A 57,671-nucleotide genomic window follows, 5' to 3' on the forward strand; every position below is an offset into this window, starting at 1 on the left:
AGGTAATCAATAGATTTCTCAAGGATAGAACGTTAAGGAGCATTTTTGGCCAATTATATTTTTTCTTCGGGTCTTCATTAAAGAAAACATCTTTTCTGAACTTTTGTAACATTTTTTTTGATTATCTTTGCAAAGGTTCATATTTGATTGAGGGCGGATCTAATAAACTTGTAGATGAATTAGTAGCAGTTATCAGGAAGAATGGCGGCAGGCTAGTATTGGATTCTGAAGTCACAAAAATAATCATTGGAAAAAATAATGTAAGCGGGGTTGTTACTAAGGATGGAAAAGAATATCTTTGTAAAGATGTTATTTCCGATATTTCTCCGGATATTGTATTCCGGAAACTTATTGACAGGCGCCATTTGGGCGATGGTCTAGATGCGCTTGATTCTTTAGAGCCTTCGATTTCGGCTTTTGCTGTTTTTGTCGGGACAAAATGTGATTATAAAAGTTTGTTGCCTTTTGAATTCTTGATGTTTTTAAATACAGGTTCTAGCCTGGATAGGCAATTCCAGGCGGCGTTAAAGTGTGACTTTAAAAATACAACCCTAGCCGTAACTTTATTTTCAAATATTGATTCAAGTTATGCCCCTTTAGGTAAATCGAGCCTCTCTATTATCAGCCTTTCCGGATACAATTTCTGGAAAGGGCTTAAAAACGATGAATATCTCTCAGTTAAAGAAAAGTGTGCGGATATACTGGTAAATAGAGCTAATGATATCCTGCCTGGGTTAACAGATTCCATTGAAATAAGGAATATCGCTACGCCATTAACCATGGAAAGATACACAGGTAATTACCGTGGTGCTATATACGGAGCTGCGCGCCATACCCGAAGATTAAACATAGCAAGCCTGTTGCGTGAATCAAAAATTAATAATCTCTACTTTGCCGGGGCCTGGTCTTCGCGCGGTGGAGGATATCTTGGCTCATTGCAATCAGGAGTTATCGCTGCGGAGTCAGCCTTAGATAGAGGTATGCAATAATGAAGGTAATAATTTCTTATCCGCCCTTACAAGGGAAAGGTTTCCCCATGCTTCGCCAGGCACGTCAGTTTCAATGGGTCTCTATCCCGTCGCATATTTATCCTATTATATCTGCGTCTGCATTGACGCTTCTTAAAAAAGATGGTTTTGATGCTGTTTTTAATGATTGCCTTTTAGAGAAATGGCCTGAGCAGAAGTTTTTCGATTTTATCGATCTCCAACAACCCGATGTGATTGCCTTTGAAACTAAAACCCCGGTAATAAAATCTCACTGGAGGATAATAGACAGGATAAAAGAACGCAATCAGAAAGTTAAGGCCGTGCTTATGGGGGATCATGTGAGTGTTTTTCCCGAGGAATCGCTTAATAATTGCAAGGTTGATTATGTGATTACGGGAGGAGATTACGACCTTGGCCTTTTGGGCCTGGCTAAGCACTTAAGAGAAGGGTCTCCTTTTCCTAAGGGGATATGGTGCAGGCAGGAGGCAGGGCTGTTTAACAGCGGCTCAGCTGAAACGAACGCAGACCTGAACAAACTGCCTTTTATTAATAGAGAGCTGACTCCGTGGAAGCTTTACGGCGAGAAATGGAAGAGGCGTTACCCGTTTGCCTATACTATGGCAGGCAGGGATTGTCCTTATGGCAGATGCAGTTTTTGTTCCTGGGCCAATATCTATCCGAATTTCAGGGTAAGAGAACCGGATAATTTTTTAGAGGAGATCGATATCCTTGTGAATAAATATGGCGCCAGGGAGATATTTGATGACACAGGGACTTTTCCTCAAGGTGCCTGGCTTGAAAAGTTTTGTAATGGTATGGTCAAAAAAAAGTTTAATAAAAAAATTATTTTTTCTTGCAACAGCCGGTTTGATTATTTGACAGAAGATAATGCCAGGCTGATGAAAATGGCTGGTTTCAGGAAATTGAAACTTGGCCTTGAGTCAGCCAGCCAAGAGACTTTAGACAGGATAAACAAAGGGATAACTATTGAACAGGTAAAAAATGGCTGCAGACTCGCTGCCAAAGTTGGATTAAATGTGCATCTTACGGTTATGTTTGGTTATCCTTGGGAAAAGAAAAGCGATGTGCTTAGGACGATAAATTTCGTAAGAGGCCTGCTGAATAAAGGCCATATAGAGATGCTGCAATCTACGCTCCTTGTGCCATATCCGGGGACTGCTTTATTCAATGACGGCTTAGCTAATGGCTGGTTTAGATTTGACCATAGAGAATACGAAAGATACGGTATGCAGGAGGCGGTCTTTAAAACTATGGATATCTCGAGCGAAGAATTGAAGGTTTTATGCAGGAAAACATATGGCTTATTTTTTTCACCGCCGTACATTCTTAAGAAAATCATTAATAAGGATTTTATTGGCAACTTGAATTATTTCATTAAGGGTGCAGTGGCTATGGCTGGCCACTCTATTGATTTTTCCGGTGGTAGAGGCAAAAACATATGAAAAGAATATTACAATTTGCTGCTTTATCAGTAGTATATTTAATAAGTTTCATTATCTACTATTCCGGATTGTTTAAAGTCATAGTTTTTGTCAGAAAAAAAATACTTAAGAAAACAAGGGTTATCGTCCTTGCTTATCATAGTATTGCCGATTATTCGCCCGTCTACGCAAACAAGAAAGAGTTTATTACGCCTATAAGGCAATTCAGAAGGCAGGTATCATACTTGAAAAATAATTTTCATATTGTGCCGTTTGAAGAATTTAAAAGCATTTTACAGAATGGCCGGGTAAATGAAGATATAGCTGTATTAACATTTGATGATGGGCACCGGGATGTTTTTTCTAACGCACTAAGCATAATATCGGAATTTAAGCTACCGGCAGTTTTTTTCTTAACTACCGGATTTATCGGCAGAGAAAACTATCTTACCTGGGAGCAGGTCAATATGATGAGAGCAAGAGGGTTTGAATTCGGCTGTCATACTGTTACTCACCCTCATTTGGATAGAATAAGCAGTGATATGGTAAAAAGAGAAGTTATGGAATCAAAACTGGAGTTAGAGAAGAGAATCGGCAAAGAGATAAACTATTTTTCTTACCCCTACGGTGATTATAATGAAAGTGTTGTCAGCATTATTAAAGAATGCGGGTTCAGCGCTGCTGTAACGACCGAAGACTCAAATTGTGATCTATCCAGTACCGACCTTTTCAGGATAAACAGGAAAACAGTATTAAACAGGCCATTTTGTTTTTTTGTCCTTAAAATTGAAGGTTTATTTGAGGGCGGTTTTTGGGAATATATAAGGAAAAAGATATTTTACTAGCTATGGCAGAGGCGATTGACTTTTTTGGAGTTAAAGTTTCTAAGTTCACCAAGCGCACCGCAGCCGATGAGATTGTTAATCTTGGGGTAAGCGGCAAAAGCAAATTCATTACTTATCTTAATGCCCATTGTTTTAATTTATTCTGTTCCAATGAGGAGTATAGAAAATATATTTTATCAGCTGATTGTATTTATGCAGACGGTCAATCCATAGTATGGGCCTCTAAACTATCGGGAGGACGTTTGCCAGAAAGAATCAATGCCTCAGATTTAATCGAAGATATCTGCTTAAAAGCCAGAGCCGGTAACATGAAATTATTTATTTTATGCCATAGCAAAGAGACGTGCGAAAAAACAATAAGTAATTTAACCAGGGAATTTCCCGGTTTAAAAATCTCAGGTTGCTACGTCTCCGGAGACTCCGGTAGCGAAAATGACTTAGTAAATATAATTAATCAATATAAGCCGGATATATTGATGGTCGGCTTGGGGCCCCCCTACCAGGAAGGTTTTATTTACAGAAACAGAAATAGTCTCAATGTTAATTTATGTTGGGCAGTAGGTGGTTTGTTCGATTTATTATCGGGAAAATTTAAGAGGGCCCCTTTATGGATCAGAAAGTACGGGCTTGAATGGCTATTCAGGCTGTCCCAAGAACCCAAGAGGCTTTGGCGTAGGTATCTATTAGGCAATTTTATCTTTATTTTCAATATCATTAAATCCAGTGTTAGAATAAAAGCTTCTTGAATGCCTTATTTTTAGCTGCATAATATTAAACATATATGTCATTAAACAACAGCATAAAATTCAGATATATTGTTTTTGCGGTGATTGTATTGTATTTCTTGCCTCTATTTATCCAGATTACAACGCAGCCAAAGCCGTTTTTAAGATTTTCTTTGCCGTATATTTTCACCCAGTTTGTTGATGAACATCAATATTTTATAATGTTAAACAGCATTTTAAAAGACGGAGACCTGGATTTAAAGAATAATTACCAGAATATAGCGTTCAACGGTTCTTCAGACGGCGGCATGCTTACCAGGGGCAGAATTGTTGAGAGGAATACATTTGTAGTCAATAAGCAGGGAATACGTGTTGCAGACGGCAATGACCCGTCTTATTACAGGGATGCTTTTATTAGCGGAGAGCTTAAAGCAGGGAACAACAGCTATGAGCTTAGCCAGTTAAAGGAATACTCTCTTAGCTCTCCCGGATTGCCGATTTTGCTATCTTTTCTGCTTTTTCCGTTTAAATCGCTACCCGGCCTGGAGCCGGCAACAATATTCATCAGTACACTGGTTTCTTTGCTGGGGCTTTTTTTTCTGTTCAGATTATTAAGTTGCTTCACTGAAAACAAAAACGCAGCACTATTCATTACCTTGTGTTTTGGGTTAGCTACGCCGGTATGGTATTATGCCGGGGTATTTGGGAAAGAGAGTTTTGTATTCTTTTTGTTAAGCCTGGCTTTATATTTATTATTTTGCAGGAAGCGCTATTTATTGGTCGGTTTGGTGATTGCCCTGGCAGCATATATAAGAAACCCTTTGTTTTTATCATCTTTTTTATTCTTTGTTTATGAATTAAAGCCCGCAAAGGTCAAGGAAAGGTTGCCGCTGATTATCCCCAGTATCTTGATGCTGCCTGTCGTCATCTTTACCCACAGGTACTATTGGTATAATTGTTTTATGGAATTAATAATTTATTTATCAGGCAGCGGGCATTATCTAAAATTATTATTTCCTTTTTTAGCAGTTTCTTTTTTGATATCCATGGCGGTATTGTCGGGTTATAGCCCGGTAAGTAAAAGATTGAAAATCTGGTTATACGCGGTATCTTTACCGGCATTCACATCTCTATTGTATATAGCTTTAAAGAACGCAGGAGTTTTGTTTGGTTTTATGTTTTCTTTGGAATACGGATTGCTTACCTTTACCCCGTTCATCATTTATTCTTTTTTTGGGCTGGCGCTTATCTTTAAGAAAGACAAAAGATTATTTAGCTTTATACTGGTCAATACACTGCTGTTATTTCTGTATTACGCAAATTTCTGGGACCGTAGGGAACCCAATCCTTTTGGTTGGGCTAACAGGTATTTGATCGCATCTTTTCCATTCCTGGCTATAGCTCTTCTAGAGTGGTATAAAGTTAATAGGAGCAGGTTAGCCAAAGCTTTATTCCTGTTTCTTTTAAGCGCAGCTTTTCTAATAAATGCAGAAGGAGTTTTTGCCAACCACCTGGTTAGAAAATTCAATATACTGGAAATGTGGTCTAAAACCGCTGTTGTGGCAGAAAGGTTTCTTGCCCGATAATTACGGATATGCCGATAAGATATAAGGTTGCAATTATAAGCAACAATGATTTCTCAGCACTTGATCTTCCTTTAAATTTAGCCAAGATTTTAAGCCTGAATGATTTTACGGTAGATATTATTGCTCCGTCAGATTCCAAAGTTATTGTCGATAGCCTAAGCCCCGGCATAAGGTTTATAAAACTGGCAATGTTAATAAAAAACTCGCATAGATTCAGAAGCTTGGAGTTTTGGGTAAGAGTGTTGCTATCTGCTGGTTCGGGTTACGATGCCGTAATCGGGGTTGATAATGTCGGTTTTGTTGCTGCACATATCTTTAAAAAAATAAAAAGGGCTAAAACACTGGTTTATTATGCCCTGGAATTGTCATTACCTAGCGAGCATTGGTGGGTATTTGCAAATCATTATTTGAAATTTTTCTGTAAGCATAGTGATATAGTAATATCGACAGGCATCGAAAGGGCCAGCATAATGCAGAAAGAATTCGGGCTTAAAACCCCCCCAACAATAATACATAATTGTCCCATGCGGCACGAAATTAAAAAAAACGGTCAGCTTGAAAGAACCTTGAGGGTAAAATTGGGAGTAGATTTTAAGTTTATTGTCATCTATCATGGAGGGCTAAATCATGACCGGGCAGTAATTAATTTGATAAATTCAGCAGAAAAATTAGAGGAGGAAATAGTTTTAGCAATAATGGGTTTTGGCGACCCGGGATATATTGAGAAGCTCAGGCGCCTGATAAAGTCTAAGCGCCTGGAGAAAAAAATATTATTATTAGGCTGGCTTGACTTATCAAAAACGGAGCTTTTGGATTTTATTTCAGGTGCTGATATAGGCATAGCCCTGCATTTTTATAAAAAGGATAATAGCCCCGGGGCTGTTTATTGGACCCCGAATAAAATTTTTGAATACATGGCTTGCGGGCTGCCCATGGTTACTTCTGATAACCCCTCATTAAATTTCATAACTGACCTTGGGGTAGGTAGTTGCGTCAATCCGGATGACCCCGGAGAGATAGCCGAAGCAGTCAATAATATTTATAATAATAAGGATATGTGTGATAAAATGAAACATAATTGCAGGAGGTTATTTGATTCAGAGTTCAATTATGAAAAGCAGTCTCGAAACCTGGTTTCTCTTATCAGGGAAAAGTGCCGGAGTAATTGATTTATGTGCGGTATAGCCGGAATCTTTAATTTTGAGCCTTTTAGCAGAGTAGGCGATAACTTTATTAACCGTTTCAGCAGCTCTTTACACAATAGGGGGCCTGATGATAACGGTTTTTTTATAGACCATAACAAAGGGATTTGTTTTGTGCATACCCGTTTATCGGTAATAGACTTAAGCAGCGCCGGGCACCAGCCAATGTCCAGCCGTGACGGAAAAGTAAAAATAGTTTATAACGGAGAGATATATAATTATCCTGAACTTCGCCGTCAATTACAATCTTTAGGCAGGGATTTCTTATCTAATTCTGATACGGAAGTTATAATACAGGGCTACCAGGAATGGGGAATAGAAAAGCTGCTGCATAGCCTTAGGGGCATGTTTGCTCTGGCGATATTTGATAGCAGCTCCGGCAGGGATAAGCTGATCCTTGCGCGTGACAGGTTTGGGATTAAGCCGCTTTATTATTATTTAAATAATAACTTGATTCTTTTTTCTTCTACGGTTGATTCTATTAAGAATAACGGATTAGTTGAGCTTGAGCATGAGCGCGCATCAAGAAGCACACTTTTGATTTTCGGCCATATTCCGGAACCCTACACTATCCTTAAGGATGTCTTAGCTTTAGAAGCCGGAAGCTATTTAACTATCAGTAAAGAAGGTCCGAGACTGACCAAATATTACGACCTCGGTAAGGCAGTATCAGAATCGGAGCGATTGAGGGATGCGGCGATGGTCAAAAAAAGCCTGCAAAAGGCGTTAGAAGAGGCTGCTAATATCCATCTCTTAAGCGATGTTCCTTTAGGGATATTCTTAAGCGGGGGGATTGATTCATCCGCATTAGTGGCTTTCTCTAGCTTGAATAGAAGAGGCGCTATTTCTACCGTATCGCTAGTTTTTGACGAGAAAGAATATTCAGAGGGCTACTATCAAAAATTAGTCGCAGATAAATTCAATACTATTCATAATGAATATAAGATAACTGAAAATGGCTTCTATGATGAAATGGATAATATTTTTAAGGCGATGGATCAGCCATCTATCGATGGAATTAATACCTTTTTTGTCTCTCTTGCCGCTAAAAACTCTGGTTTAAAAGTAGTTTTGTCTGGCGCAGGCGCAGATGAAGTTTTTTGCGGTTATGATTATTTCGGGAAGGTAGATACTCTTAAGTTTTTAAGCCGGTTATCAGAAGTTTGGCATAAGCCGTTTTCTCTATTTGAGGGTTTAGAAAATAAATTTAGAAAGTTGTCTTATCTTGGAGAACGGTCCGGGCTAAGCAGCTATTTGTCTTTAAGGGCTATTTTAAACTTTAAAGAGATAATTGATATACTGGGGGTTTCCAGAGAAAGCCTGCGTAACATTATTGGCAGATATTCTCAAGATCTGCCCTTTGGAATGTCCCCAAACATCAATTGGCTTTCTTCTATGGAGATAAATATGTATCTAAAGAATCAATTATTAAAAGATATGGATGTAATGAGCATGTACCATTCCATAGAAACCAGAGTGCCTTATTTAGACCATAAGCTGATTGAGTTTGTTATGTCCGTGGACCCCGGATTAAAAGTAGATAAGCTTTTACCCAAGCCCCTATTGGCAAATTTAGTTAAAGGCCTGCTTCCGCAAGAGCTTATTTCCAGGAAAAAGCAAGGTTTTGTTTTCCCGATGAATGAATGGTTAAAAAGCCAGAAGGGTAGAGATTTATTTTTTGATTCAGCCAGGGCCGTGGGTATCAAGAATGCCTTTTCCTTAAGGCTTTGGAATAGGTTCCGCAAAAATAATCAGCTATGGGCAGCAATCTGGGCTATTATTGTCATACATAGAAAGGCAGCGTAATGAAAATACTGTTATTAATCCCCGATTTAACTTCAGGGAGAGGAGGGATACAGGCTTACTGCAATAGTTTCATAAAAGCACTTTTATCTTTAAAACATGAAATAGCTGTGATTTCATTAAACGATAATACGGATACCCGTCATAATAAGAGCGAGTATCCGTTTTTTTATTCATCAAGATGCAGATTTTTTAGAAAGCCGAGTTTTATTCTGAGAAGTATTATCGAGGCGCTAAGATTCAGGCCGTCTCTAATAATATGCGGGCACCTAAATTTGGCTCCGTTAGCTTTATTAATAAAAAAGCTATTTGGCATAAGGTACTTTACGATAATTTATGGTATTGAAGTAAAAAGAATCGATAAGCTGAAACTAAGAGGGCTTGCCGGTTCTGAAAACATAATTTCTTTGAGTAATTTCACAAAAAAGATGCTCATGGATAACTCAAAGTTTCTTGCAGAAAGCCGGGTTCATATTGTTGAACCTACTTTTGATGAGCATATATTTAAACCCGGGCCAAAACCAGCATATTTAATGGATAAGCATAATATCCGCGATACAGATATAGTGCTATTGACTATAGCCAGACTATCCGCTAAAGAGAAATATAAAGGTTATGATGAGGTTATCAAGGCTTTAGGTTTACTACGCAAAGATTATCCCGGGATGAAATATATTATTGCCGGCTCAGGAGATGATTCAGGCAGGATAGCCTCTTTGATCGAAGAAGAAGGGCTTAAAGACGCAGTGATATTGGCAGGATATATTTCAAGCGAAAAACAAGCTTTAGATTATTATAGATTAAGTGATATTTTTGTTATGCCTAGCAAAGCTGAAGGGTTTGGAATAGTCTTTTTAGAGGCCCTTGCTTGCGGCAAGCCGGTGATTGCGGGTAATGCCGATGGCTCAGTAGAAGCTTTAATGCGCGGAGCTTTAGGCCAGCTCGTCAACCCTTATGATCATATTGAGATTTCAAAAGCAATAAGCAGGGTTGTTAGGCAAGAGATAGCACCTAACCTCCTCAGCCCTAATTACTTAAATAAAGAAGTAAAAAACGAATTCGGCTATAATGTTTTTACCGGAAGAATAGGCAGGATTATAGAAAATTTATATAGTAAACATACAGTTGGCAAGCTATAATAATACAAAATCAGTCCCTTTTAATTAATTTACGATTATAAGAACGCAAATAAATAATGATTAATTTATCAGCAATAAAAAGGCTTATAAAAAATAACGCAAGATTAAGAAGGTTCCTTAAAACCGTTAATATAAGCCTTGTGGATTTCTCTTATCCTGCCGTCCTTTCTTTGCTGGCGTCATTTTTTGAAGGGATTAGCGTCGTTTTACTTATGCCTTTTGTAAAAGGCATAGTAAAGATGGATTTCAGTTTCGCTAAAGAAATATGGTTTTTTAAAATCATAGGCAGGTACCTTCCCAAGACAGTTGTTTTGACCAACTCGCATATTTTCATCATATTGCTTGCAGTGATTTTTTCCACATCAGTTATAAAGAACATATTGCAATATTTTGCTTATATCTCTACATCTTTCCAAGTGAGGAAGTTCTCAAACAACCTTAGAAAATATATTTTCAGCAGATACATGAGTTTTGGTAATCTGTTTTTTGACAAAAATAACGTCGGACATTTAAACAGCGTTCTTATGACTTTTACAAATATTGTTGCCCTGCAATTAAGCGAGTTCCAGCAGTTTTTTGGTTTTTTCTTTATCCTTATTGTTTATCTTGGAGTCATGTTCTATACTTCCTGGAAAATCACTTTACTGATTATAATAATTTTTCCTGTCCTTAACTATTTTCTGAAAAATATAATTAAAAAGATAAGGCATACTTCTGAGCGCTATGCATATTCGCAGGCCGAGGCTTCAAAAAGGATCTATAACATTCTTTCCTGCATCCCGCTGGTTAAGGCCTACACAAAAGAAAATGCTGAAAAAAAGGATTTTGACAGAATCAGCAATGAAATCGCAAGGCTTGAATATAGCATTGATAAAAAATACAGCCTTATACCGCCGATACAGGAAATTATTCTCTTGGTGGCTATGCTGTTATTGGTTTCCGTTATAGCCTTTATGGTGGTAAAGCAGAAGAGCGCAGAGATATCCATGTTCCTTGTTTATTTATATTTGTTAAAGCGTTCGGCGCACATGTTTGGTTCTTTAAACAGCCTTTTGGCTACGTTGGCGAAAGTGGAAGGTCCGATAAAAGAGATATTGAAGATGTTTAATGATGAAGAGAAACATTTTGTGCGCGATGGCAAGGTTGATTTCCCCGGTTTAATTGATAAAATTGAGTTCAAGGATTTGAGATTTTCATATGGAAGAGAGTCAGAAGTCTTAAAAGGCATTTCTATTTCTCTGGAAAAAGGCAGAAGTACTGCCATAGTAGGCCCGAGTGGCGCAGGCAAGACGACAATGGTCAATCTTATTTTAAGATTTTATGATTGCCCGGATAATACAATATTCATTAACGGAATGGATATAAAAGAGTTTAAGCTGAGTTCTTTAAGGAAGCATATCGCGTTCGTGAGTCAAATCACCCTCCTTTTTAATGATACTATAAGAAATAATATACTTTATGGTTTGGATAGGCACGTGCCTGAAAGCGAGTTGGCCGATGTTGTAAGAAAAGCCAGACTTTATGATTTTATTTTAAGTTTACCGGCAGGATTTGAGACCAATATAGGTGATAGGGGTATCAAGCTTTCCGGAGGAGAGAGGCAGAGGATAGCCATAGCCAGGGCTTTGCTCAAGAAATCAGAAATACTGATTCTTGATGAAGCCACAAGCTCTTTGGATACAAATAACGAAAAGCTAATCCAGGAGGCTATAAACGAAGCAGTTAAGGACAGGACATCGATAATTATCGCTCACCGCCTTTCAACAATAAAGAACGTAGATAAGATTATTGTCCTTGAAAATGGCATTGTTGCCGAACAGGGGAGTTTAAATGAGCTCCTTGAAAAGAAAGGTAAATTTTATCAATATTGGGAAGAACAAAAGTTTTTTTGAAATTCTTTTTCTGCATATTATTCTAGAGTATGAATAAAATTAATCGCGACGGCACCCCCCGGGTCCTTGGTAATCTCTCGTATAGAGTTTTTAAGAAAATAAATAAACTACGTATAAATCTTTTAAAAGAAAGGGCTCGTTATTGCAAAAAGCACGCTGCAGGCAATATAAAGCTGGGGAATTATAGGATTGATTATCTTGATTTTAAATCTTTGGTTTCGCAATGGGATTATATTTTTGGGTATGAAAAATACTTTTTTGAGTCAAATAATATTTCCCCAAGGGTATTGGATTGTGGCGCAAATATTGGGATTTTTTCTTTGTATTGCAAGATGCTCTACCCTGGAGCGCGGATTACCGCAATTGAGGCAGACCCAAAAATTACAGAGGTTTTAAGAAAGAATCTATCAGTTAACGGCTTTGATGACATAGAGGTATTGAATAAAGCTGTGTGGGTAAAGGATGGGAGGGTAGAATTTTGTGAGGAAGGCAGTGATGCCGGTTCACTTTATTCTGTAGTTATGGATGATTCTATGCCAAAGATAAATATCGATAGCATGAGGCTCAGTGATATATTAGCGGCGCAGAAAATAGACCTTCTTAAATTAGATATCGAAGGTGCGGAGAGGGATGTGCTTTATGATTGCTCTGACCATCTTTCCAACGTGGATAAGATTATTATTGATTTACATGAATTTAGTTTGCCGCAGAAGAACACAGCCGATGTTATCAGCCTTTTGCGTCAAAAGGATTTCGTTTGCAATATCGATGATATTTATTATTACCATGAGCGGTTTGCCAGGTATAGAGTGAATAATCCTTTTTATAAGCCCGCAATACCTTGTTATTGTTTTGCTGTTAGAGCATGGAGGATGCGATAATCCCAGCATGAAAATAATCCAAGCCATAGGATGGTATTTCCCCGATCATATTGGAGGGACCGAGGTATATGTAGATTCAATATCAGAAAAACTGTTGAAAGCAGGTCATGAAATTATTATTGTAGCTCCTTATGCGGGGGGCTTAGCTCCAAGAGAGTATAAATACAATGGAGTTAAGGTATTCCGCTATCCTGTAGATGATAAATTAAGCCGTAATGAATATCAAAACAGAGTTTCTCCCGTAGGCGCAAGATTTTTGCATAATTTTTTTATAAAAGAATCCCCTGACATAGTACATTTCCATTCATTTGTAACGGGTTTAAGCCTCCCGGAAGTCAAGGCTGCTAAATCAGCCGGCGCTAAGATAATAGTTACTTTTCATTTGCCTTCCATCGGGTATATATGCCAGCGGGGCACATTGTTTAGATGGGGCAAGCAATTATGCGACGGCATCCTGGAGGTAATTAAGTGTTCATCCTGTTATCTACAGAGCCGAGGATTACCTAAAACCGTTGCATATGCGGTCACTTTAGTTTCTGCGCCTTTTGGAAGGTTGTTTTTAAGGGTCCCTGGAGCGCTGGGAACAGCCTTGAGCATACCCAGCCTTATTTCTTATAATAAAAGCATCAATAACGAGCTGTTTGTCCTGGTTGATAAGTTTGTATTTCTTAACCAGCAGTCACTCGATATTTTTAAAGCAAATGGAGCTCCGGCTGATAAGCTGTTTTTGAACTCTTTAGGAGTAGACCGGGTTTATATCCGGAAGAATGCAGATAATAATTTAGCCGGGAATGCACCTTTAAAGGTAGCATATGTTGGAAGATTGTCAGAAATAAAGGGGGTTTTAATCTTAGCCAAAGCTGTTTCGGTATTACCAAAAGAATTACAGGTAAGCGTAGATTTTGTTGGTTTGAGTGGTAATGATAGCTGTAGCCGCATTGCAGGTAAAATTAAGAAGATATCAAAATATGATCCAAGGGTCAAGATTTTACCGATGGTTGATCATGATGAAATTGATAGTGTTTTTGCCGCCTATGATTTAATATGCTGCCCGTCTTTATGCCTTGAAGGCGGGCCGACTGTTGCCATAGAGGCGCAGGCAAGGGGTATACCGGTAATCGGCAGTAATATCGGAGGTTTAAGAGATATAATAAAACAGGATATTAACGGGTTTCTTATTACGCCCGGTGATTTTAGGTCTTTGGCAAATATAATTATCCGTGTCATAAATGATCCGGTTGGTACCATCGGCCGTTGGAAGAAAGATTGCTTTAAGGTCAGAGACATGAGTGAAGTTGTATCGCAATACCTAAATTTATATCAAGATGTCAAACGTAATAATTAGGCGGATAAAGCCGTTTTTAAGCCCGTATTCTATTGTTCTATTCAGGTGCCTGATGAGAAGAAAGGGCCTGCCATTATGGGGTAATTTACGCAGGCTAAGGCCATTTTCAAGTAATTTCGGTTTTGATAGAGGTAAACCGATAGACAGGTATTATCTAGAGAAATTCCTCCGTGAGAACAGCAGATATATATCCGGTAAAGTGCTTGAGATACAGATCAACGGATATACTTTAAGATTCGGCAAGGATATTTCGGTAACACATACTGTTGATATCAGGAGAGAGTTTAACCCTACTTACCTTTGCGATCTGGCAGAATGCGATAATGTCATACCTGATGATTATTATGATTGTTTTGTCATGCCAAATACCTTGCATCATTTACAGGACCTGCATAAGTGTTTAAAGAATGCATTGCGGATAGTCAGGCCCGGCGGGGTTATACTTGCCAGCGCTTCTGCATTTATCCCTTTGGTCCCAGATATACCGGATTATTGGCGCCTGAGCGTTAACGGGTGGAAGGAGATCATAAATAAAGCCTGGGCAGGGTGCGATGTAGAATTAAAAAGTTACGGTAATTGCCTGGCAGTGGTTGCTTCTATGCTGGGGTTGTCTAGCGAAGAGTTAAAAGAGAAAGAATTAGATTTTAATGATGCCAGGTACCCTGTTTTAATAACCATATTCTGCAGGAAGCCGTTTGATTAAGAGCAATATACCGGCAAAGGACACAGATGTTAAGTACTAAAAGATTTATAAAGCTGTTTTTATTAAAGTCCGGGTATTATTACCGTATACTAAAACAGGCAGAATTCCCGGGGGTAGCTGTTTTGTGTTACCACGGTGTAAAGCAGGCAGGCAAGAAAAAAGCCCGATTTTTTTTCAGCGCTCTTCATGTAAAAGAAGAAGAATTGGATGCCCACTGCAGGCTTATTTCTGAGTTCTGTAATCCTATAAGTCTTGATGACTGGAGGGATGCGGTTAACAAAAAAAAGAAACTGCCGAGTAGGCCGGTTTTGTTTACTTTTGATGACGGGTATAGGAATGTTTTTACGCTTGCCAAGCCGATACTCATGAAATATCATATCCCGGCGGTTTTTTTTGTCAGTACTTATCCGGTTAAAAATAATTCTTATCTTTGGTTTGATGCTTTAGCCAGTGTTTTGGGAGAGAAGAAAATAACAGAATTAAAAGATATGAAGCCCGCTTCATTAATGGAGCTTTACCATAAAAGCCCTTTTAAAACCGAACTGCTAGATTCTCACGCCTGTATGACGCCCGGACAAATCAAAGAGTTGAGTTCAATACAGGGGTTTGAATTAGGTTGCCATACATCAAGGCATATCATCCTGTCAAAGGCAAGCAGAGAAGAGCAGGCCGAAGAAATCAAAGAGGCCAAATTGATGCTTGAAGAGTGGGTGCAGAAAAAGGTAAGGGCATTTGCTTATCCTAACGGAAGGCCGCAACTTGATTACACAGAGGAATCCGTATCAATATTAAAAGAGCAAGATTTCGATTTTGGATTTACCACAAAGAGCGGCTTTGCCGGCATCTATGGGGACACGATGGAGGAACCTCGTTTTATCATGCTGGAGGGAGTAAGCGAAGCAGAGCTTGCTCATAGATTATGTTTTAGCTGGCAAATGGGCAAAAATATTAAGAAATGAATAGACTTAAAATAGCGATTACCGTTGATCCCGAGATTCCCGTCCCGCCAATTCATTATGGCGGGATAGAAAGAATAGTAGATATGCTGGTAAACGGATTACTTGAGAAAGGTCACAAGGTATTATTGTTTGCTAATCCCGCATCAAAGGTTAACACTACTCTTATTGCCTGGCGAGGAAAGAGCAGCTTGTCTTTTACTGATACCTTGATTAATGCAGCACAATTGCGTAATTATCTGAGCAGGAATAATGTGGACTTAATACACAGTTTTAGCAGACAGGCCTACCTATTATTTTTAATGCGTAACGCTATACCAAAAATACAGTCTTACTCACGGCATATTTCACCTCGCAGTATAAGTTTGGGTAATATGCTTGCAGGCAAGAGCCTGACATTTACTGCCTGCAGTAGTTATTGCGCAGGTACCGCTGATTTTGTCGGCGGAAGGTGGAGAGTCATTTATAACGGCGTACCTTTGAAACTGTATGATTTTAATCCTTGCGTTAAGCCTGACAGCCCTTTGGTCTTTCTGGGCAGGATCGAACAGATAAAAGGCGCGCATAATGCTATAGAGGCCGCACTAAAAAGTAAAGAAAAGTTAATTATAGCCGGTAATCTTGTTGATAAAGAAAAGGAACTTATTTATTTTGAGAATAAAATCAAGCCATTTTGCGATAATAAAAAAATCAAGTATATCGGCCCGGTTGATGATTCCCAGAAAAATGAACTTCTGAGGAATGCTAAAGCTCTACTTTTTCCCATAGAATGGGATGAGCCATTCGGCATGGTAATGATTGAATCTCTTGCCTGCGGGACTCCGGTCATAGCATTCAGGCGGGGAGCCGTCGAAGAGGTAATTGATGACGGGGTTACTGGTTTTACCTGTGATACGGTTGCTCAAATGTGCGAGGCGATAAGAAATATAAATTTAATCGACAGAAGAAAATGCAGGAAAAAAATTGAAGATAGTTTCTCTGATTCGGTAATAGTCAGTCAATATGAACAGCTTTATTATGAACTATTAAGGTTATGAAATTAATATTCAGGCGTTTTACAAGTTATATTTTTGCCAGATTCCTGAGGCTATTGGTTTTGACATTCCCATGGCCTTTTAAAAGATTAGCGATAAAGATTCCTTTTAGCAGGTTCTCGGAAGTTTTTAGCAGATTATTATGGCGCCAAGAAGAGCTGTTTTGGCAGGGAGTGAATTTGAGGGTAAATCCTGGTGACTTAAACGGTTATTATGTTTATATTGTCAGAGAGTATGAAAATGAAATAATAAAAAAGCTGATAGACCTCTGCAGGGACTCAAAATTGTTTTTAGATGTCGGCGCAGGGATAGGGCTTATTTGTTTACCTGTGGCAATGGCCTGCAACGGCCTTGAGGTATATGCGTTCGAACCGGAGCGTATTAATTCGGAGAACCTGGAGTACAACTTAGGTTTAAATAAAAACATTTCCGGAAAAATAAATGTAGTTAAGAAAGCAGCCTATAACAAAAATAGTACAGTTCTTTTTAACGGCCTGAATGCGCAGTCAATTAATAGCGGCCAGGCCCATATTGAACTTTCAGCCTCCGGAGATACTTGCTATAAAGTAGAGGCAGTAACATTAGATAGTTTTTTTGAAAAGACAGGCAAACATCCCGATGTGGTAAAAATTGACGTTGAGGGCGCAGAGTTTGAAGTTTTAGAAGGCATGAAAAATATTTTAAGAAACAGATATGTAAAGGCTATGATAATCGAAATGCATGCCGGCTTCTTAACAAAAGACCCTGATTCTGATAAATTTAGGATGTACAGGCTTTTAAAGGATAATGATTTCAATTTGTTTTGGTTGAATGGGAATGTTTGGGAGGAAGCCCCCGTATTTAATAAGTGGCCGAGGCAATTTACTTTATTTGTCTCGAAATAAATTAATAAAATATAAATAACCATGAGCCGCTCGATTTGTATCATAACTCCGGATTATATTTCCTTGGCTCCCAGGGTAATAAAGGAAGCAGATTCCCTTGTGCAGGCAGGATATAAAGTTAATGTCGTGTTTTCACAGGGGAATCTTAGAGGGCCGCGTATATTCGATGAAAAAATAATTGCCGAAAAAAGGTGGGATTGTAAGACAATAGGATGGTCGCCATCGGTAAAAGGGGAAAAGCGGCTTTTTTGGAAATCAAGGTTGAGGTCTAAATTCTTAAAAACTTTGCCTTCTTTTTTTTGGAGTTTTGACAGCTTCGCAGAGCAGGCAGAAGGCAGGGTATATAATGAGCTGCTTAAATCCGCGATTTCCGTATCAGCGGATATATATATAGGCCATTATCCGACAGGATTAGCATTGGCGGCAAACGCTGCTTATGTCCACGGTGCAAAATTCGGATACGATATAGCTGATCTGCATACAGAAGAGCAGCTTAAGAATGCAATGGGGTTGCGCCAGACAGAAAGGATCAGGATTATTGAAAGCAAATATTTAAAAAGATGCTCGTTTTTTACTGCCTCTTCCGATCTGATTGCGCAGGGATTTTCGGAGAAGTATAGTTTGGCTCCCCCGGTTGTTTTATATAATGCTTTCCCTTATTCTGAAAGGGAGAATTTAGACGGCAGGATAATTGACCGCAGAGGAGAGGCGCTTTCTTTGTATTGGTTTGCAAATGTTATTAGTTTAGACCGGGGATTACAGGATGCTATAAAAGCGGCAGGCCTGTTGAATAAGCCTGTACAGATCCATATCAGAGGCAATGTTTCGCAAGGCACTAAAAAGATTCTTTTATCTTTAGCTAAGGAGTGCAGGGTTGAGCAGAAGGTCTATTTCCATAATCAGGTCCCGCCTTCAGAGCTGATTTCCAGGGCTGCTGAGCATGATGTGGGATTATCGTTGGATTGCCAGGATACGCTTAACCGCGGCATAGCAATTCCTAATAAATTATTTATTTATTTGATTTCCGGATTGTGTATCGCTGCTTCAGATACTCCGGGGCAGAAATATATATTCTCTAAGTCACCTGATATAGGTTTTATCTATAGGCAGGGCGATTATAGGGCCCTGGCTTCATATTTAGAGCAAATGTGTTTAAATAACCAACTGCTTAAGTCGGCCAAAGAAGCATCTTTAGCTGCTGCCCGGGATACATGGAATTGGGAAAACGAAAGCAGAAAATTGCTGGATAAAGTCAATTCTTTATTTTAAGAGCTTATGCCTAAAAATATAATAATTGTTGCTCCACATTTTCCACCAAGCAATATGACTGTCGGGCACAGGTGCCGTTATTTTGCTAATTACTTGTCTAAGCTGGGATGGAAGGTAAAAGTCTTATCAGTAAAAGCTGTTCATTATGAAGAGAGGCTGGATCCGGAGCTTGAAAAACTCCTCTTTCCAGAACTTGATATTATACGTACAAAAGCTTTTCCGGTCTTACCGTTGCACCTGATGGGTGATATAGGCATAAGGGCTTTCTGGTGGCACTATCGTATACTATGTGATTTAGCCAAAAGAGGGGAGATCGGCCTGTTGCTGATAATCATCCCTCCTAATTACTCGGCTTTATTAGGACCACTTATTTACCGCAAATTCAAAATCCCATATATAATTGATTATGTTGATCCGTGGATTTATAAATTGCCTCATTTTGGCTTATCGTTTTTTAAAATGTGGCTATCCTGTAAACTCGCAGCTTTGCTTGAGCCTTTTGTCCTTAAAAATGTGAGCCTTATAACCTCCGTTGCTCCCGGGTATTATAAGGGTATATTAGATCGTTATAAGTGGATAAAGCCCGATAAATGCCTGGCACTTCCTTACGGTGCAGACTTAAATGAGTTTAAATATCTTCAGGATAACCCTCGGGCACCTTATTTGTTCAATCCTGGCGATGGCAAGTTGCATATTGTTTATGCGGGGGCTATGTTGCCCCATGCATATTCAACCCTGGAAGCATTTATGGAGGCCCTGTTGCTTATAAAAAAGAACAACCCTTCTTTTTTTAACAGTATCAGTATAGATTGCATAGGCACAGGGAGGGTACCCAATAATTCCAATAGTTTTACCGTATCCAATATTGCAAAGCGTTATAACTTGCTGGATATAGTCCATGAATTTCCAGAAAGAATACCCTATCTAGATACGTTAAATCACTTAAAATATTCATTTGCAGTCTTAATCATAGGTTCTTCAGAGCCGCACTATACTCCTTCAAAGATCTTTCAGGCAATCCTTTCAGGCAGACCGGTTTTGGGCCTATTGCATTCCATGAGCACGGGGATTGATGTTATAAGAGATGCCGATGCCGGAGAAGTTATCACTTTTGACGATGACGACCCGGTAAGTAATAAAATCGGTAAAATCGCCGATTCAATTATAAGTTTAATCAATCAGCGTCGTAACACAGAGGTCAGCAAAAAGTTCCTTTCAAATTATTCTACAGAGGATATTATAACCAGGTTCTCCGGGAAATTTAAGGAAATATTAAATGGTAAAAATGATAAATAAGGGGAAAAAACCGAAACCAAGAGTATTAGTTTGTTGCGGGGATATGGTTTTTAAAGGCGGATTAGAAAGGATGACGTTTGAAGTTATGAGAGCCCTGAAAGAAAAAGGCGCCATAATCCATTGTATTGTGAATTCATGGGAGAACCATGTAATTATTGAGTCCATAAATGAGCTCGGCTTACCATATTCTTTAGGATATAATAAAGCAGAACTTACGCGCCGGCCTAGAAATATATTGATTGCCATGCATATGTTTTTTGATGTTATCATAAATAGCATCTTGCTGTTACTTGTCAGCCTTAAGTTCAGGCCGACGCATATTTTAATCCCGGAATATATTAGCTTACTAAGGAATATGCCAGGGATAATTATATTGCGTATTTTTAAAGCCAGGATTGTAGTGAGAATAGCCAATCCGCCTGTTTATGGCGGAAGTAAATTTTATACTAAGTTATGGCAATTCATGGTAAATCCTTTTGTTGATCGCTATCTTAGTAATTCAGAGTATACAAAAAATGCAGTATTAAAAATGGGGATTAAAGAAGATAAGGTTAAGAGGATTTATAATTGTGTGCCGAAGAGGAAGAGCATTGTTTTAACTCCGGCAAAGAAAGATTTCAATAAGATAATATTTGTCGGCCAGATCATACCTGAAAAAGGCTTGGACCTTTTGTTTGATGCCGTAATTTTATTAAAAGAACAGGGTTTGAATGTTACTCTTGATATTATCGGCCAGATGGAAGGATGGGTTTCTCCTTCCTATGTCGGATATAGGGAGGATTTATTGAAACGGGCAGCCGAGCCGTATTTGAAGGATATTGTCAGATTCTTAGGGTGGCAAGAAGACGTCCAGTCTTTTCTTATGCAGTCTGCAATACATTGTTGCCCATCCCGATACGAACAACACGAAGGTTTTGGCATTGTTTGTATTGAAGCTAAAAACGCGGGTATCCCTTCTGTGGTAACTCCTTCCGGAGCGCTGCCGGAACTCATTTCACACAAACAGGATGGCTGGCTTTGTATTGATTTCTCTGCCTCGGAGATAGCAAATGGATTAAAATATTTTTTAGAAGACAAAGAACGTTTGATAGAGGCCGGGCGCCAGGCAAAACTTTCTCTTTCAAGATTCAGTTACGAGAAATTTGCAGAAGAGCACCAGAGAGAATTTGAGCTGGAGGATAAATAAATAGTGGGATATAAAGTAGGCATAATTTTAAGCCATCCGATCCAATATTACAGCCCATGGTTTAGGTATCTTTCTAAACAGTTGGATATAGAAGTTTTTTATGCCCATAATCAGAGCAGCATTGATAACGCTTCTTCAGGATTCAAGACTGAATTCCAATGGGATATTGATTTATTTGATGGTTATAAATATCGTTGGCTTAATAATATTGCCCGCAAGCCAGGTATCAATAGTTTTTTTGGCTGTGATACACCGGAAATAGATGAAATAATTAAAAGAAGCAAATTCGATGCATTCCTGGTTTGCGGTTGGAATTATAAAGCTTATATACAGGCGATAATTGCTTCTAAGAAGAATAATGTGCCGGTAATCATCAGAGGTGATTCAAACCTGATATCTGGCCGGTCACACATTATCAATATAGCGAGATTTATTCCTTACAGGATACTTTTACCGCTCATAGATGCCTATCTTTACGTAGGTAAGTTGAATAAAGAATACCTGTTGTATTACGGCGTAGATCAGAAGAAGATATTTTTCTCTCCCCATTTTATAGATAATGAATTATTTACAAGATCAGCGCAAGAGGCAATTGACTCCGGCAGGGCCGCAGATTTAAGAGGGGAGTTAGGAATAAGTAACGATTCGTTTGTGTTTTTATTCGCAGGAAAATTACTTGAGCGCAAAAGGCCACAGGATTTTATCATGGCTTTTATGGAATTGATTAATAAGAGAGATGATAACAAGATTCATGCGATAATAGCGGGTGATGGGCCGTTAAGGAGAGAGTTAGAGCTTTTGTCAAAGCGCCATTCCTCCTGTATCCACTTTTTGGGATTTTGCAACCAGAGTAAAATGCCGGCAATATATAAAAGCTCGAATATATTGGTTCTGCCGTCAATATTTGGCGAAACGTGGGGGTTGGTTGTGAACGAAGCTTTCGCCTGCGGTATACCTGCGATAGTAAGCGATAGGTGCGGGTGTGCACCTGACCTTATTGATGAAGGAGTTACCGGTTTTACCTTTAAGGCAGGAGACAGGGACTCTTTATGTGAAATAATGAGTTTGGCCAGAGATTGTTATCATGCGAGGAATTTCGTAGAGCCTTTAGGCGCCAAACTAAAAAATTATTCGTTAGAAAAAGCAAGTATCGGCTTTTTGGAAGCTTTGGGCGCAACCCATAACAAAGGATAGGCATATGTTCGGCACTAATATCGAGGAGAAAACAGCTGATTTTACAAGCGGTGAAAATTTGTATCCACTGCAGAAGAAATTCACATTAGCAGGATTGGTATTCGGCATTGTGTCCGGAGCAGTTTCTTTTAATCTCCTTGTTGGGTTATCAACTTTTGTATTGTTTTTTGGTGTGGGCTGGCTATGGAGGAGGAGAGAGCCGCCAATTTTGGTCGCTTGTTTTATTTCACACTGGATTTGGGCAACAATAGGTTATTTTTATAAAATCGGTAAAGGAGAATATCCGGCTTTTCCTTTTGCGACAAATATCGAGAAAGCAGTTTTACTTTCGTTGGCAGGCTTGATTTGTGTTGTTATGGGTATACGTTTTACACTGCATTTATTGAAGCCCAGATTAGTATTTAATTGGAGAAAAATAGAGGCGTTAAATATACGGTACTCCGTACAGAGGTTGTTCTGGATAGTTATCTTTTTCTTTTCCATAAATTGGTTTATGGAGATATTTCCTATGGGTATGATCTATAATGCTGCCCAGCTGATTATGAACCTCTTCCTTTTTAGGGAATTGTTCTTTTTTATGCTGCTTTTGGCAATACTGAACCAAAGAGAAGGATTTAAATACGGGGTAATCGTTTTTTTGTATGTATTATTGCCCAAATTTATATCTTATTTTTCCGGCTTTAAGGAAATATTCCTTCTTTTGATTATCGCTTTTTTGAGCCGCGGGCAAAGGGATGAGACTTCTGAAAAAGAAAAAAAGTTTGACCGTAAAGTAATGGTTGTTTCGGTTATATTTATTATAATTGTATATTTCTTTGGCTTGGCATGGGAAGGCGCAATAAAGCCGGTTTGGAGGCCGGCTATAAAATCAGGGATGGTAAAGGGCACACCGGTTGATAAATTAAGAGAATTTTCTTCCGTAGTTGTACAAACGGTTCCGAAACTTGATTTAGCAAAGTCAACAGATAGTCTTGCTATCAGACTGGCTTCACCATTGGGATATTTTTCGTATGTATTATTAAGAGTGCCAAATATGATTCCTCATGAAAACGGCGCATTAACTTTAAGGGCTTGGAACCATATGATAAGACCCCGGATCCTTTTCCCGGAGAAGGAAGGCCTGGGTTCACATTCTTGGTTAATCAGAAAATATGCAGGATTTAATGTAGCCGGGCTTGAGAGAGAAACCACTATAGCATTGGGATATATTCCCCAGTTATATATTGATTATGGAAGCTACGGCATGCTGTTAGCGGTATTTTTGTTAGGGATGTTGTTGGGCTTTGTTTATGCCTTAATCCTGATGTTCTCACAGAGCTACTATATATTCAGCTCAGCTGTTACGGTTGTTTTTATGAGAAACTATTTATATTACGAAACAGAACTGGCGTTTTTGCTTGGCAGCCTTTTTACAACTACGATAGTATTTATGGGTTTGATCATATTAACCGGAGCCTGGTTTGATAAAAGGCTTACTGTCAGACAAACATAGAAAACCTGGGATTTTATGAAGATACTGTGTATAAGTCCGTATTATTTTCCGGCCCTAAATTTCGGCGGACCAATAAATTCTCTGCATGGCCTTAATGCCGCGATGGTTAAGAAAGGCATAGATATTACTGTTTACACGACTAATGTAGGATTAAGCAACATACCCAAAGGATATGTAAGCGATGCAGTTATTGACGGAGTCAAGGTAAGGTATTTTAATTTCAAGCGTGCTTTAGAATTTGTCGGCAGCAGGGGCTGGCAGTACTCCCCAGAATTAAAAAAGGAATTATTGAAGAATATAAATGGATTCGATATCGTTTATATTATAGCATTATGGTCTTATCCTTCGAGTATCGCTGCATATTATTGCCGCAGGTTAAAGAAGCCGTATATTATTTCTCCGCGCGGCATGCTTTATTCTGAGGCATTGAGGATACAATCTATTAAAAAGAGACTATATTATTGGCTTATGAAGGATAATATACATGGCGCCAGCGCAATCCATTATACAAGCGAACATGAAAGAGATAGTTGTCATGATAGATTGAATTTTAGAAATAAAGCCATAGTGGTTCCTAACGGTATTGATATAAAAGGAGCCGAAATAAAGCAGGCCTTAGATAACGATAATTTCATACCGGACATTAAAAATAAGCGGCCTATACTTTTTATGGCCCGGATCAACAAAGTTAAGGGCCTTGATATGCTGATAAAAGCCTTTGCGTTGGTTTTAAGGGACGTGGGCAATGCCCATCTGGTTATTGCCGGAAGTGCAGAAGGAAAGTATTTTAATTCGGTAAAGAAGTTGGTAACAAAGCTTAATTTGAATGGTAAAGTAACTTATTTAGATTTTTTGAAAGAGGAATCCAAGAAGGCAGCTTATCTTTCAAGTGAAGTATTCGTCCTGCCATCCCGGTTTGAAAGTTTTGGCATGAGCGCGGTTGAAGCAATGGCTTTAGGTGTCCCGGTAGTATTGACAGATAAAGTCGGCATAAGCAGCGAAGCTCAAAAATATGGGGCAGCAGTTGTTGTCCCTGCTACAGAAAGTGAGCTTTATAAGGGGATTAAGTCTCTGTTGGAAAATAGAGAATTTGCAGCTGAGGTTGGCGCTAATGCTAAAAGGTTTGTAGCAGCAAGATATAGTATCGATAATGTTGCCCAAAAGATGATAGAAGAATTTGATTCGGTATTGGGTAAAACTGATTGTAAAATATGTTAATACTTGGTATCAATGCTTATCATCCGGATTCTTCCGCCTGTATTCTTAAGGACGGCAAGCTTATAGCAGCGGTAGAGGAAGAGAGGTTCCTGCGTATTAAGCATTGGGCTGGATTTCCTTTTGAATCTATCAAATACTGCCTTAACAGTGCGGAGGCAGGCCTGCAGGATATTGACCATATAGCCGTATCCAGGGACCCGATGGCAAAAGCCGTTAATAAGGCTTTGTTTGTCCTGAAGAACAGGATAAATTGGCACCTGTTGAATTCAAGGCTCAATAATTTATTAAAGATTAATAAAATCGGGGATGAGTTAAGCTCAAAGTTTAAGCTTCCAAAGCGGAGGTTAAAGGCAAGGTTTCATTATATTGAACACCACAGGTCACATTTAGCCAGTACATATTTAGTATCGCCTTTTAACGACTCCGCTATTGTTTCAGTGGACGGATTCGGAGATTTCTCAAGCTGCATGGCAGCAACCGGCCAGGGTAACAAAATAAAAGTAATTTACAGCATTGATTATCCTCATTCCCTGGGAATATTTTATACGGCCATAACTCAATTCCTGGGTTTTAATAAGTTTGGCGATGAATATAAAATCATGGGGCTCTCTGCCTATGGTCAGCCGAAATATATGAATCAACTCGGTAAGATCCTGCTAATTAAACCGTCTGGAAGTTTTAAGCTAAACCTGGATTATTTTTCTTTCTATAAATCCGGAACGGCTATGCTTTGGGATAATACGGAGCCTAAACTTGGACTATTGTACTCTGAGAAGATGATTGAAGAGTTTGGCAGCGCGCGTAATCCTGATGGCCAGATAACTCCTTTTTATTGCGATATTGCCTGTTCTCTGCAAAAAGCTTATGAAAATGTTTTTTTTCATATTTTAAATTATGTTTACGAAGTAAGTAAAAACCCCCGCCTTTGCCTCGCTGGAGGATGCGCTTTAAACAGCCTGGCTAATGGCAAGATATTTGAAAATACTCCTTTTAAAGAAGTATATATCCAGCCTGCTTCCTCAGACGCAGGAGGGGCGCTGGGCGCAGCTTATTATGTGTATAATAATTTATTAAACGAAGAGAGAAACTTTATTATGGATAACGCATATTGGGGCCCAATATTCAGCGATGGCCAGTTATCCGAGGAAATAAAGAAATATTCAAACCAGCTTGAATCCTTAAACTGCTTGGTAACGCGTCATCAGGATGACCTGTTTTCTGTTACAGCTTCTTTGATCGCAGAAGGTAAGGTGGTCGGATGGTTCCAGGGCAGAATGGAGTGGGGGCCGCGTGCGCTGGGAAACAGAAGTATACTGGCAGACCCGCGCAGGCAGGAGATAAAAGATATTCTTAATGCACGGATAAAACGCAGAGAATGGTTCAGGCCATTTGCTCCAGCCATATTGGAAGAGAAAATCCCGGAGTTTTTTGATGTGGATTACCCCGAACCCTTTATGCTAAAGGTCTATAATGTGAAAGAGGAAAAAAAGGGTTTGATACCGGCAGTAACTCATGTTGACGGAACTGCGCGCTTACAAAGCGTCAATGAAAAGCAAAACCCTTATTTTTGGAAATTGATAAAAGCTTTTTATGAGAAAACCTCTATTCCTGTATTGCTTAATACTTCATTCAACGAAAACGAGCCGATAGTCTGTACGCCAGCTGAGGCGCTTGATTGCTTTATCAGGACGAAGATGGATGCGCTTGTATTGGGTAACTATATAATTAATAAGCCTTAAACTCGCGATTAGTATGAAAGTAACTTTTTTGGATTTACCTAATTTTCTGGGAAGACAGAATGTGGAGAGGGTTTTTGGGTGCACGTATACCCTTTATCCTATGCCCAACATATTTTCTTTGCTGAATGCGGCAATAATCAGAGATTCTGGTATTAAGGTAAGGTACATAGATATGGCCAATGAGGGATGGAAATTAAAGAAGTTTACCCGGTTTATTAATAATGATGATAGCGATGCCTATGTATTTCATTCCGTAAATCTTTCTGTTAAATCCGATATATTTGCCCATTCTTTGATTAGAAGAGAAAAACCGTCTGTGGCTTTGATTTATACCGGTCCGGCACCTACGTATTTTACTGGCAGTTTTCTGACAGATAATAATACATTTGTGGTAAGGGGAGAGAGTGATTATACCTTAAGGGATTTAGTCTTGCGCCTAGAGAATCGGCAAAAGGTGTTCGGCGGTTTAAACGGAATATCCTATCTAGATGGGGGTAATATTATAAATAATCCTATGCGTCCCTTGATAGATGATTTAGATGCTCTGCCTTTCCCAGCCAGGGACCTCCTGAACAATAATCTGTATTATAACCCTAAGCTGGATAGGCGGCCGTTTACTGCCATGCAGACTTCCAGGAATTGTTCCTACAGGTGTAGTTTTTGCGTGCCTAATTCTTTTAATTTTGCAAGGGAACTGGAACACAAAAAATTCAACGCCAATCTTAAACCCCCGGTTAGGGTCCGTTCGGCAGCAAATGTAATACAGGAATTCAGGCTGCTTAAAGACCAGGGGTATAAGGCGGTAAGCATAATAGATGACCAGTTTCTTTGGCAGGAAGAGAGGACTGTGTCTATATGCCGGGGTATCAGGGAATTGGGTATTGAATGGGGGTGCCTGGCCAGGGCTGATCATATTAGCGATAAAATCGCTGAAGAATTGAGACTGGCAGGCTTAAAATATATAGATTTAGGCATAGAATCGTTTAACCAGAATGTTCTTAATGATGTCTGTAAGGACCTGGATGTGGAAAGAGCTTATCAGGCAATTGATATTTTAAAAAGTCGCGGTATACTTGTAAAGATCAACCTGATATTGGGCATTTCACCTTTACAGGATAAAGCTGTTATATTGGATGATATTGCCAGGGCAAGAAAAATAGGTGTTGATGCTGTTATGTTTTCTATAGCTACGCCTTTCCCGGGTACGGTATTTTTTGAGAGGGCAAAGCTTAACCGGTGGATTGTTAATAAAGAGTACAGGCCGGAAAGTGTGCAGTCTAAGGCAATAATAGATTATCCAGGCCTGACACACAAGGAGCTGGATAGCCTTGTAAGGAAGGCAAACTTATCATTTTATTTTGCACCCAAGTTTATATTGAAGAACATTAAAAGAATATTCAGCCCATTAAGTCTTTATCGGGGCATACTTGCTTTAAAAAGAAAGTTTTTATAATGAAGAATATTTTATTTTTATCAGCCAGCATGCCTTTCCCCCCTATAGGCGGAGAAAAAATAAGGCCATTCCATTTTATTAAACATTTATCTGCTATGGGATATAAGATAACCATAGCTGCCTTTACAGGCAGCAAGAGCGTAAGTGATTCAGGCAGCCAGTTTGCTAATGTGAAGATGATAGGGATTAAGCTTCCTAAATATATTTCATATTTGCAATGTGCAGGCGGTCTTTTAAGAGATTTGCCGCTTGAAAATAGTTATTTTTATTCAGGAAGAATGAAGCGGGCTATTGAGCAGGAGCTTAAAATCGGTAATTACGATTTAATCTTTTGCCATTTAGTAAGGATGGCGGAATATGTAAAAAACTATAGAGGTATCCTTAAGGTGCTTGATATGTCAGACGCCCTCTCTTACAGATATGGTTTATCCTGCCGTTACAGAAAATGGCCGTTTAATATGATTGAATCTCTCGAGTCTAAAAGGCTCAAAAAGTTTGAACCGATTTTTGCTTCAAGTTTCGATCTTAACTTAATATCTTCTTCGGTTGATAAAGAATATCTTGAGAAAGAATTAGGGATTAGCAGGCTTAGTTTGGTAGAAAACGGCATAGATGAAGAGGCCCTAGTCAAAGGGCAAGGTAAATTTGATAACAATAAAATAGTATTTTTTGCGAATATGCGTACATTTCATAATGTTGATGCAGCCATATATTTCTATAAAGCGATATTCCCATTGATAAAAAAACATAATAAAGATGCCCGGTTTGTTATTGCGGGAGCAAATATGCCGTTTGTTTTAAGAAAATTATCAGGAGTTGATAATTCAGTGCAGGTATATAATAATGTAGAAGATATTTATGCTCTCATTAAAGATTCTTGCGTATCAGTTGCGCCGATGAGAGTCGCTGTCGGTATACAGAATAAGATAATACAATCTATGGCAGCAGGGGTCCCTGTGGTTGCTACCAGGCTCGGCCTGGGAGGGATACAGGCAAATGAGGGCAGAGAAATATTGCTTGCGGATAATCCTGAAGATTTCTCGGAAAAGGTAATTACGCTTATGCAGGATCATAAATTAAGGTCAGAAATAGCCGCATCAGCATTATCTTTGATCAGAGATAAATACCTCTGGACAGGGATAGTAAGAGGACTGGAACAGAAATTACTAACTTTAAATAATTAAGCCGTGAATAAAGAGTATAAGGTAAAAAGAACCTTTGATTTAATTCTTTCGCTAGCAGGGATGTTTTTTAGCTTTCCTTTATGGGTAATCATTATGCTTGCTATAATGCTTGAGGACGGCTTGCCGGTATTTTATATACAGGAGAGGGTAGGTAGGTTTGGCAAGATATTTATGGGTATAAAGTTCAGGTCTATGGTCAAGAATGCAGAAAAAGCTTCAGGCCCTGTTCAGGCGGTTGAAAACGACCCCAGGGTAACAAAGGTAGGCAGGATACTCCGGAAGACAGCGATGGATGAATTGCCTCAATTGATCAATATAGCTAAAGGGCAAATGTCTTTCGTCGGGCCGAGGGCTTTAAGGCCGATAGAGTGCGGTGTTGACGGTTCTTTGATTTCAGACAATAGTGATAAAGAATTTAATACCAGGCATCAGGTTATGCCAGGGCTTACCGGGGCGGCTCAGGTATTAGCTCCCAGGTCCGTATCAAGAAAGGATAAATTAAGGTACGATCTTTGGTATATTGAAAATCAGTCATTTTTACTGGATGTCAACCTTATAATATATTCTTTTTGGATAAGTTTTAAAAGTAAATGGGACAGCTCAAGGAGCCCATTGCCAAGGCAAGCCAATATCTTCGGTAAATCACAATTCCTGACACCTGGCCCCTAAATCCTAATAATTGGTATTAACTGGGCATCGGGACTTAGGAATTGAATTAGGTTGACTTTAAAGGTCATTTGTGGCATACTTATATTGAAGGAGAGTAAAATGAGAAGACAGAAAAGAGCATATAAATTATTTTTTATCTTATTGGTAGCTATAGGGTTATGTAGCTATGTAGGGAGAGTTTATGCCCAGGGTAGCATTGATGTAACTCAGGATAAGGAAGAAGCTTCAAAATTCAAGCCAGGTCAGAAGGACACGGATAAAAAACCTCTTGATACTAAATTTAAATTAAGCCTGCCCCAGCCTCTTTTAATTCAATAATCTTAGCTGGTTCTTTTGTCCATAATAAATACACTTGTATCTATGCTTTTGGCTTTCTTTTTTACTTCTGCGGCGATATTTGTTGCTTCGGCATAGCTGTTTATTTGCCTGTGCTGGTTGGTTACCCCTGCCAGGGATATTGTCATGATAGGAAATTCTTTAATGGAGCCGTCTCTGGCGTGAGATACGATATGGCCCTTGGCCAGGTCTTCGGCATTAAATAAACTCTTGATGCGGGCATCAAATTCTTTTATTATATATTCCGCAATAATATTTGCCTTATCCGGCGTAGTAAGGATTATAAAGTCATCCCCGCCTTCGTGGCCTACAAAATCATCAGCGTTACCGAGTTTTTGTACAGCCTCCTTAAATATATCCGAAGTCAATTTAATTGCTTTATCTCCCTGGGCAATGCCATATTTGTCGTTATATGCCTTAAAATTATCCAGATCACTGTAGATTAAAGCAAATTTTCTATTTGTGTTTATATAATCTTCTGCTTTATCCTGGATCACGATGTTGCCGGGCAGCTTGGTGAGAGGATTTGCGTTTTCAGCTATCTCCTTCATTTTAACCAGTTTTTGCGCCATATAATTAAATGTTTCCCCAAGGTCTTCGAGTTCGTCGTTAGTGCGTATGTTCACGCGCACCGATAGGTCGCCTTCAGCTATTATTTTTGTCACCTGGTCAAGCATTTTCACCGGGCCAATCACTATTTTAGAAATAATATATCCTAAAATAATATTTGCCAGTATAATTATGATTGCAGAAAATATTACACTCCTGAATATAGCTGTAAAAGCCTCCTGGATATCTCCCAGGCTGAATGATAATTTGCACAAATATTGCTGGGTCTGGTTTTTTATCAACAGATAGGCCTCTAATGTCCTGGTAAATTTATCAATCTCAGTAATAAACCATTTATTTTCCGAGAAAGACTTTCCAAACTCTCCCCATTTTACTATATCTTTATAACGGACCGATGGACCGCCTGCATCATTGGTTGTGCCTACGACTACGCCGTTTTTATCAAAGATGATTGCATCGCTAAAAAGCCCGGTTTCTTTTAATTTTATCAAGCTGAAAGATAACTCTGATTGCAGGTCCTGAGGATCGTGCTGAGCTATTATTGAGTCCAGGTTGTTTTTGACGATCCTGATCGAAAGGTTGGCATGGAAAGAATTGTAGCGCGTCAGATCATCGAGCTTGCTGTTCAGTTGTATGACAGTAAAAGCACTGATGAATATCACTGATGATATGACCATCAGCGTGATTATGCGGTTCTGAAGCGTTAATTTGATAGCAGGCATATTATCTTTAATTTGTTTTCCTTAGTATATAATAGGTAAAAATGGGAGTCAAACAATTATTAGTTCTTGGTTCATAGTTGATAGTTCATAGAAATTGCCAGTATTCATGAACAATGAATCATGAACTATGAACCATGTCTGCCGACAGGCAGGTAATAGAGAATTTGATTGACCGCATTGGTTTTCAGTATTAAAATTACTACTATAAATATTATGAAAAAAATAATTGTGCCCTTCGGTATAAAGACGATTTGCAGCATTTATATTTTTAATGCTGTTTTATATTCACTCTTGCTGATCTTCTTTCACAATAATATATATATACTCGGCAAGAAGGTACCTCCTGCCTTGTCATTATTTTCACAGTCTTTACTTGTGCTTATCCCGGTATACCTTTTTTTTGTGCTTAAGAAACTAAGGATTGAGGCATGGTTTATCGCCGTGTTCTTTCAGTGTTTTTTCTTGGCAAATAACCTTTTGCAATACCTTGAGCATGAGGGTTTTGGTTTTTCTTTGATACGTACTGCCGGATTAAATGAAAATGCAGCTTTACTAACTCCGATGCAGATCTGGGTCCTGGTTTTAAATTCTGCGCTTAATCTGGCAATCCTGCTCTATCTATTGAAAAATATGGTCTATTTTAAATTCAGGCTGAGGTACTAAAGTATGAAGAACGGGATATTAAGATTTCTTAAAAAGACTTATAAGGTGCTAGTCATCGTGGTGGCGGCGGTTATTTTTTTCCTGGGCTATAACGTTTATTTGGTTGACCGCTCCCTGGAGAACTTAAAGACTTCTCTGGATAAAATCAGTAAATTAGATAATTTAGAAGATGCTAAAGGTCTGGCAAGCGCACTGGATTATTCATTGTTAAACGAAATATCCTCACCTGATTTAGAGGCGGCTAATTTTTCAAGGATAGAGATGGCTAAGGATATGCTTTCAAAAACACAAGATCAGGGGCAGGTTGAAGATGTTAAGTTTGCGTTATCTGAGGCGATCAAAGAAAAAGAAGAAGCCAGAAGCCCGGTTTTAAGAGCCATTGATAAAATAAACCAGGTATTCGCAAGAAAAACAAATGAGATATCTGAATCTCAGTTAAGGGGCAGGATAGGGGCTTTAGAAAATAAAGTCTTAAGAGTGAGCGACAGAGAACAGGCTCAGCAGTTATTTTATGAAATAGGCAACCTTTATGTTCAGATATCAGATTTTGACAAAGCAAAAGAAGCTTTTAAAAAATCTATTCAGCGGTCTCCGGATTCGCAGTTAGCTGCTAAGGCTCAGTTTAATCTTGCCTGGGCTGAGAAAAGAGGGGGGAATCTTGATTCGGCAATCGAAGAGTTTAAGAAATTAAGCGATAGCTCTTCGGCCGGACAGCTTGCAGATTCAAGCCTGTATCAGATTGCAGACACTTATAGAAAGAAAGGTGAGTTTGATAAGGCGATAGATTATTATAAGGAGGCGGCCAAAGAAAGCACTAATCAGGATCTGGCTCAGTTAGCGCAGCTAAATGTCGGCTATACCTATCTCTATGATGTAAAGGATTATGATAAAGCAAGAGATTATCTTGAGGACACCAAAAGCGTTATTGGGGATGATGGTGTAGCCAGGCACATTGAGAAAAAAGTTATCCCTGGTATTTCTTCCCAATATGTTAGGGATGGTTTCAGGCTGCTGAATGAAGGAAGGGCCCTTTCTGACAAGCAAAGATTCGTACTGGCAATAAATAAGTTTGACCAGGCAATCGCTGCCGATGCACAAGGGGGAGCTCCTTATTCAGGCAAGGCTTTGGCTTATCTATGGCTTGATGACCCCGATAGAGCGCTTGATGCTGCAAGAAAAGCAGTGAAGTTTTCTCCAAATGATGAGCTGGCAAGGGTAAATCTCGGGTATATTTATATTGAGCTGGAGATAGTAGGTGAGGCCATTATTGAGTTTAAAAAATTGATTTCCATAAACCCTTTCAGCCATCTAGCATATTATAATCTTGGTTATGCCTATATACTTGAAAACAGGCTTGATGAGGCGATAGAAGCATTTATGCAATCTGTAAATATAGATCCCCATTTTTCAATGGGGTATAATAATATAGGGTGGTGTAATTGGCAATTGGGCAGGTATGCTGCGGCTACGGAAGCGTTCGAAAAAGCGATAAAAATAGACCCGGATTTTCTCGATGCCCGCTTTAATTTAGCTATGGTCTACCGTAACCTCGGCAGGTTTGAGGAAGCCAGGGATATGCTTGATAAGATATTAAAAAAAGACCCTCAATATCCTGAGGCAGAAGTTTATCTTGATGATACGGAAAGATTTCTTAAGAAGAAACAATGATATTTACTGCGGTTTATTCAGCGGCAAAATACATGGCAAAATTATTTATTTTTTTATTCCTGTTAACCTATCTTTATCCAGGAAACATATCAGCTGCTAAGGCGCCCTCGCCCGAATTAATTGTTTTTCATTCCCCGAGTTGCCATAAGTGCCTGCAATTCAAGAAGGACTCATTACCTGATATTCAAAAGAGATTTGACGGAAGGATAAAATTTTCCCTTATTGATATCACCGGTATTGATAATTATAAGTTTTTTTTGTCACTAAAAGATAAATATGGCAAGGGGAAAGAAAAAGAGACTAATTCATTGCCCGTGATTTTTTTTAACGGCGAGTTTGTAGCTGCCGATCAAGAATTAGGGCTGTATTTAGATAGCGCCTTAAGTAAGATTGATAAAGAAAAGCGTCCCATAGAAACATATACACCAGTAAATTTAGTCCAGCGCTTTATGTCTTTTAGCCCCATAGCAATAATGAGCGCAGGCCTTATTGACGGTATAAACCCATGCGCTTTTACCGTAATAGTATTTTTTATCTCTTTTTTAGCTTTACAGGGGTATAGAAAAAGGCACCTTGCGGCAATAGGCCTGGCATTTATACTGGCAGTTTTTGTTACTTACGTGCTTATTGGATTAGGGCTGTTCGGATTTCTTTATAAAATCAATGATTTTTATGTTATAACAAGAGTGCTTAATGTTTCAATCGGGCTGTTTTGTTTTGTTATCGGATTCCTGAGCATAAGAGATATATATATTTACAAAAGAAGCGGTAAATTTGATTCTGTAAGCCTTAAATTGCCGGATACTGTTAAAAGACGGATACAAAATGTAATCGGCATGTCTTTCAGAAATAAACAGGCCCAGGGATTCAAGCTTATAATTACAGCTTTGGCAACAGGATTTATTATCTCAATATTCGAGGCAGTATGTACCGGACAGGTCTATTTACCGACGATAACATTTGTTCTGAAAACCACCGACCTAAAACTGCGTGCTTTTATCTACCTCTTGCTTTATAATATCATGTTTATTGTTCCTTTGGTGGCAGTATTTATTTTGTCCCTCTTCGGAGCAACGCATGTTTCGTTCAGTAAATTTATAAACAGGTATTTTATTTCTATAAAAATTATTATTGCTTTTTTGCTTTTTACTTTCGGTATACTTTTGGTGCGCGGGATATGAAAAACATAAAGTTAAATCACCTTTGTATAAGCTTTTTACTTGTATTTGTACTTTTTTTTAGTAATGGCTTATTATATGCTAAAAGTACGGTTATTACTGATCTAGGTAACGAGGAACAGATGCATTGGGATTTTGGAAGAGTAAAGCAGGGGGTCGTATTAAAGCACATTTTTATTTTATCAAATGATTCAGGGCAGGACCTGATAATTAAAGACGTTACGACTTCTTGCGGTTGTACTGTTTCAAAGGTGAAGAAGAAAGCCCTTAAGCCTAAAGAGAGCACCGATATTGAAGTATCTTTTAACACAAAAGGATATTTTGGCAAAACCAGGCAGTTTGTTTATGTTGCCACAGATAATATAGAAGTTCCGGTTATACGTTTTATCGTTGAGGCTGAAATTGTAAAGTAGCCTAAAAGGAGGCAAGGCGCAATGTTTTTCTTAAAGTTAAGGATGTGGATGCTTATATCATTATTGTTCGCGATAGTTTACGCTGCGGTAACCGTAATCGGTTACTATGCCGGGATAAGTAATTTTTACTTTTATTTATTCATCTCAGTATTTTTTATGATAATACAATATTTTATGGGCCCAAAGTTGGTGGAATGGTCCATGAAAGTAGAATATGTTGATAGAAAGCAGTATCCCGAACTATTCAGTATGGTAGAAAGCTTGAGCCGCCAGGCTAATATACCGATGCCTAAGGTGGGGATAGCCAGGATAAATATACCAAATGCCTTTGCTTTCGGCAGGTCGCTTAAAGACGGCAGGATATGCGTTACCGATGGTATAATAAAATTGCTTGATAAGGATGAGCTAAGAGCGGTCCTTGGCCACGAAATATCTCATTTAAAAAATAAAGATGTTTTAACTATCACCCTGTTGTCTGTAATACCTATTGTAATGTATAGGATCGCCTGGCAATTTTTGTTTTATGGCAGGCGCAGGGATGATAGGGGCGGGAACACTGTTTTATTGGGTATGCTTGCTTTTCTTTTCTATTTTATTACTAATCTTTTGGTTCTCTATGCTTCCAGGATAAGGGAGTATTTTGCCGACCGTGGTTCAATAATGCTTGGGAACAGACCTGCTGTATTAGCTTCGAGTTTATATAAACTTGTATATGGTTCCGCCCGTATTGATAAAGATTCTCTTAAGGAATCTGAGGGCTTAAAAGCATTTTTTGTTAATGATCCGTCTCGGGCAATCAGGGAGATCCGTGAATTGAAGCAATTAGACCTGGATAAAGACGGCTCAATAGATTCTTTTGAACTTGAGCAGCTTAAAAACAAGAACCTGAAGCTTAATCTCAGCGATAGGTTCATGGAAGCTTTAAGCACTCATCCTAATATGCTTAAAAGGATAAAGCAATTATCCAGTTACAAAGCATAACAAGCTGTAGAATTAAGAGTTAAGGCTGTTTAACCAGGGCCAGAATGACCTTCATATCTGGTCCTTTTTTCTATGAACCATGAACTATGAACCCTGCCTACCGCCTATCTACCGACAGGTAGAGCAGACAGGCATGCACTATGAACCAAATAGGCAGGCAGCCCCATTCTAATTGACAACTTTTAATTTATAATCTATAATTATAACTCTATGGAAATAAACGAGATTATAGAACAAAGGAAAGATAAGCTTAAAGCCTTAAAAGAAAAAGGCGTGGACCCTTTTAGGGGTTCTGCTCCTGTTTCCCGGACAGAAATAGCGGCAGTTGTAAACGGTTTCCAGGAAGGGCTTAAAGTGAGTGTGTGCGGCAGAATATTCGCCAAAAGGCTGCATGGTAAAGTTATATTCTTTGACTTAAGGGATTCAAGCGCGAGGATCCAGCTTTATGCTAAAAAGGATATAATCGGAGATGAAAAATTTGCCTTATTGGAGAACCTGGATATCGCAGATATAATAAACGCCGAGGGCCAGCTTTTTAAAACGCATACCTCGGAGGTTACAATTAAACTTGAAAATTTCGTAGTCTTGTCAAAGGCGCTTCGCCCGCTACCCGAGAAATGGCACGGGTTAAAAGATGTCGAGTTAAGATACCGACAGCGGTACCTTGATATAATTTCAAACGATGAAGTCAGAGAGGTATTTCTTAAGCGCTCAAAAATTGTCACCTCCATAAGGAAATTCCTGGATGATAAAGGCTTTATTGAGGTTGAGACCCCTATGATGCAAAATATCGCAGGAGGGGCCGCGGGCAGGCCGTTTAAGACTTTTCATAACGAATATAGCACTGATTTATACCTCAGGATAGCTCCGGAATTATATCTTAAAAGGCTTCTTGTTGCCGGTATTGATAAAGTGTATGAGATGAACCGTAATTTCCGTAATGAGGGTGTTTCCATAAAACACAATCCGGAATTTACTATGCTTGAGGTATATTCTGCTTATGCAGACTATAAGGCAATGATGGATTTGACGGAAGAGCTGATTACAAATGCCGCGGAATCAGTTATAGGCAAAACGAAATTTGATTATCAGGGAAAAGAAATAGATTTAGCAAGGCCATGGAAGAGATGTTCTTTTGCAGAGATGGTCAAAAGAAAATTTGATATTAACCCCGAAGATGCGTCTGAGTTAATGTTAAAGAAATTGCACGATAGTGGTTTTGCCAGGGAGGCAACAAAACTTAGCCGTTCCCAGATAGCTAAGATAATAGAAGATGTGCTTGAGCAGGAGATGGGCGCAAATCCCACTTTTGTAACGGATTATTTTACATATTTATGCCCGCTGGCAAAAACCAGGCAGGATAATCCTCTTTTATCGGAAAGGTTTGAGCTGTTTATTTCCGGCATGGAAGTCGGTAATGCCTATTCGGAGTTGAACGACCCCATAGAGCAAAGGCAGCGTTTTGAGGAAGAATTAAAGACAATGGATAACACCAAGCAAGTTGACCAGGATTTCGTTTTGGCCCTTGAACATGGTATGCCTCCTGCCGGAGGCTTAGGTATAGGCATAGACAGGTTAGTTATGCTATTGACTAACCAGCCGTCTATAAGAGACGTCATCCTGTTTCCCTTATTAAGGCCAGAACATTCTTAATTTCATGAAAGCGGAAATTTTTATCGGCCTCCGGTATTTATTGACTAAGCGTAAAGAGAAATTTATCTCTTTAATCAGCGTCCTTTCTATGTCGGGGATCGCAATAGGCGTCATGGCTTTGATAGTTGTTATCGGGGTTATGAACGGTTTTGACAGAGAATTAAGGGATAAAATCGTGGGAAATTTTTCCCATATCACAGTCTTCGGCTATGACGGTATAGAATCAATTTCTGCCAGCGCCCTGATTAAAGAAATAAGGTCTAACCCCGGGGTCAGGGATGTTTCAGAATATGTGCAGGGCCAGGTGTTGCTTAAAGAGGGTAATGCTATCTTTGCAGCGGACTTAAAAGGCATAGACCCAGAGCAGGAAATCAAAGTAACAAAAATAAAAGAATATTTAACCAGCGGCGATATCAATAACTTAAGAGGCGATGCCGTGATCATCGGCAGAGAGATGGCCCTTTATCTTGGTGTCGGAGTCGGTTCCTATATAGACACGTATTCTTCTCAGGGTAAATTACGCAAGCTTAAGGTTTGCGGGATATTCAGCTCAGGCATGTATGATTATGATTTAAGGCTGGTATTCGTCAATATAACGACTGCACAGGAAATTTTTGGTATGCCGGATAGGATTAGCGCCCTTGCTGTTAAACTGGATAATCTCTATCTTGCAGACAAAATAAAAGCAGAACTTGGTTCAAAGATAGGGCAGGATTACTATCTTAAAACCTGGATGCAGTTAAATGAAAATTTCTTTGCCGCCCTTAAGCTGGAAAAGATTACGATGTTTTTAATATTGACGTTGATTATATTTGTGGCTGCTTTTAATATTGCAAGTACGTTAATAGTGATGGTGGTGGAAAAGACCAAGGATATAGGCGTATTAAGGGCTTTGGGTATGAGCGCCAAGGGAATACGCAATATTTTTACTTTCGTAGGCCTGTTTATCGGGACTATGGGCACTTTGATCGGAGGCCTTTCGGGGGTAGCTTTGTGCTTTATACTTAAGAAATACCAGTTTATTAGATTGCCATCAGTTTATTCCATTGATAAATTGCCGGTATCAATTGTTTTCTGGCCGGACATAGTGGTAATTATCATTTCGGCATTATTTATTACGTTAATGTCAACGATATATCCGGCAAGCAAGGCTGCAGGTTTTAAGCCGGTAGAAGCACTGCGTTACGAATAACAACCATGATAGAGGCCAAAGGAATTTATAAAAATTATATCATAGACAGTAATAGGCTTGAGATACTTAAGGGCATAGATTTAAATGTTAAAAAAGGGGAGTTTATAACGATTGTCGGTCCTTCGGGAGCCGGCAAATCTACTCTCCTGCATATCCTCGGAGGCTTAGATTCACCAAGCGAGGGTAAGGTGTCAATAGGCGGCCAGGATATTTACAGGATGGATGACCAGAAGATATCAAGGGTGAGGAATCAGAAAATAGGATTTGTTTTTCAGTTTTACCACTTGCTTTCCGAATTTACTGTTTTAGAAAATGCAGTATTACCTGTTTTTTTTAACGGTTCTTATACTAAGCCGCAGGCAGCAGAGATAAGAAATAAGGCGATCGGGCTTTTTGCTAATGTCGGCCTTTCAAACAGATTGAACCATTTCCCTATGCAGCTTTCCGGAGGTGAGAAGCAGAGGGTAGCCATTGTAAGGGCGTTGATGAATGACCCGCAGGTTTTATTATGCGACGAACCTACCGGTAATCTGGATTCAGCTTCCGGTAACCAGATAATGTCATTAATTAAAGACGTAAATTTAAAATCCAAGATGACAGTTATCCTGGTTACTCATAATCAGGAGCTGGCAAGTTTGGGTAACAGGATTTTTAATCTTAAAGACGGTGTTTTATTGAATTAAGGCGCAAAAGGAGAGTATATGCAAATTTATATTAATGGTAAGTTTTATAGCAGGAAAGAAGCCAAGATTTCAGTGTTTGACCACGGCCTTTTATATGGTGATGGGGTTTTTGAAGGCATCAGGTCTTACAGGCGACGGGTTTTTAAGCTGAAAGAGCATATCGACAGGCTATATGAATCCGCGCATAGCATAATGCTGCCGATGCGGATGTCAAGAGATGAATTGTCCAGAGCCGTGGTAGCAACGCTTAAGAAGAACGACCTTGATAATGCATATATCAGGCTCATTGTTACCAGGGGTGAGGGGGATTTGGGTTTGGACCCGCGTAAATGCTACGGTAACTCCACGATTATTATTATCGCCGATAAAATTGCTCTTTATCCCGAGAAATTTTACAAACAGGGCCTTTCTATAATTTCCGTTCCGACTGTGCGTAATCTCCCTGAGGCATTGAATCCGCAGATCAAATCTTTGAATTATCTCAACAATATATTGGCAAAGATCGAAGCTGCAAACAGCGGTTATGATGAGGCGATAATGCTTGATTCATTAGGATATGTAGCCGAATGCACAGGAGATAATTTATTTATCGTGAAGAAGAACGAGCTCTATACGCCTCCGCAGTGCATGGGTACCTTAAGAGGTATTACCAGGGATGCCATTATTGATATCGCCAAAAGTGCCAGGATCCCTGTCCATGAACATGTTATCACCCGGCATGAAGTCTTTATTTCGGATGAATGTTTCTTGACCGGCACTGCTGCTGAAGTAATCCCGGTTGTTAAGGTTGATGGCAGGGTTATCGGCTCAGGTGCTCCGGGCGCAGTTACCTTAAGGTTGATGAAAAAGTTCAGAGAATTAACTAAAACTGACGGAGTAAAATACTGAGAGGATTATATTATGTTGTGTGATATCTGTGGTAAGAATACCGCTACGGTGCACCTCACGGAAATAATTGATGAAAAGATGAATGAGCTGCATCTTTGCGAGGACTGTGCAAGGCAAAAGAGCGCGCAGATGGAACAGCAGTTCGGGCTTAGCGAACTATTGGCGGGTTTGGCGGAATTTGAAAAGCCAGCACAGGATAAAGAAGCAGTTTCAGCCAAGTGTTCGAATTGCGGCCTGAGTTATTCAGATTTTAAGAAGATCGGCAGGCTCGGCTGCGGTGAGTGTTATACCTCTTTCAAGAAATACCTGGCCCCGTTGCTTAAAAGGATACACGGTTCCAGTTCTCATTTCGGGAAGTCGCCATTTCCCGCTCCAAAACAGTCGTTAGCAGAAAAGGACCAGGTTGCCGAGTTGCGCTTGAAGTTGCAAAAAGCAATAGAGTCAGAGGCTTTTGAGGACGCAGCCAGAATACGGGACCAAATAAAAGAGCTGGAAAAAACACAAGGAAGATCAGAGGCTAAAAATGGCAATAAGAATAAATGACCTGTTAAATCATACAAGCGAATGGCTAAAAGGTACCGGGCCAAGTTCTGAAATTGTAATTTCCAGCAGGGTACGCCTTGCAAGGAATCTTGATCAGGCGCCTTTCCCGCACCATGCAAATAAGAAACAGGCTGAAGATAACCTTGCTGTTATAGAGAACGCAATAATGAAAAATAATATGTTAAAAGGTGTTACTATCTTCAAGCTTTCGGAATTAGACAGCGTTGACAAGGATTTTCTTGTTGAAAGGCACCTTATGTCTCATGAGCATGCCCAGAAAACCAATTCCAAGGCTTTGGTCATTGACCCGGAAGAGATAGTTTCTATCATGATAAATGAAGAAGACCATATAAGGTTTCAGGTCATGCAGTCAGGGTTTAATTTGTTCGAAGCTTGGAACATAATAAATAAGATTGATGATGAATTGTCTAAAGACCTGAAATTTGCCTTTTCCCGGGAGTGGGGGTACCTTACTGCTTGTCCTACTAATACCGGCACCGGTATGCGCGGCTCAGTTATGCTGCATTTGCCCGCCCTGGTTATCACCAGGCAGATAAGCAGGATACTTGCCGCGATATCTAAATTAAGTTTTACAACCCGCGGATTATATGGAGAGGGTACTGAAGCTACTGGTAATTTCTTCCAAATTTCCAATCAGGTATCCTTAGGTCATAGCGAAATGGAAGTACTTGAGAATATAAATAGCCTTATTAAGCAGGTAATTGAGCAGGAAACACAGGCCAGGCAAGTGTTACTTTCTCAGGGAAGGTCCATGCTTGAAGACAGGATCAGCCGCAGTTTCGGCATACTTAAAAGCGCCCATATTATTTCCAGCAAGGAAACAACCGAACTTTTATCGATGGTTAGGCTGGGATGCGATCTGGGCATAATCAAAAATATCGACCGCCGGTCAATAAACGAATTATTTATTATTACCCAGCCGGCGCATTTACAGAAGCTGGAGAATAAAAAGCTTTCTTCTCAGGAAAGAGATACCAAAAGGGCAGAGATAGTAAGGAATAAGTTAAAAGACAGCTCGTAAAGATATACATAATAGGAGGAGTAATGTTTAACAGGTTCACAGAAAGAGCAAGAAAAGTAATCATTTTAGCTAAAGAAGAAGCCAGGCGTTTTAATCATGATTATATAGGCACTGAGCATATACTTCTTGGTTTGATCCGCGAAGGCGAAGGTGTAGCTGCAGCTGTTCTACAGAAGCTGGGGTTGTCTTTGGAGAACATACGCCTTGAGATAGAAAAACTCGTACAACCCGGGCCTACTACCCAGATAATCGGGGACATCCCTTTTACTCCCAGGTCGAAGAAGGCGCTTGAGCTTGCTGCAGAAGAGGCGCGTTCTTTAGGGCATAATTATATAGGCACTGAGCATATACTTCTTGGTTTGATCCGCGAAGGCGAAGGTGTAGCTTCGCAGGTACTTTTAAATCTGGGAGTGGATCTTAATACCGTGCGCAATGAGATCATGGAAGTCTTGGGGTCGGCCCTTCCCGGCTTTGGCCAGCAGCAGTCTAAAAGCAAAACGCCTGCACTGGATGCTTTCGGCAGGGACCTTACACAATTGGCTAAAGCAAACAAATTAGACCCGGTTATCGACAGGCACCAGGAGATAGAAAGAGTTATACAGGTTTTGAGCAGGCGTACCAAGAATAATCCTGTTTTACTCGGTGAAGCAGGGGTAGGTAAGACTGCTATAGTCGAAGGCTTGGCACAGTCTATTGTTTCTGGGAATGTCCCGGAGATATTGAGGAATAAGAGGATTGTGGTTTTAGATTTGGCAATGATGATCGCTGGAACAAAATACCGCGGCCAGTTTGAGGAAAGGATAAAAGCGGTAATGGAAGAGATCAAGCGTTCACAGGATGTAATCATTTTTATTGATGAGTTGCATACTTTAGTCGGAGCCGGTGCTGCCGAAGGAGCAATTGATGCTTCCAATATTCTCAAGCCCGCACTTTCACGCGGCGAGATACAGTGTATCGGAGCCACAACCATGGATGAATACAGGAAGTATATTGAGAAAGATGCTGCGCTTGAGAGGCGTTTCCAAACTATAATGGTAGAGCCGCCCTCTGTCCTGCAGACCGTAGAGATACTTAAGGGCTTAAGAGATAAATATGAGGCTCACCATCGGGTTACTTTTAAGGATGAGGCTTTAGAAGCTGCTGCAAAATTATCAGACCGGTATATCACGGGCAGGTTTTTGCCTGATAAGGCGATTGATTTGATTGATGAGGCCGGTTCGCGCTCAAGGTTAAATGTTTTAGTCGTCCCTCCGGAAATAAAAGAGTTAGAAAAAAAGGTCGAGGTCTTAAAGAAGGAAAAAGAAGCTTATATCAAGAGCCAGGATTTTGAGAAAGCAGCTTCATTGCGTGACCAGGAGAGGCAGGCAAGGCTGGAACTGGAAGAGTTGAATCAGAAATGGGGGCAGACAAAAGACAGGACCAGGCCTGAGGTCGCGGAGGAAGATATCGCAAGGATTGTTTCTCAGTGGACAGGCATACCGATATTCCGCCTTGAAGAAAAAGAAAGCGAAAAGCTTCTTAAGATTGAAGAAGTCTTACATAACAGGGTTATCGGTCAGAATGAGGCGATCTCTGCTATAGCAAATGCGATAAGGCGTTCAAGGGCAGGTATAAAAGACCCAAAGAGGCCTATAGGTTCTTTTATATTCTTAGGCCCTACCGGTGTCGGCAAGACTTTGCTTGCCAGGGCACTGGCAGAGTTTATGTTCGGCGATGAGGATGCACTCCTGCAGCTGGATATGTCTGAGTATATGGAGAAATTTAATGTTTCCCGTTTAGTAGGCGCACCTCCGGGTTATGTAGGTTATGAAGAAGGAGGGCAACTGACTGAAAGGGTCAGAAGAAGGCCTTATGCAGTTATTCTCTTTGATGAGATCGAGAAGGCGCATCCGGATGTTTTTAATCTTTTGCTGCAGGTTTTTGAAGAAGGCAGGCTTACTGATAGCTTTGGCAGAAAAGTGGATTTCAGAAACACGGTCATTATTATGACCTCAAATGTCGGAGCGGAGCTGATTAAAAAGAGCGTTTCTTTGGGTTTTAAAGCGCAAAAAGAAGAGGTTACTTACGAGGAGATGAAAGATAAGCTTCTTGAAGAGGTTAAAAAAACCTTTAAGCCTGAGTTCATCAACCGCGTAGATGATATTATAGTGTTTAGGTCGTTATTAAGGGCAGATCTTGAGAAGATCGTTGATCTTGAAGTAGGCCATGTTGCTGATAGGTTAAAAGATAAAAATATAAAGCTTGATATCCGTCCGGATGCCAAAGATTTTATAATCGAGAAAGGTTTTGATCCGGTATTCGGGGCAAGGCCGTTAAAGAGGATAATACAGAGGTTCCTTGAGGATCCCTTAGCTTCTGAAATAATCTCAGGCAGGTTCAAGGACGGAGCCACTGTCCGAGTTTCCCGTAAAAATGAGGAGCTAGTTTTAGAATGATTAAACGCCTGTTCGTAATCTTCGGCAGAAGAATCCTTTATTTTATGTATTTTCTGGGAGGTTTAAGCAATCTGGCTATGCAGACTATTTATCGCATCTTTACTCCTCCCTACAAGAAGCACAGGATTTTTGAGCAGGCTAAAAAAGCCGGTTACGACAGCCTGCCGATAGTCTCTTTGATATCCCTGTTTATCGGGTTTATCTTTGCGTTACAGACAGCATATTTTATGCAGCGCATAGGCTCTGAACTTTATATTGCAAGCATGGTTGCTCTATCTTTAGTCAGGGAATTGAGCCCGGTCATTACGGCTTTGGTAGTAGCAGGCAGGGTCGGCGCATCTATCACTGCCGAGTTAGGCTCTATGCAGGTTACTGAGCAGATCGATGCTTTGGAGTCATTTGCATCGAATCCGATAAAATACCTGGTTGTGCCGCGTTTTCTAGCTTTGACTTTTATGCTTCCGTTGCTTACTCTTTATTCTAACGCCATAGGCATATTCGGGAGCTTTCTGATATGCACAGCAAAACTGGGGATATCCTCCAGTATTTATATGCATGTTACTTTTGACGCCTTGCAATATAAAGATCTTTTTACCGGCTTATTTAAGTCCGTTGTCTTCGGTATGATAATAGCGTTAGTCAGTTGTTATGAAGGCTTTAATGTCGAGGGCGGCGCCGAAGGAGTAGGGCGGGCAACTACCCGCTCGGTAGTTATAACTTTTATTTTGATTATTATTGCGGATTGCTTCTTTACCGCTTTATTTTATTTTATTTTTCCTTAGAGAGGTAAGAGATGATCGATATTATGAATGTATGCAAATCATTTGGCGAGCATAAGGTTTTAGATGAACTCAGCCTTAAGGTTGAGACCGGCACTACATGTGTGATCATAGGCCGTTCAGGCTGCGGAAAGTCAGTATTATTGAAACATATCGTGGGTTTATTAAGGCCGGATAAAGGGAGCATCTTCGTAGACAAGAAAGAAGTAAATAAATTAAAGGACGCAGAAATAAATCAGCTGCGCATGAAAATAGCTATGGTTTTTCAGGGCGGAGCGTTATTTGATTCAATGACCGTGGGCGAGAATGTAGGCTTCGGCCTTATAGAGCATCAAAGTATAGGTCATAAGGAATTGCTGGAACGCATTGAGGAATCACTTTGCCTGGTTGGTCTTTGCGGCATCGGGAATCTTATGCCTTCAGAACTAAGCGGAGGCATGAAAAAGCGCGTGGCGCTTGCCAGGGCGATTTGTCTTAAGCCGGAAATCATACTTTATGATGAACCGACTACAGGGGTTGACCCGATTACCGCCGATAGTATTAATGACCTTATCAGGAGCCTGCATGATAAATTGAAGGTCACATCTATCGTGGTTACTCATGATATGAAGAGTGCCTATAAAGTAGCAGACAGGATAGCTATGATGTATCGCGGCAAGATAATAGCAGAAGGGACTTCTGAAGAAATACAGAATGCAAAACACCCGGTTGTCCATCAGTTTGTCAACGGCCTGGCATATGGGCCGATTACGGAGACTTTAGGCTAAATTTATCTGGACATTATTTAAAATAACGGAGGTTATCTATGATATTCGGAAAAACAAAATTAGAAATGAAAGTCGGTATTTTCGTTTTTCTGGGAATAGTTATTTTATCTGTGTTTGTCCTGTCCCTTGGTGGCTTCAGGACATGGACTTCTGGTTATGAGGTAAGTTTTATATTTAATTTTGTAAACGGTATCAAGGTAGGGGCACCGGTCAGGTTTGCCGGAGTTGATGTCGGCGAGGTAAAAAATATTACTTTCGTGGCGCCAAATAACCCAACAGATCCGATAAAGACAAATATCCGTTGCTGGGTTAATAAAAATATTAAAATTCCGATGGATTCTACGATCTGGGTTAATACTCTCGGTTTACTGGGTGAGAAATACCTGGAGATAATGCCGGGTAAAGATTATGCCAATACCTTAGCCAAAGGTGCATCTCTTGACGGAGAGGATCCCTTACCTATGCATGAGGTCGTAAAATTAGCAAATAATATAGCTACTAATCTTGATGAAAGCATAGCCAAGATTAATCACGGTCAAGGCACCGTAGGTAAGCTTCTGTATGATGATGCGATATATAAAGAGATAGAGGCTCTATCTATGGATTTAAGACGCAACCCCTGGAAATTATTCTGGAAGACAAAGGAAAAGCCTTTGAAATGAAAACAAAAGTTGTTTTTAGCTGTCAAAATTGCGGTTATCAGTCTCCAAAGTGGTTAGGGAAGTGCCCTGATTGTAATAGTTGGAATTCATTCGCCGAAGAAAATTATTCTGACCCTGCTGTAAAGTCAAAAGATAGGGCCAATTTTCACAAAGAACAGCCCGTCCTTCTGAAAGACGTGGTGATAGATGAAAAGCAGCGGTTTAAAACCGGTATCGCTGAATTTGACAGAGTTTTAGGGGGAGGGGTAGTCCCCGGTTCGGTTACGCTGATAGGCGGTGATCCTGGCATCGGTAAATCCACGATATCCTTGCAGGTATCTAACCAGTTATCCAAGCAGGACCAGACAGTGCTTTATGTAAGCGGTGAAGAGTCCATCCAGCAGACCAAGCTCAGGTCTAAGCGCCTGGGTTCTTTAGACAGCAATAATCTTTTTATTGTTAATCAGACCGACCTTTCTATAATAATTGAGTTTGCTAAAAAACTTAAACCGGATATCTTAATAATTGATTCAATCCAGGTGATATTTGATTCATCAATCGGTTCTTCTGCCGGAAGCGTGACGCAAGTCCGTGAATGCGCCGGTATGCTTACGCAATTTGCAAAAAGTTCCCAAACCTCGGTCTTTATTATAGGCCATGTTACAAAAGAGGGCGCTATCGCCGGCCCCAGGGTATTGGAACATATAGTTGATACCGTGCTTTATTTTGAAGGCGACCGTTTTTCTGCTTACAGGATATTGCGCGCGGTCAAGAACCGGTTCGGCTCAACCAATGAAATCGGTGTATTTGAAATGAGCCCTGAAGGGTTGATGCAGGTCAAGAATCCTTCGGAAATATTTTTATCCGAAAGATCAAAAGATTCTTCCGGTTCGGTAGTGTCTGCGGTGTTAGAAGGGAGCAGGCCGCTTTTGGTTGAAATACAGGCATTGGTAAGCAAATCCAGCTTTGGATATGCGCGAAGGCGCAGCCAGGGTTTTGATTTTAACCGCCTGAGCCTTTTAATCGCAGTCCTTGAGAAGCGTATCGGCTTCCATCTTGAATTAGAGGATATATTCGTCAATATAGCCGGAGGCATAAAAGTTGAAGACCCGGCTTGCGACTTGGCTGTGGTTTCAGCCGTTGCCTCTGCCTTTCGTGATGTTAAGCTTATGCAAGACACGGTCATATTTGGAGAAGTGGGTTTGGCAGGCGAGATAAGGAGCGTATCGCAGATCATGCTTCGGATAAACGAAGCATGCAAACTCGGGTTTAGCAGGTGTATTATACCAAAGAACAATAGTAAGAACATTGATTCTAAAAAAAGCGGCATTGAGATTATGCCCGTTGCCACTCTTAGGGAAGCATTGGATATTATTTTAAAAAAATAATTATTAACGTTTTTATGCATTTGCGGCTGATTAATAAATATTATTTTTTAGTAAGCATAGCCGCAAACATCAGCGGTATTATTAAAGTATTGCCGCTGATATTATAAGGAGGTTTTTATGAACCTATTATTAACAAGGATTTTATTTGCTGTAGCCAGCACAATTATCGGCTATCAGACTTTGGAGACTTTAGGTTTTGGGTTTATTGGCGCAGGCGTGGGTTTCTTAGCCAGTGTCGTTATTATATTCCTGGAAATAGGTATGCGTAAGGTGTCGATGAGAGGGCTTTCAAGTTCTGTTTTTGGCCTGATACTTGGCCTTATCATGGCAAAACTTGTAACAGACGCTTTTAGCCTGGCTCAGCTTTCTGGTGCGAGCCTTTCAATAATAAGGGTTACTCTTACCCTTGTATTTTGTTATCTGGGGATGGTTATAGGTTTACGCGGCAAGGATGAATTTAACATAATAATACCATATGTAAGGCTGCGCAGGCAGGACCAGTCCGAAGGCGTTACATTGATTGATACCAGCGCAATCATCGACGGCAGGATTATAGATATCTATAAGACCAGTTTTTTGGAGAGCAAAATGGTCATTCCTAAATTTGTTTTACGCGAGCTTCAACAGATAGCTGATTCTACTGACCCGGTAAAGCGCCAGAGGGGCAGGCGCGGCTTGGAGATACTGCATACTTTGCAGAAGGAATCAGGCTCAGCTATAGCTATCCACGAAGAAGAATTCCCGGAAACAAAAGAAGTTGATGCAAAGCTTGTAAAGCTGGCCAAGCTTCTTGAAGGCAAAATAATGACCGTAGATTTTAACTTAAACCGTATAGCCAGCCTTCAGGGTATTAAAATATTGAATATTAATGAACTCGCTAATGCCCTTAAGCCGGTAGTATTCCCCGGAGAGCATATGAATATCAAATTGCTCAAAGAAGGCAAGGAGCATAACCAGGCTGTAGGCTACCTTGAAGACGGGACTATGGTAGTGGTTGAAGATGCCAGGCGTATGCTTGGGCAGGAGGTAAAGGTTATAGTCACATCTGTGTTGCAGACTCAGGCTGGAAAGATGATTTTTACAAAAATAGATAACAGTAATCATAGATAGTATGTTTACATCAGCTATTGTTTTGGCAGCAGGGATGGGAGTGAGGTTTAAATCCTCAACTTCTAAAGCCTTAGCCAAGATTGCCAAAACGCCGATAATCACTTTCTCTCTGCGGAGTTTAAACAGCCACCCTTTGATAAATGATATCATAGTTGTCTGCAACTCATCTAACAGACAGGCAATACTAAAAGAAGTCTCCAGGCTTTCTTTGGATAAAGTAACAAAAGTCATATTAGGCGGCAAGCTAAGGCAGGATTCTGTCTATTGCGGGTTGGAGGCGCTTGATAATAATACCGATCTTGTTTTGATACATGACGGGGTAAGGCCTTTTATTGATGCAGGCCATGTTACAGAATTAATAAAGAAAGCTTACAAGTCCGGAGCTGCAATAAGTGCAGTGCCTGTTAAAGCGACAATTAAGCATTCGGATAACAGGCTCATTGTTAAAAAGACATTGGATAGAAGCAAATTATGGGAGGTACATACTCCACAGGTTTTTAAGAGAGAGCTGATACTTAAGGCTTATTCCAGGTTCGGGAAAGAAAAAGTCACGGATGACTCCAGCCTTATTGAAAAGTTAGGGGTAAAAGTAAGCATAATCCCGGGAGTTTATTCAAATATAAAGATTACCACACCCGAAGATATAGCAATAGGCCAGGCTATATTAGATTCGGTAAAATAGGCAGGTATTATATGGATTATCGCATCGGTTTAGGTTATGACATCCACCGTTTAGTCAGGGCAAGGCCCTTATTCATAGGGGGCTTGAGGATCAAGTTTTATAAAGGGCTGCTTGGGCACTCTGATGCTGATGTGCTTTTGCATGCGATATGCGATTCTATTCTGGGGGCGTCATCCAGCCCGGATATCGGAGAACTTTTCCCTGATACGAGTCCCAAATATAAGGATGCTTGCAGCGTTAGCTTGCTTAAGGCAGCCTCAAGGCTGGTGAAGGCAAAGGGTTATAGAATCAATAATATTGATGCGGTAGTGGTATTAGAAAGGCCAAGAATTTCTCCTTATAAGAAAAAAATAATAAAGAATATCGCTAAAATCCTTGGTATGGATTACCGGAGAGTAAATCTTAAAGGAAAGACCAATGAAGGCTTGGGGGCGATAGGCCAAAAGAATGCTATTGCCTCATATGCCGTTGCCGTTTTAGTAAAAAAGGGGGATAGATAAATGGACCAGGTACTATTTATCATCGGAATATTACTTATATTGATAGTTATTAAAATTATTATCATTTCAATAATTTTTTCAAATGAAATAAAGTCTGCCCGTCTCAGGGATCCGGCTTCTAAGAGCTACCTTGAAGTAGTCATGCTTTATCAGGGGCTGCATGCGTTGATCTATTACCGCATAGCGCACTTGTTATATAAGATGGGATTGTTCTTTTTGGCCAGGATGCTAAGCCAGTTTGCCAGATTCTTGACAGGCATCGAGATACATCCCGGAGCAAGGATAGGCAAGGGGCTCTTCATTGACCATGGCATGGGTGTAGTAATAGGCGAAACTGCGGTTGTCGGAGACAACGTCCTGCTTTACCAGGGAGTTACGCTTGGCGGGACAGGCATCGAAAAAGGAAAGCGCCATCCAACCATAGGTAACAACGTTGTTATCGGTGGCGGGGCAAAGGTCTTGGGCAATATTATGGTCGGAGATAACTCTTATATCGGGGCAAACGCCGTTGTTATAAAAGATGTCCCTGCAAATTCTACGGTTGTAGGTGTACCGGGGCGTATCACCAAACAGGAAGGCAAGAAAATAGACATAAGCTTAGACCATATACATATCCTTGACCCAATCATGCAGAATATTGAAGACTTAGAGAAGAGGATAGAGAGGTTGGAGAAAAAATAGATATAGAGATCTTAGTTCATGGTTCATAGAAAATAAAAAACATATGTCAGACCTATATATTTATAATACGCTTACCAGGAATAAAGAGGAGTTTAAGCCTGTCAATCCGAAGCAAGTAAACATGTATATTTGCGGGCCGACGGTTTACGATGAGCCGCATATAGGTCATGCACGCAGTGCATATGTCTTTGATGTGATTAGAAGGTACTTCGTTTATAAGGGCTATAAGGTTAAATTCGTAAGAAATGTTACTGATGTAGATGATAAGATTATTGATAAAGCAAGGAATGAATATGAAGGCAAAAATATAAATATAGCCGTAAAAGAAGTTTCCGATAAATATCTTGCTTCTTATCACCAGGCCCTAAAAGATCTAGGGATACCTTTTGAGAAACCGCACATATTGGAACCGCGGGCAAGTGAGTATATTGAAAAAATGGTAAAATTTATTGAACAGCTTATAAGCAAAGGCGTGGCTTATCAATCGGGAGCGGATGTTTATTTTGATATTACCAAGGCAAGCAATTATGGCAAACTGTCGCATCAAGCCATAGATAAAATGGAAGCAGGCGCTAGAGTCGCGGTGGGTGAAAACAAACGCAATCCACTTGATTTTGCTTTATGGAAATCAGCAAAAGAAAATGAACCTTATTGGCCGAGCCCGTGGGGTAACGGCAGGCCGGGATGGCATATTGAATGCTCTGTAATGAGTTCGGATATCCTTGGCGGAGAATTCGATATTCACGGCGGAGGCATAGACTTAATATTCCCGCATCATGAGAATGAAATTGCTCAATCAGAAGGCTTAGGTAATAAATTCGCAAGATACTGGATACACCATGAGCTCCTGACTATTAATGGACAAAAAATGGCTAAGTCTTTGGGCAATTTCATTACGGTTTCAGATGTTTTGTCTAAATATCACCAAGATGTATTAAAATTATTTTTTTTACATGCACACTACTCGAGCCCAATTGATTATTCTGATCAAAAATTAAAAGAAATAACAAAGAACTATAAGACCTTTGTTTATTTATTGCGTAAATACAAAGAATATTCTTCAGATCAATCCAATAATGATGTCTCTGAAGATAATTTTGATATAGTAAAAGAATTGAAGAATGATTTTTTTAAAGCTATGGATGACAATTTTAACACACCGCTGGCTTTATCAGCTTTAAATCGGGCACAATCTAGTGCATATTCGCTTACTGTAAATTGGCAAATCAAAAATAATTGGCCTAAATTTAAATGTCTGGTTGAATCAATTAACAATCTTCTTAACTCCATTTTTGGCATATTTCCCGCCGATGCAAATCCTGAATCTGATGATCGCTTGAGTACGGATTCAGGAATACTCGAGATTTTAGATTTTGACCTTGCTAATCAAAAAAGAATTATGCGCGAGCAGTTAAAAAGAGAAAAAAAATACAAAGAGGCTGATAAAATAAGAGAAGAGCTAGAAAAGAGAGGCTATATCTTATTAGATAAGAAGGATGGGACATCTGAATTAAGAAGAAAATGAGAAAAGGAAAGTTTATTACATTTGAAGGCTCGGAGGGGTGCGGTAAGAGTACGCAGTCAAACCTACTTTATCGGTATCTGAAGAAGCGAGGTTTTAGAGTTATTGCTTTACGTGAGCCTGGCGCAACTAAGATTAGCGAAAAGATCAGGAAAATACTTCTGGATTGCAGGAACAAAGCAATGTCTAAAGAGTGTGAGATGCTGCTTTATATGGCAGCGCGCGCCCAAATAGTAGAAGAACTTATCAAGCCTGCTTTAGCAAAAGGGTATGTAGTCATCTGTGACAGATTTCTTGATTCTACGCTGGCATACCAGGGGTATGGTTTAGGTATCGATATCAGATTGATTGATAAGGTAGGCAGCTTTGTCACCCAGAGGATCAAGCCGGACCTCACTATATTTCTTGATCTGGCAGTTAAAAAAGGACTAAAGCACAGGGAGTGTATTGAAGACCGCATTGAAATGCGCGCTCTATCATACCATGCAAGAGTAAGAAAAGGATATCTATCTTTGGCCCGTATTGAGCCGTCAAGAATTAAAGTGGTAAAAGTTGAGCAGGATAAATATTCAACGCAAGCAAAGATACGTTTCTTAGCGGATAAAGTACTCGGTAAATAAATATGTCATTTAATGAAATAAAAGGCCAAAGTAGGGCAATTTCGGTATTATTAAAGCATCTTGAAAGCGGGCGTATCAGCGGCGGGTATATTTTTAGCGGTCCGGAGGGGGTAGGTAAGAAGGCAGTAGCCTTAGCTTTAGCCAAAGCTTTAAATTGCCAACAGAATAAATCCGGATGCAGCCAGTGCGTATCATGTTTAAAGATAAAAAACAGCCAGCATCCGGATGTGCATGTTATATCTTCTGCCGATTCAGGATTAATAAAGATCGAGGATATACGCTCTTTGCGTAATGATATTTACCTTAAGCCTTATGAGGCAAAGAAAAAAATATTTATTATCGATGATGCCCATAATCTTACTGCCGAGGCGGAAAATGCTTTATTAAAAGTCCTGGAGGAGCCGCCGCCTAACAGTTTGATAATATTAATAACTTCAAAACCCGGGATGCTATTTAAGACAGTTATATCAAGGTGCAAGACTATCAGGTTCTCTCCGATGGATAACGAGGTAATAACTGAAATACTCAGGAAGGAGCATGGCGTAGAAGAGGAAGCTGCACGTTCTATAGCTGTTCTAAGCAGCGGCAGGCTGGGATACGCTTTAGCTATCAAAGATTCTCCTATCTTAAGCCAGCGGAAGCATATTATCGATATGTTTGTCGGTAAGAAAGAGTTTGATATGGATTTCTTGCCTTTAGAAAGCAAAGAGGAGATGAAACTCATGTTATCAATGCTGCTTTCCTTGTTTAGAGATATTTATTTAATAAAGTCTGATATAACTGCCGGTTTATTAAATGCCGGAATGTCTGCTGAATTAAGAGGTCTGGCAGGGCAATACGAACTTACGGAGCTGGATCAGATTATAAGCGATTTTGCCGATTCTTTTTTATTTATAGAACAGAACATTAACCGCAGGATTATTATTTCTAACTTGAGGTTAGCTATATGCAAAAAAACATACTCGTAAGATTAAGGGATTCGGGCCAGATCTATTCATGCAATATACAGGGCCTGGATTTAAAAGAAGGCGACTATGTAATAGTGGAGCATGACAGGGGCCTGGATTACGGCCAAATAGTTAAACCGTGCGACAGGCACGTTCCGGAAGAGTCTAAAGAGCCTTTAAAGAAGATTATCCGCGTTGCTTCCGACAATGATTTAAAACAAATAGCCGATAATAGGAATAAAGCGAAAGAGGCTTTCATAGCATGTTTAAAGAAGATTGATGAACATAAAATAGATATGAAGCTGGTCCAGGCAGAATATTCATTCGACCGTAACAAAATAATATTTTATTTTACAGCTTCAGGCCGTGTTGATTTCAGAGAATTAGTCAAGGACCTGGCCAAGATATTTAAGGCCAGGATTGAGCTTAGGCAGATCGGGGTCAGGGATGAAGCTAAGCTTTTCGGCGGCTTTGGCCCATGCGGCAGGCAGTTGTGTTGCGCAACATTCCTAAAGGATTTTGAGCCTGTGAGCATAAAGATGGCGAAAGAAGAAGGGCTGCCTCTTAACCCTCCTAAGATATCCGGTATCTGCGGAAGGCTTATGTGTTGTCTGAATTATGAGTACGAGACTTATAAAATACTCTCGAAGGGCCTGCCCCGCGAAGGGGAGCGTATACATACTACCCAGGGTAAAGGAAAGGTTATAAGCGTGAATGTATTTAAAAGGAACGCCTTGGTGGAGCTTGAGGACGGTACCCAGATTATTATGAGCTATAAGGAACAGCAGAATGAAAAATAAATTTTATATTACTACGCCTATTTACTATGTCAATGCCTCTCCTCATATCGGGCATTCGTATACCAGCATAGCAGCCGATACTTTAGCGCGGCACAACCGCCAGAAGCTTGGCGCCGGATCCGTGCGTTTCCTTACCGGTACCGATGAGCATGGGCAGAAGATACAGAAAGCGGCGGATGATTCGAAGTTAAAGCCTCAGGAATTTGTAGACAGGGTGGTGGTGCAATTTAAAGAGCTATGGTCCAGGCTTAATATTTCCTATGATGATTTTATCCGCACTACAGAGCCTAGGCACATATCGACTGTGCAGAAAGCATTGGAGATATTATATGCTAAAGAGGTTTCCGGCAAGAAGGTGGTTTATTCTTCTGAATACGTAGGCTGGTACTGCACGCCATGCGAGACATTCTGGACCGAAACCCAGATTGAAGGCCAATTATGCCCTGATTGCAAGAGGCCGGTAGAAAAAATATCTGAGATAAATTACTTTTTCAGGATATCGATCTATCAGGAATGGCTTATTAATTATATAAATAAGAACCCGGGGTTTATCAGGCCAGAGAGCCGCTGTGAGGAAGTTTTGAGTTTCCTGGAGATGAATCAGTTGAGCGACCTTTGTATATCCAGGCCGAGAGAACGGTTAAGTTGGGGTATACCTTTGCCTTTTAGCACCGGGCATGTCACATACGTATGGTTCGATGCATTGTTAAATTATATAAGCGCGGTAGGTTCATTCGATGAAAACGGAGTGTATAATTCGGAGTGGTGGAACCATGATGTTGAGGTTGTCCATTTGATCGGTAAGGATATACTCAGGCAGCATGCGGTTTATTGGCCGATAATGCTAAAGGCCCTGGATATAAGACTGCCGGATACTGTCTTTGCGCATGGTTGGTGGCTTATTGATGACAGTAAGATGTCTAAATCCATTGGGAATGTTATATCTCCGCTTGAGATGGTTGATAAATATGGCATTGACGTTTATAGGTATTTCCTTTTACGCGATGTCCCTTTCGGGCTTGATGGTAATTTTTCCGAAGACGCTATTATAAAAAGATTCAATAGCGACCTTGCCAATGATCTTGGCAACCTGGTTTTCAGGACATTAAATATGGTTGAAAAATATTTCTCCGGGGCTATCCCGGAAATCCCGTTATTAAAAAACAGCATCTCTAAGAGCATAAAAGCAAAAGTTGAAAGCCTGCCGCAAAAGACTTCCAAAAGCCTTTTAGCTCCGGATTTTGATTTTGGAGCGGCTATGAACGCTGTGTGGGAGGTCATAAGCATGAGCAATAAATATGTAGAAGAGATCAAGCCCTGGAATTTAGCTAAGGAGAAGAAAACAGAGGAACTTAAGGAATTTATCAGTATATTGATTATGGTGATAAGGTCTGTTCAGAAAGAAATAGCCCCTTTTATGCCGCATACCGCAGATTTAATCGGCCAACAGTTAGGCAGCAATACTATCAGCAAGGGTATGCCGCTTTTCCCGCGCATACAGGCAAAAGAATAATAGGTATATGTTTGTCGATACGCACTGCCATTTAGACTTTCCGGAATTCGATTCAGACAGAGAATCTGTGATTAAGAACGCTGTTAAAAAAGGCGTTTTAACGATGATTAACATAGGTTCTGATATTTTATCCTCGCAAAATTCTGTTAGCCTTGCCGATACTTACGGCTGTATTTATGCATCTGTGGGAATACATCCCCATGATGCCGATAGTTTCGACAGCACAGGATTAGAAGCGATTAAGAAGTTGGCTGTCTGCAAAAAAGTTGTTGCTATAGGAGAGATAGGCCTGGATTATTTCAAGAATTATTCTTCGCAGGATGCGCAGAAGAAGATGTTCGTTGAGCTGGGGGTGTTAGCCGCCCAGCTTCAACTGCCTGTGGTTGTTCATTGCCGTAATGCAGAGGAAGACACACTCAGTATCATCAGGGATATTAAACCTGCTAAAGCTGTCATACATTGTTTTTCTGGTGATGAGCAGTTCTTAAAGGAATGCCTGGACCTCGGGCTTTTTATTTCCTTTACATGCAATATAACATATAAAAAAGCCGATAAGTTAAGGGCGGTAGTCAAGTTATCGCCATTAAACAGGGTAATGCTTGAGACAGATGCTCCTTACTTAGCACCT

Annotated in this window: 53 protein-coding genes (2 of these 53 running past the window's edge); 52 read left to right on the plus strand and 1 reads right to left on the minus strand. The window is 39.9% G+C overall.

Annotated elements, in window-relative coordinates; translation table 11 throughout:
* The 26 genes from C4533_06465 to C4533_06590 form a co-directional block, all read left to right on the plus strand.
* Window positions 1–989 carry the 3' portion of an NAD(P)/FAD-dependent oxidoreductase gene (locus C4533_06465; GenBank protein RJP28111.1) on the plus strand. Its footprint begins 481 nt before the window's first position, so only the last 989 of its 1,470 coding nucleotides appear in the window; its start codon lies off the left edge, out of view; its stop codon occupies window positions 987–989.
* Window positions 989–2,452 (plus strand): radical SAM protein, encoded by a 1,464-nt coding sequence (locus C4533_06470; GenBank protein ID RJP28112.1) that lies wholly within the window; start codon window positions 989–991, stop codon window positions 2,450–2,452. The genes C4533_06465 and C4533_06470 overlap by 1 nt, the downstream gene beginning before the upstream one ends.
* Window positions 2,449–3,276 (plus strand): polysaccharide deacetylase family protein, encoded by an 828-nt coding sequence (locus C4533_06475; protein RJP28113.1) that lies wholly within the window; start codon window positions 2,449–2,451, stop codon window positions 3,274–3,276. The genes C4533_06470 and C4533_06475 overlap by 4 nt, the downstream gene beginning before the upstream one ends.
* Window positions 3,243–4,022 carry a WecB/TagA/CpsF family glycosyltransferase gene (locus C4533_06480; protein ID RJP28114.1) on the plus strand — a complete coding sequence of 260 codons (780 nt, stop codon included), beginning with the start codon at window positions 3,243–3,245 and terminating at the stop codon, window positions 4,020–4,022. The genes C4533_06475 and C4533_06480 overlap by 34 nt, the downstream gene beginning before the upstream one ends.
* A gap of 35 nt (window positions 4,023–4,057) precedes the next feature.
* Window positions 4,058–5,587, plus strand: coding sequence for a hypothetical protein (locus C4533_06485; GenBank protein ID RJP28115.1), 1,530 nt, complete (start codon window positions 4,058–4,060; stop codon window positions 5,585–5,587).
* An 8-nt stretch (window positions 5,588–5,595) separates the two neighbouring features.
* Window positions 5,596–6,756, plus strand: a complete 1,161-nt coding sequence (locus C4533_06490; GenBank protein ID RJP28116.1) for a glycosyltransferase — start codon at window positions 5,596–5,598, stop codon at window positions 6,754–6,756.
* A 3-nt stretch (window positions 6,757–6,759) separates the two neighbouring features.
* Window positions 6,760–8,595: an asparagine synthase (glutamine-hydrolyzing) gene (gene asnB / locus C4533_06495; protein ID RJP28117.1), complete on the plus strand. Its 1,836-nt coding sequence runs from the start codon at window positions 6,760–6,762 to the stop codon at window positions 8,593–8,595.
* Entirely contained in the window at window positions 8,595–9,731 is a 1,137-nt protein-coding gene (locus C4533_06500) for a glycosyltransferase family 1 protein (protein RJP28118.1), read from the plus strand. The genes asnB and C4533_06500 overlap by 1 nt, the downstream gene beginning before the upstream one ends.
* Before the next feature lie 56 nt (window positions 9,732–9,787).
* Window positions 9,788–11,623 (plus strand): ABC transporter ATP-binding protein, encoded by a 1,836-nt coding sequence (locus C4533_06505; GenBank protein RJP28119.1) that lies wholly within the window; start codon window positions 9,788–9,790, stop codon window positions 11,621–11,623.
* 29 nt (window positions 11,624–11,652) lie between these two features.
* Complete coding sequence (locus tag C4533_06510) at window positions 11,653–12,504, plus strand: FkbM family methyltransferase (protein RJP28120.1); 852 nt, start codon at window positions 11,653–11,655, stop codon at window positions 12,502–12,504.
* 7 nt (window positions 12,505–12,511) lie between these two features.
* Window positions 12,512–13,849, plus strand: a complete 1,338-nt coding sequence (locus tag C4533_06515; GenBank protein ID RJP28121.1) for a glycosyltransferase — start codon at window positions 12,512–12,514, stop codon at window positions 13,847–13,849.
* Window positions 13,830–14,552, plus strand: a complete 723-nt coding sequence (locus C4533_06520; protein RJP28122.1) for a methyltransferase domain-containing protein — start codon at window positions 13,830–13,832, stop codon at window positions 14,550–14,552. Before C4533_06515 ends, C4533_06520 begins: the two co-directional genes overlap by 20 nt.
* A gap of 26 nt (window positions 14,553–14,578) precedes the next feature.
* Entirely contained in the window at window positions 14,579–15,511 is a 933-nt protein-coding gene (locus C4533_06525) for a polysaccharide deacetylase family protein (GenBank protein RJP28123.1), read from the plus strand.
* A complete protein-coding gene (locus C4533_06530) occupies window positions 15,508–16,545 on the plus strand; it encodes a glycosyltransferase family 4 protein (protein ID RJP28124.1) in 1,038 nt (345 codons plus the stop codon). The genes C4533_06525 and C4533_06530 overlap by 4 nt, the downstream gene beginning before the upstream one ends.
* Entirely contained in the window at window positions 16,542–17,426 is an 885-nt protein-coding gene (locus C4533_06535; GenBank protein RJP28125.1) for an FkbM family methyltransferase, read from the plus strand. The genes C4533_06530 and C4533_06535 overlap by 4 nt, the downstream gene beginning before the upstream one ends.
* A gap of 21 nt (window positions 17,427–17,447) precedes the next feature.
* The gene (locus C4533_06540; GenBank protein ID RJP28126.1) at window positions 17,448–18,695 is read left to right on the plus strand and encodes a hypothetical protein; all 1,248 of its coding nucleotides are present in this window, start codon (window positions 17,448–17,450) and stop codon (window positions 18,693–18,695) included.
* A 6-nt stretch (window positions 18,696–18,701) separates the two neighbouring features.
* Entirely contained in the window at window positions 18,702–19,991 is a 1,290-nt protein-coding gene (locus C4533_06545; protein ID RJP28127.1) for a hypothetical protein, read from the plus strand.
* The gene (locus C4533_06550) at window positions 19,972–21,177 is read left to right on the plus strand and encodes a glycosyltransferase family 1 protein (protein RJP28128.1); all 1,206 of its coding nucleotides are present in this window, start codon (window positions 19,972–19,974) and stop codon (window positions 21,175–21,177) included. The genes C4533_06545 and C4533_06550 overlap by 20 nt, the downstream gene beginning before the upstream one ends.
* Window positions 21,178–22,371 (plus strand): glycosyltransferase, encoded by a 1,194-nt coding sequence (locus tag C4533_06555; protein RJP28129.1) that lies wholly within the window; start codon window positions 21,178–21,180, stop codon window positions 22,369–22,371. It begins immediately after the preceding gene.
* A 4-nt stretch (window positions 22,372–22,375) separates the two neighbouring features.
* Entirely contained in the window at window positions 22,376–23,863 is a 1,488-nt protein-coding gene (locus C4533_06560) for a hypothetical protein (GenBank protein ID RJP28130.1), read from the plus strand.
* A 15-nt stretch (window positions 23,864–23,878) separates the two neighbouring features.
* Window positions 23,879–25,081, plus strand: a complete 1,203-nt coding sequence (locus C4533_06565) for a glycosyltransferase (GenBank protein ID RJP28131.1) — start codon at window positions 23,879–23,881, stop codon at window positions 25,079–25,081.
* Window positions 25,075–26,820 carry a carbamoyltransferase gene (locus C4533_06570; protein RJP28132.1) on the plus strand — a complete coding sequence of 582 codons (1,746 nt, stop codon included), beginning with the start codon at window positions 25,075–25,077 and terminating at the stop codon, window positions 26,818–26,820. Before C4533_06565 ends, C4533_06570 begins: the two co-directional genes overlap by 7 nt.
* A gap of 13 nt (window positions 26,821–26,833) precedes the next feature.
* Window positions 26,834–28,273, plus strand: coding sequence for a radical SAM protein (locus C4533_06575; GenBank protein RJP28133.1), 1,440 nt, complete (start codon window positions 26,834–26,836; stop codon window positions 28,271–28,273).
* Window positions 28,273–29,457, plus strand: a complete 1,185-nt coding sequence (locus C4533_06580; protein ID RJP28134.1) for a glycosyltransferase — start codon at window positions 28,273–28,275, stop codon at window positions 29,455–29,457. Before C4533_06575 ends, C4533_06580 begins: the two co-directional genes overlap by 1 nt.
* A 60-nt stretch (window positions 29,458–29,517) precedes the next feature.
* Entirely contained in the window at window positions 29,518–30,126 is a 609-nt protein-coding gene (locus C4533_06585; GenBank protein ID RJP28135.1) for a sugar transferase, read from the plus strand.
* Between the two features lie 99 nt (window positions 30,127–30,225).
* Window positions 30,226–30,444, plus strand: a complete 219-nt coding sequence (locus C4533_06590) for a hypothetical protein (protein ID RJP28136.1) — start codon at window positions 30,226–30,228, stop codon at window positions 30,442–30,444.
* A 2-nt stretch (window positions 30,445–30,446) separates the two neighbouring features.
* Here the strand turns inward: C4533_06590 and C4533_06595 are convergent, their stop codons facing one another.
* Complete coding sequence (locus C4533_06595) at window positions 30,447–31,754, minus strand: diguanylate cyclase (GenBank protein ID RJP28137.1); 1,308 nt, start codon at window positions 31,752–31,754, stop codon at window positions 30,447–30,449.
* 168 nt (window positions 31,755–31,922) lie between these two features.
* Here C4533_06595 and C4533_06600 point away from each other — a divergent pair, with 168 nt between their 5' ends.
* The 26 genes from C4533_06600 to C4533_06725 all read left to right on the plus strand — a co-directional run.
* Window positions 31,923–32,417, plus strand: coding sequence for a hypothetical protein (locus C4533_06600; protein ID RJP28138.1), 495 nt, complete (start codon window positions 31,923–31,925; stop codon window positions 32,415–32,417).
* Window positions 32,418–32,420: 3 nt separating this feature from the next.
* On the plus strand, window positions 32,421–34,085 hold the full coding sequence (locus C4533_06605; protein RJP28139.1) for a tetratricopeptide repeat protein: 1,665 nt from the start codon (window positions 32,421–32,423) through the stop codon (window positions 34,083–34,085).
* Entirely contained in the window at window positions 34,082–35,266 is a 1,185-nt protein-coding gene (locus C4533_06610) for a hypothetical protein (protein ID RJP28140.1), read from the plus strand. The genes C4533_06605 and C4533_06610 overlap by 4 nt, the downstream gene beginning before the upstream one ends.
* On the plus strand, window positions 35,263–35,676 hold the full coding sequence (locus tag C4533_06615) for a DUF1573 domain-containing protein (GenBank protein ID RJP28141.1): 414 nt from the start codon (window positions 35,263–35,265) through the stop codon (window positions 35,674–35,676). The genes C4533_06610 and C4533_06615 overlap by 4 nt, the downstream gene beginning before the upstream one ends.
* Window positions 35,677–35,697: 21 nt before the next feature.
* Window positions 35,698–36,657, plus strand: a complete 960-nt coding sequence (locus tag C4533_06620; protein ID RJP28142.1) for a peptidase — start codon at window positions 35,698–35,700, stop codon at window positions 36,655–36,657.
* A 210-nt stretch (window positions 36,658–36,867) separates the two neighbouring features.
* A complete protein-coding gene (gene lysS, locus C4533_06625) occupies window positions 36,868–38,310 on the plus strand; it encodes a lysine--tRNA ligase (GenBank protein RJP28143.1) in 1,443 nt (480 codons plus the stop codon).
* A gap of 4 nt (window positions 38,311–38,314) precedes the next feature.
* Window positions 38,315–39,502, plus strand: coding sequence for an FtsX-like permease family protein (locus C4533_06630; GenBank protein RJP28144.1), 1,188 nt, complete (start codon window positions 38,315–38,317; stop codon window positions 39,500–39,502).
* Window positions 39,503–39,507: 5 nt separating this feature from the next.
* The gene (locus C4533_06635; GenBank protein ID RJP28145.1) at window positions 39,508–40,185 is read left to right on the plus strand and encodes an ABC transporter ATP-binding protein; all 678 of its coding nucleotides are present in this window, start codon (window positions 39,508–39,510) and stop codon (window positions 40,183–40,185) included.
* A gap of 18 nt (window positions 40,186–40,203) precedes the next feature.
* Window positions 40,204–41,073 carry a branched-chain-amino-acid transaminase gene (gene ilvE, locus C4533_06640; protein RJP28146.1) on the plus strand — a complete coding sequence of 290 codons (870 nt, stop codon included), beginning with the start codon at window positions 40,204–40,206 and terminating at the stop codon, window positions 41,071–41,073.
* Between the two features lie 12 nt (window positions 41,074–41,085).
* Window positions 41,086–41,616 (plus strand): hypothetical protein, encoded by a 531-nt coding sequence (locus C4533_06645; protein ID RJP28147.1) that lies wholly within the window; start codon window positions 41,086–41,088, stop codon window positions 41,614–41,616.
* Window positions 41,597–42,658, plus strand: a complete 1,062-nt coding sequence (locus tag C4533_06650) for a protein arginine kinase (protein ID RJP28148.1) — start codon at window positions 41,597–41,599, stop codon at window positions 42,656–42,658. Before C4533_06645 ends, C4533_06650 begins: the two co-directional genes overlap by 20 nt.
* A 23-nt stretch (window positions 42,659–42,681) precedes the next feature.
* Window positions 42,682–45,093, plus strand: coding sequence for an ATP-dependent Clp protease ATP-binding subunit (locus tag C4533_06655; protein ID RJP28149.1), 2,412 nt, complete (start codon window positions 42,682–42,684; stop codon window positions 45,091–45,093).
* Window positions 45,090–45,875, plus strand: coding sequence for an ABC transporter permease (locus C4533_06660; GenBank protein RJP28150.1), 786 nt, complete (start codon window positions 45,090–45,092; stop codon window positions 45,873–45,875). Before C4533_06655 ends, C4533_06660 begins: the two co-directional genes overlap by 4 nt.
* An 11-nt stretch (window positions 45,876–45,886) precedes the next feature.
* On the plus strand, window positions 45,887–46,639 hold the full coding sequence (locus tag C4533_06665) for an ABC transporter ATP-binding protein (protein RJP28151.1): 753 nt from the start codon (window positions 45,887–45,889) through the stop codon (window positions 46,637–46,639).
* Window positions 46,640–46,677: 38 nt separating this feature from the next.
* Entirely contained in the window at window positions 46,678–47,301 is a 624-nt protein-coding gene (locus C4533_06670; protein RJP28152.1) for an MCE family protein, read from the plus strand.
* Window positions 47,298–48,668, plus strand: a complete 1,371-nt coding sequence (gene radA, locus C4533_06675) for a DNA repair protein RadA (GenBank protein RJP28153.1) — start codon at window positions 47,298–47,300, stop codon at window positions 48,666–48,668. Before C4533_06670 ends, radA begins: the two co-directional genes overlap by 4 nt.
* 117 nt (window positions 48,669–48,785) lie before the next feature.
* Complete coding sequence (locus C4533_06680) at window positions 48,786–49,778, plus strand: PIN domain nuclease (GenBank protein RJP28154.1); 993 nt, start codon at window positions 48,786–48,788, stop codon at window positions 49,776–49,778.
* 1 nt (window position 49,779) lies between these two features.
* On the plus strand, window positions 49,780–50,460 hold the full coding sequence (gene ispD / locus C4533_06685) for a 2-C-methyl-D-erythritol 4-phosphate cytidylyltransferase (GenBank protein RJP28155.1): 681 nt from the start codon (window positions 49,780–49,782) through the stop codon (window positions 50,458–50,460).
* An 11-nt stretch (window positions 50,461–50,471) separates the two neighbouring features.
* On the plus strand, window positions 50,472–50,960 hold the full coding sequence (locus C4533_06690) for a 2-C-methyl-D-erythritol 2,4-cyclodiphosphate synthase (protein RJP28156.1): 489 nt from the start codon (window positions 50,472–50,474) through the stop codon (window positions 50,958–50,960).
* Window positions 50,961–51,641, plus strand: a complete 681-nt coding sequence (gene cysE / locus C4533_06695; GenBank protein ID RJP28157.1) for a serine O-acetyltransferase — start codon at window positions 50,961–50,963, stop codon at window positions 51,639–51,641.
* Between the two features lie 43 nt (window positions 51,642–51,684).
* Complete coding sequence (locus C4533_06700) at window positions 51,685–53,166, plus strand: cysteine--tRNA ligase (GenBank protein ID RJP28158.1); 1,482 nt, start codon at window positions 51,685–51,687, stop codon at window positions 53,164–53,166.
* The gene (locus tag C4533_06705; protein RJP28159.1) at window positions 53,163–53,783 is read left to right on the plus strand and encodes a dTMP kinase; all 621 of its coding nucleotides are present in this window, start codon (window positions 53,163–53,165) and stop codon (window positions 53,781–53,783) included. The genes C4533_06700 and C4533_06705 overlap by 4 nt, the downstream gene beginning before the upstream one ends.
* Before the next feature lie 2 nt (window positions 53,784–53,785).
* The gene (gene holB, locus C4533_06710; GenBank protein ID RJP28160.1) at window positions 53,786–54,751 is read left to right on the plus strand and encodes a DNA polymerase III subunit delta'; all 966 of its coding nucleotides are present in this window, start codon (window positions 53,786–53,788) and stop codon (window positions 54,749–54,751) included.
* Window positions 54,730–55,530 carry a stage 0 sporulation protein gene (locus C4533_06715; GenBank protein RJP28161.1) on the plus strand — a complete coding sequence of 267 codons (801 nt, stop codon included), beginning with the start codon at window positions 54,730–54,732 and terminating at the stop codon, window positions 55,528–55,530. Before holB ends, C4533_06715 begins: the two co-directional genes overlap by 22 nt.
* The gene (gene metG, locus C4533_06720; protein RJP28162.1) at window positions 55,520–57,043 is read left to right on the plus strand and encodes a methionine--tRNA ligase; all 1,524 of its coding nucleotides are present in this window, start codon (window positions 55,520–55,522) and stop codon (window positions 57,041–57,043) included. Before C4533_06715 ends, metG begins: the two co-directional genes overlap by 11 nt.
* Window positions 57,044–57,050: 7 nt before the next feature.
* On the plus strand, window positions 57,051–57,671 hold the 5' portion of the coding sequence (locus C4533_06725; protein RJP28163.1) for a TatD family deoxyribonuclease. It continues 141 nt past the right edge of the window; only the first 621 of its 762 coding nucleotides appear in the window; its start codon is at window positions 57,051–57,053; the stop codon falls past the right edge of the window.

This window comes from Candidatus Omnitrophota bacterium, from assembly GCA_003598025.1.
In the GTDB taxonomy this organism is placed as follows: domain Bacteria; phylum Omnitrophota; class Gorgyraeia; order Gygaellales; family Profunditerraquicolaceae; genus Profunditerraquicola.

Bases quoted from the DNA above. Each gene is read 5' to 3' on its own strand.
- C4533_06470 (RJP28112.1), top strand. From the start codon at position 989: ATGAAGGTAATAATTTCTTATCCGCCCTTACAAGGGAAAGGTTTCCCC.
- C4533_06475 (RJP28113.1), top strand. From the start codon at position 2,449: ATGAAAAGAATATTACAATTTGCTGCTTTATCAGTAGTATATTTAATA.
- C4533_06485 (RJP28115.1), top strand. From the start codon at position 4,058: ATGTCATTAAACAACAGCATAAAATTCAGATATATTGTTTTTGCGGTG.
- C4533_06490 (RJP28116.1), top strand. From the start codon at position 5,596: ATGCCGATAAGATATAAGGTTGCAATTATAAGCAACAATGATTTCTCA.
- asnB (RJP28117.1), top strand. From the start codon at position 6,760: ATGTGCGGTATAGCCGGAATCTTTAATTTTGAGCCTTTTAGCAGAGTA.
- C4533_06500 (RJP28118.1), top strand. From the start codon at position 8,595: ATGAAAATACTGTTATTAATCCCCGATTTAACTTCAGGGAGAGGAGGG.
- C4533_06505 (RJP28119.1), top strand. From the start codon at position 9,788: ATGATTAATTTATCAGCAATAAAAAGGCTTATAAAAAATAACGCAAGA.
- C4533_06510 (RJP28120.1), top strand. From the start codon at position 11,653: ATGAATAAAATTAATCGCGACGGCACCCCCCGGGTCCTTGGTAATCTC.
- C4533_06515 (RJP28121.1), top strand. From the start codon at position 12,512: ATGAAAATAATCCAAGCCATAGGATGGTATTTCCCCGATCATATTGGA.
- C4533_06520 (RJP28122.1), top strand. From the start codon at position 13,830: ATGTCAAACGTAATAATTAGGCGGATAAAGCCGTTTTTAAGCCCGTAT.
- C4533_06525 (RJP28123.1), top strand. From the start codon at position 14,579: ATGTTAAGTACTAAAAGATTTATAAAGCTGTTTTTATTAAAGTCCGGG.
- C4533_06530 (RJP28124.1), top strand. From the start codon at position 15,508: ATGAATAGACTTAAAATAGCGATTACCGTTGATCCCGAGATTCCCGTC.
- C4533_06535 (RJP28125.1), top strand. From the start codon at position 16,542: ATGAAATTAATATTCAGGCGTTTTACAAGTTATATTTTTGCCAGATTC.
- C4533_06540 (RJP28126.1), top strand. From the start codon at position 17,448: ATGAGCCGCTCGATTTGTATCATAACTCCGGATTATATTTCCTTGGCT.
- C4533_06545 (RJP28127.1), top strand. From the start codon at position 18,702: ATGCCTAAAAATATAATAATTGTTGCTCCACATTTTCCACCAAGCAAT.
- C4533_06550 (RJP28128.1), top strand. From the start codon at position 19,972: ATGGTAAAAATGATAAATAAGGGGAAAAAACCGAAACCAAGAGTATTA.
- C4533_06560 (RJP28130.1), top strand. From the start codon at position 22,376: ATGTTCGGCACTAATATCGAGGAGAAAACAGCTGATTTTACAAGCGGT.
- C4533_06565 (RJP28131.1), top strand. From the start codon at position 23,879: ATGAAGATACTGTGTATAAGTCCGTATTATTTTCCGGCCCTAAATTTC.
- C4533_06570 (RJP28132.1), top strand. From the start codon at position 25,075: ATGTTAATACTTGGTATCAATGCTTATCATCCGGATTCTTCCGCCTGT.
- C4533_06575 (RJP28133.1), top strand. From the start codon at position 26,834: ATGAAAGTAACTTTTTTGGATTTACCTAATTTTCTGGGAAGACAGAAT.
- C4533_06580 (RJP28134.1), top strand. From the start codon at position 28,273: ATGAAGAATATTTTATTTTTATCAGCCAGCATGCCTTTCCCCCCTATA.
- C4533_06585 (RJP28135.1), top strand. From the start codon at position 29,518: ATGTTTTTTAGCTTTCCTTTATGGGTAATCATTATGCTTGCTATAATG.
- C4533_06590 (RJP28136.1), top strand. From the start codon at position 30,226: ATGAGAAGACAGAAAAGAGCATATAAATTATTTTTTATCTTATTGGTA.
- C4533_06595 (RJP28137.1), bottom strand. From the start codon at position 31,754: ATGCCTGCTATCAAATTAACGCTTCAGAACCGCATAATCACGCTGATG.
- C4533_06605 (RJP28139.1), top strand. From the start codon at position 32,421: ATGAAGAACGGGATATTAAGATTTCTTAAAAAGACTTATAAGGTGCTA.
- C4533_06610 (RJP28140.1), top strand. From the start codon at position 34,082: ATGATATTTACTGCGGTTTATTCAGCGGCAAAATACATGGCAAAATTA.
- C4533_06615 (RJP28141.1), top strand. From the start codon at position 35,263: ATGAAAAACATAAAGTTAAATCACCTTTGTATAAGCTTTTTACTTGTA.
- C4533_06620 (RJP28142.1), top strand. From the start codon at position 35,698: ATGTTTTTCTTAAAGTTAAGGATGTGGATGCTTATATCATTATTGTTC.
- lysS (RJP28143.1), top strand. From the start codon at position 36,868: ATGGAAATAAACGAGATTATAGAACAAAGGAAAGATAAGCTTAAAGCC.
- C4533_06630 (RJP28144.1), top strand. From the start codon at position 38,315: ATGAAAGCGGAAATTTTTATCGGCCTCCGGTATTTATTGACTAAGCGT.
- C4533_06635 (RJP28145.1), top strand. From the start codon at position 39,508: ATGATAGAGGCCAAAGGAATTTATAAAAATTATATCATAGACAGTAAT.
- ilvE (RJP28146.1), top strand. From the start codon at position 40,204: ATGCAAATTTATATTAATGGTAAGTTTTATAGCAGGAAAGAAGCCAAG.
- C4533_06645 (RJP28147.1), top strand. From the start codon at position 41,086: ATGTTGTGTGATATCTGTGGTAAGAATACCGCTACGGTGCACCTCACG.
- C4533_06650 (RJP28148.1), top strand. From the start codon at position 41,597: ATGGCAATAAGAATAAATGACCTGTTAAATCATACAAGCGAATGGCTA.
- C4533_06655 (RJP28149.1), top strand. From the start codon at position 42,682: ATGTTTAACAGGTTCACAGAAAGAGCAAGAAAAGTAATCATTTTAGCT.
- C4533_06660 (RJP28150.1), top strand. From the start codon at position 45,090: ATGATTAAACGCCTGTTCGTAATCTTCGGCAGAAGAATCCTTTATTTT.
- C4533_06665 (RJP28151.1), top strand. From the start codon at position 45,887: ATGATCGATATTATGAATGTATGCAAATCATTTGGCGAGCATAAGGTT.
- C4533_06670 (RJP28152.1), top strand. From the start codon at position 46,678: ATGATATTCGGAAAAACAAAATTAGAAATGAAAGTCGGTATTTTCGTT.
- radA (RJP28153.1), top strand. From the start codon at position 47,298: ATGAAAACAAAAGTTGTTTTTAGCTGTCAAAATTGCGGTTATCAGTCT.
- C4533_06680 (RJP28154.1), top strand. From the start codon at position 48,786: ATGAACCTATTATTAACAAGGATTTTATTTGCTGTAGCCAGCACAATT.
- ispD (RJP28155.1), top strand. From the start codon at position 49,780: ATGTTTACATCAGCTATTGTTTTGGCAGCAGGGATGGGAGTGAGGTTT.
- C4533_06690 (RJP28156.1), top strand. From the start codon at position 50,472: ATGGATTATCGCATCGGTTTAGGTTATGACATCCACCGTTTAGTCAGG.
- cysE (RJP28157.1), top strand. From the start codon at position 50,961: ATGGACCAGGTACTATTTATCATCGGAATATTACTTATATTGATAGTT.
- C4533_06700 (RJP28158.1), top strand. From the start codon at position 51,685: ATGTCAGACCTATATATTTATAATACGCTTACCAGGAATAAAGAGGAG.
- C4533_06705 (RJP28159.1), top strand. From the start codon at position 53,163: ATGAGAAAAGGAAAGTTTATTACATTTGAAGGCTCGGAGGGGTGCGGT.
- holB (RJP28160.1), top strand. From the start codon at position 53,786: ATGTCATTTAATGAAATAAAAGGCCAAAGTAGGGCAATTTCGGTATTA.
- C4533_06715 (RJP28161.1), top strand. From the start codon at position 54,730: ATGCAAAAAAACATACTCGTAAGATTAAGGGATTCGGGCCAGATCTAT.
- metG (RJP28162.1), top strand. From the start codon at position 55,520: ATGAAAAATAAATTTTATATTACTACGCCTATTTACTATGTCAATGCC.